This is a genomic window from Nonomuraea sp. NPDC047529 (assembly GCF_040642995.1).
Taxonomy (GTDB): Bacteria; Actinomycetota; Actinomycetes; order Streptosporangiales; family Streptosporangiaceae; genus Nonomuraea.
Map to the genome: position 1 here is coordinate 57,672 of NZ_JBEYTJ010000036.1, position 56,361 is coordinate 114,032.

General features: G+C 73.3%; 52 protein-coding genes (2 of these 52 running past the window's edge). 21 read left to right on the forward strand and 31 right to left on the reverse strand.

The genetic code is table 11. The features are described 5' to 3' along the window. Positions 1-130, forward strand: the final stretch of a protein-coding gene (locus ABZ815_RS40090) for a hypothetical protein (RefSeq protein WP_357706510.1). The gene continues 1,775 nt to the left of window position 1, outside the view; 130 of the gene's 1,905 nt are visible here — the last part of the coding sequence; the start codon falls outside the window, past its left edge; it ends in the stop codon at positions 128-130. Positions 131-196: 66 nt separating this feature from the next. Here the strand turns inward: ABZ815_RS40090 and ABZ815_RS40095 are convergent, their stop codons facing one another. The 3 genes from ABZ815_RS40095 to ABZ815_RS40105 all read right to left on the reverse strand — a co-directional run bounded on the left by ABZ815_RS40095 (position 197) and on the right by ABZ815_RS40105 (position 2,354). After that, positions 197-1,189, reverse strand: a complete 993-nt coding sequence (locus tag ABZ815_RS40095; RefSeq protein ID WP_357706512.1) for a hypothetical protein — start codon at positions 1,187-1,189, stop codon at positions 197-199. Continuing rightward, positions 1,179-1,712 carry a copper resistance CopC family protein gene (locus ABZ815_RS40100; RefSeq protein WP_357706514.1) on the reverse strand — a complete coding sequence of 178 codons (534 nt, stop codon included), beginning with the start codon at positions 1,710-1,712 and terminating at the stop codon, positions 1,179-1,181. The genes ABZ815_RS40095 and ABZ815_RS40100 overlap by 11 nt, the downstream gene beginning before the upstream one ends. A 90-nt stretch (positions 1,713-1,802) precedes the next feature. Further along, complete coding sequence (locus ABZ815_RS40105; RefSeq protein ID WP_357706516.1) at positions 1,803-2,354, reverse strand: hypothetical protein; 552 nt, start codon at positions 2,352-2,354, stop codon at positions 1,803-1,805. 76 nt (positions 2,355-2,430) lie between these two features. Between ABZ815_RS40105 and ABZ815_RS40110 the strand changes: the two genes are divergently transcribed. Next, positions 2,431-2,733, forward strand: coding sequence for a hypothetical protein (locus ABZ815_RS40110; RefSeq protein ID WP_357706517.1), 303 nt, complete (start codon positions 2,431-2,433; stop codon positions 2,731-2,733). Here ABZ815_RS40110 and ABZ815_RS40115 read toward each other — a convergent pair. From ABZ815_RS40115 to ABZ815_RS40125, 3 genes are all read right to left on the reverse strand, one after another. Beyond that, positions 2,700-3,665, reverse strand: coding sequence for an acyl-CoA desaturase (locus ABZ815_RS40115; RefSeq protein WP_357706616.1), 966 nt, complete (start codon positions 3,663-3,665; stop codon positions 2,700-2,702). The two genes, ABZ815_RS40110 and ABZ815_RS40115, sit on opposite strands and share 34 nt — an antisense overlap. 221 nt (positions 3,666-3,886) lie before the next feature. After that, positions 3,887-4,312, reverse strand: a complete 426-nt coding sequence (locus ABZ815_RS40120; protein WP_357706518.1) for a nucleoside deaminase — start codon at positions 4,310-4,312, stop codon at positions 3,887-3,889. After that, positions 4,299-5,189, reverse strand: a complete 891-nt coding sequence (locus ABZ815_RS40125; protein ID WP_357706520.1) for an LLM class flavin-dependent oxidoreductase — start codon at positions 5,187-5,189, stop codon at positions 4,299-4,301. Before ABZ815_RS40125 ends, ABZ815_RS40120 begins: the two co-directional genes overlap by 14 nt. A gap of 94 nt (positions 5,190-5,283) precedes the next feature. Between ABZ815_RS40125 and ABZ815_RS40130 the strand changes: the two genes are divergently transcribed. Further along, complete coding sequence (locus ABZ815_RS40130; protein WP_357706523.1) at positions 5,284-5,742, forward strand: Lrp/AsnC family transcriptional regulator; 459 nt, start codon at positions 5,284-5,286, stop codon at positions 5,740-5,742. 42 nt (positions 5,743-5,784) lie between these two features. Here ABZ815_RS40130 and ABZ815_RS40135 read toward each other — a convergent pair whose 3' ends face one another. The 5 genes from ABZ815_RS40135 to ABZ815_RS40155 all read right to left on the reverse strand — a co-directional run bounded on the left by ABZ815_RS40135 (position 5,785) and on the right by ABZ815_RS40155 (position 11,257). After that, complete coding sequence (locus ABZ815_RS40135; RefSeq protein ID WP_357706525.1) at positions 5,785-6,924, reverse strand: FAD-dependent oxidoreductase; 1,140 nt, start codon at positions 6,922-6,924, stop codon at positions 5,785-5,787. A gap of 25 nt (positions 6,925-6,949) precedes the next feature. Next, a complete protein-coding gene (locus ABZ815_RS40140; RefSeq protein ID WP_357706528.1) occupies positions 6,950-8,518 on the reverse strand; it encodes an MFS transporter in 1,569 nt (522 codons plus the stop codon). A gap of 83 nt (positions 8,519-8,601) precedes the next feature. Continuing rightward, entirely contained in the window at positions 8,602-10,005 is a 1,404-nt protein-coding gene (locus tag ABZ815_RS40145; protein ID WP_357706529.1) for an FAD-binding oxidoreductase, read from the reverse strand. A gap of 28 nt (positions 10,006-10,033) precedes the next feature. Then, positions 10,034-10,294: a hypothetical protein gene (locus ABZ815_RS40150; RefSeq protein ID WP_357706531.1), complete on the reverse strand. Its 261-nt coding sequence runs from the start codon at positions 10,292-10,294 to the stop codon at positions 10,034-10,036. A 72-nt stretch (positions 10,295-10,366) separates the two neighbouring features. Then, entirely contained in the window at positions 10,367-11,257 is an 891-nt protein-coding gene (locus ABZ815_RS40155; protein WP_357706533.1) for a hypothetical protein, read from the reverse strand. 268 nt (positions 11,258-11,525) lie between these two features. Between ABZ815_RS40155 and ABZ815_RS40160 the strand changes: the two genes are divergently transcribed. The 5 genes from ABZ815_RS40160 to ABZ815_RS40180 all read left to right on the forward strand — a co-directional run bounded on the left by ABZ815_RS40160 (position 11,526) and on the right by ABZ815_RS40180 (position 17,333). Continuing rightward, a complete protein-coding gene (locus tag ABZ815_RS40160; RefSeq protein WP_357706618.1) occupies positions 11,526-13,229 on the forward strand; it encodes an exo-alpha-sialidase in 1,704 nt (567 codons plus the stop codon). Positions 13,230-13,486: 257 nt separating this feature from the next. Beyond that, the gene (locus tag ABZ815_RS40165) at positions 13,487-14,281 is read left to right on the forward strand and encodes an ABC transporter permease subunit (protein WP_357706534.1); all 795 of its coding nucleotides are present in this window, start codon (positions 13,487-13,489) and stop codon (positions 14,279-14,281) included. Next, on the forward strand, positions 14,278-15,021 hold the full coding sequence (locus tag ABZ815_RS40170; protein WP_357706536.1) for an ABC transporter permease: 744 nt from the start codon (positions 14,278-14,280) through the stop codon (positions 15,019-15,021). The genes ABZ815_RS40165 and ABZ815_RS40170 overlap by 4 nt, the downstream gene beginning before the upstream one ends. A gap of 93 nt (positions 15,022-15,114) precedes the next feature. Next, the gene (locus ABZ815_RS40175; protein ID WP_357706538.1) at positions 15,115-16,083 is read left to right on the forward strand and encodes an ABC transporter substrate-binding protein; all 969 of its coding nucleotides are present in this window, start codon (positions 15,115-15,117) and stop codon (positions 16,081-16,083) included. Next, complete coding sequence (locus ABZ815_RS40180) at positions 16,080-17,333, forward strand: flavin-dependent oxidoreductase (RefSeq protein ID WP_357706539.1); 1,254 nt, start codon at positions 16,080-16,082, stop codon at positions 17,331-17,333. Before ABZ815_RS40175 ends, ABZ815_RS40180 begins: the two co-directional genes overlap by 4 nt. Before the next feature lie 101 nt (positions 17,334-17,434). On the opposite strand, the gene ABZ815_RS40185 is transcribed toward ABZ815_RS40180, so the two are convergent. The 3 genes from ABZ815_RS40185 to ABZ815_RS40195 all read right to left on the reverse strand — a co-directional run bounded on the left by ABZ815_RS40185 (position 17,435) and on the right by ABZ815_RS40195 (position 19,686). Continuing rightward, positions 17,435-18,319 (reverse strand): PRC and DUF2382 domain-containing protein, encoded by an 885-nt coding sequence (locus ABZ815_RS40185; protein WP_357706541.1) that lies wholly within the window; start codon positions 18,317-18,319, stop codon positions 17,435-17,437. A gap of 104 nt (positions 18,320-18,423) precedes the next feature. Beyond that, the gene (locus tag ABZ815_RS40190) at positions 18,424-19,122 is read right to left on the reverse strand and encodes a hypothetical protein (RefSeq protein WP_357706544.1); all 699 of its coding nucleotides are present in this window, start codon (positions 19,120-19,122) and stop codon (positions 18,424-18,426) included. Positions 19,123-19,146: 24 nt separating this feature from the next. Then, positions 19,147-19,686 (reverse strand): DUF4142 domain-containing protein, encoded by a 540-nt coding sequence (locus ABZ815_RS40195; RefSeq protein WP_357706546.1) that lies wholly within the window; start codon positions 19,684-19,686, stop codon positions 19,147-19,149. A gap of 176 nt (positions 19,687-19,862) precedes the next feature. Between ABZ815_RS40195 and ABZ815_RS40200 the strand changes: the two genes are divergently transcribed. Further along, complete coding sequence (locus tag ABZ815_RS40200; protein ID WP_357706549.1) at positions 19,863-20,312, forward strand: pyridoxamine 5'-phosphate oxidase family protein; 450 nt, start codon at positions 19,863-19,865, stop codon at positions 20,310-20,312. A gap of 126 nt (positions 20,313-20,438) precedes the next feature. Continuing rightward, a complete protein-coding gene (locus tag ABZ815_RS40205; RefSeq protein ID WP_357706551.1) occupies positions 20,439-20,726 on the forward strand; it encodes a Fe-S cluster assembly protein HesB in 288 nt (95 codons plus the stop codon). A gap of 50 nt (positions 20,727-20,776) precedes the next feature. Here ABZ815_RS40205 and ABZ815_RS40210 read toward each other — a convergent pair whose 3' ends face one another. Beyond that, the gene (locus tag ABZ815_RS40210; RefSeq protein ID WP_357706554.1) at positions 20,777-21,754 is read right to left on the reverse strand and encodes an acetylxylan esterase; all 978 of its coding nucleotides are present in this window, start codon (positions 21,752-21,754) and stop codon (positions 20,777-20,779) included. A 113-nt stretch (positions 21,755-21,867) separates the two neighbouring features. On the opposite strand from ABZ815_RS40210, the gene ABZ815_RS40215 reads away from it, so the two are divergent. Then, positions 21,868-22,158, forward strand: coding sequence for a hypothetical protein (locus ABZ815_RS40215; protein ID WP_357706557.1), 291 nt, complete (start codon positions 21,868-21,870; stop codon positions 22,156-22,158). Between the two features lie 9 nt (positions 22,159-22,167). Next, entirely contained in the window at positions 22,168-23,397 is a 1,230-nt protein-coding gene (locus ABZ815_RS40220; RefSeq protein WP_357706559.1) for an alpha/beta hydrolase, read from the forward strand. Between the two features lie 10 nt (positions 23,398-23,407). Here ABZ815_RS40220 and ABZ815_RS40225 read toward each other — a convergent pair whose 3' ends face one another. The 6 genes from ABZ815_RS40225 to ABZ815_RS40250 all read right to left on the reverse strand — a co-directional run bounded on the left by ABZ815_RS40225 (position 23,408) and on the right by ABZ815_RS40250 (position 32,437). After that, positions 23,408-27,481, reverse strand: a complete 4,074-nt coding sequence (locus ABZ815_RS40225) for a hypothetical protein (protein ID WP_357706560.1) — start codon at positions 27,479-27,481, stop codon at positions 23,408-23,410. Between the two features lie 129 nt (positions 27,482-27,610). Beyond that, a complete protein-coding gene (locus ABZ815_RS40230) occupies positions 27,611-29,104 on the reverse strand; it encodes a DHA2 family efflux MFS transporter permease subunit (protein WP_357706562.1) in 1,494 nt (497 codons plus the stop codon). Positions 29,105-29,238: 134 nt separating this feature from the next. Further along, the gene (locus tag ABZ815_RS40235; protein WP_357706565.1) at positions 29,239-29,763 is read right to left on the reverse strand and encodes a hypothetical protein; all 525 of its coding nucleotides are present in this window, start codon (positions 29,761-29,763) and stop codon (positions 29,239-29,241) included. 67 nt (positions 29,764-29,830) lie between these two features. Then, a complete protein-coding gene (locus tag ABZ815_RS40240) occupies positions 29,831-30,781 on the reverse strand; it encodes a TIGR01777 family oxidoreductase (RefSeq protein WP_357706567.1) in 951 nt (316 codons plus the stop codon). Between the two features lie 95 nt (positions 30,782-30,876). After that, positions 30,877-31,725, reverse strand: a complete 849-nt coding sequence (locus ABZ815_RS40245; RefSeq protein WP_357706568.1) for an aldo/keto reductase — start codon at positions 31,723-31,725, stop codon at positions 30,877-30,879. Positions 31,726-31,807: 82 nt separating this feature from the next. After that, entirely contained in the window at positions 31,808-32,437 is a 630-nt protein-coding gene (locus ABZ815_RS40250) for a class I SAM-dependent methyltransferase (protein ID WP_357706570.1), read from the reverse strand. A gap of 104 nt (positions 32,438-32,541) precedes the next feature. On the opposite strand from ABZ815_RS40250, the gene ABZ815_RS40255 reads away from it, so the two are divergent. Further along, the gene (locus ABZ815_RS40255) at positions 32,542-33,306 is read left to right on the forward strand and encodes an SDR family oxidoreductase (RefSeq protein WP_357706571.1); all 765 of its coding nucleotides are present in this window, start codon (positions 32,542-32,544) and stop codon (positions 33,304-33,306) included. 59 nt (positions 33,307-33,365) lie between these two features. Then, positions 33,366-33,992, forward strand: coding sequence for a DUF4142 domain-containing protein (locus ABZ815_RS40260; RefSeq protein ID WP_357706573.1), 627 nt, complete (start codon positions 33,366-33,368; stop codon positions 33,990-33,992). 169 nt (positions 33,993-34,161) lie between these two features. Here the strand turns inward: ABZ815_RS40260 and ABZ815_RS40265 are convergent, their stop codons facing one another. From ABZ815_RS40265 to ABZ815_RS40305, 9 genes are all read right to left on the reverse strand, one after another. Next, positions 34,162-37,248 (reverse strand): chondroitinase family polysaccharide lyase, encoded by a 3,087-nt coding sequence (locus tag ABZ815_RS40265; protein WP_357706575.1) that lies wholly within the window; start codon positions 37,246-37,248, stop codon positions 34,162-34,164. Positions 37,249-37,319: 71 nt separating this feature from the next. Further along, positions 37,320-38,732: an aldehyde dehydrogenase family protein gene (locus tag ABZ815_RS40270; RefSeq protein WP_357706578.1), complete on the reverse strand. Its 1,413-nt coding sequence runs from the start codon at positions 38,730-38,732 to the stop codon at positions 37,320-37,322. Continuing rightward, positions 38,729-39,874, reverse strand: a complete 1,146-nt coding sequence (locus tag ABZ815_RS40275) for a P1 family peptidase (RefSeq protein WP_357706581.1) — start codon at positions 39,872-39,874, stop codon at positions 38,729-38,731. The genes ABZ815_RS40270 and ABZ815_RS40275 overlap by 4 nt, the downstream gene beginning before the upstream one ends. Next, the gene (locus ABZ815_RS40280) at positions 39,874-41,055 is read right to left on the reverse strand and encodes a M20 family metallopeptidase (RefSeq protein ID WP_357706583.1); all 1,182 of its coding nucleotides are present in this window, start codon (positions 41,053-41,055) and stop codon (positions 39,874-39,876) included. Before ABZ815_RS40280 ends, ABZ815_RS40275 begins: the two co-directional genes overlap by 1 nt. Further along, positions 41,052-41,924, reverse strand: coding sequence for an ATP-binding cassette domain-containing protein (locus ABZ815_RS40285; RefSeq protein ID WP_357706585.1), 873 nt, complete (start codon positions 41,922-41,924; stop codon positions 41,052-41,054). The genes ABZ815_RS40280 and ABZ815_RS40285 overlap by 4 nt, the downstream gene beginning before the upstream one ends. After that, positions 41,893-42,807 carry an ABC transporter ATP-binding protein gene (locus tag ABZ815_RS40290; protein ID WP_357706587.1) on the reverse strand — a complete coding sequence of 305 codons (915 nt, stop codon included), beginning with the start codon at positions 42,805-42,807 and terminating at the stop codon, positions 41,893-41,895. The genes ABZ815_RS40285 and ABZ815_RS40290 overlap by 32 nt, the downstream gene beginning before the upstream one ends. Continuing rightward, the gene (locus ABZ815_RS40295) at positions 42,794-43,627 is read right to left on the reverse strand and encodes an ABC transporter permease (protein ID WP_357706590.1); all 834 of its coding nucleotides are present in this window, start codon (positions 43,625-43,627) and stop codon (positions 42,794-42,796) included. Before ABZ815_RS40295 ends, ABZ815_RS40290 begins: the two co-directional genes overlap by 14 nt. Then, a complete protein-coding gene (locus ABZ815_RS40300) occupies positions 43,624-44,562 on the reverse strand; it encodes an ABC transporter permease (protein ID WP_357706592.1) in 939 nt (312 codons plus the stop codon). Before ABZ815_RS40300 ends, ABZ815_RS40295 begins: the two co-directional genes overlap by 4 nt. Continuing rightward, positions 44,559-46,058, reverse strand: coding sequence for an ABC transporter substrate-binding protein (locus ABZ815_RS40305; RefSeq protein WP_357706594.1), 1,500 nt, complete (start codon positions 46,056-46,058; stop codon positions 44,559-44,561). Before ABZ815_RS40305 ends, ABZ815_RS40300 begins: the two co-directional genes overlap by 4 nt. A gap of 88 nt (positions 46,059-46,146) precedes the next feature. Between ABZ815_RS40305 and ABZ815_RS40310 the strand changes: the two genes are divergently transcribed. From ABZ815_RS40310 to ABZ815_RS40340, 7 genes are all read left to right on the forward strand, one after another. Beyond that, positions 46,147-46,896, forward strand: a complete 750-nt coding sequence (locus tag ABZ815_RS40310) for a FadR/GntR family transcriptional regulator (RefSeq protein WP_357706596.1) — start codon at positions 46,147-46,149, stop codon at positions 46,894-46,896. A gap of 29 nt (positions 46,897-46,925) precedes the next feature. Further along, positions 46,926-47,888, forward strand: a complete 963-nt coding sequence (locus ABZ815_RS40315) for an adenylate/guanylate cyclase domain-containing protein (RefSeq protein WP_357706599.1) — start codon at positions 46,926-46,928, stop codon at positions 47,886-47,888. Between the two features lie 27 nt (positions 47,889-47,915). Beyond that, the gene (locus ABZ815_RS40320) at positions 47,916-48,392 is read left to right on the forward strand and encodes a SigE family RNA polymerase sigma factor (protein ID WP_357706602.1); all 477 of its coding nucleotides are present in this window, start codon (positions 47,916-47,918) and stop codon (positions 48,390-48,392) included. Then, a complete protein-coding gene (locus tag ABZ815_RS40325) occupies positions 48,389-49,411 on the forward strand; it encodes a hypothetical protein (RefSeq protein ID WP_357706605.1) in 1,023 nt (340 codons plus the stop codon). The genes ABZ815_RS40320 and ABZ815_RS40325 overlap by 4 nt, the downstream gene beginning before the upstream one ends. A gap of 10 nt (positions 49,412-49,421) precedes the next feature. Beyond that, positions 49,422-50,180, forward strand: coding sequence for an aminotransferase class IV (locus ABZ815_RS40330; protein ID WP_357706607.1), 759 nt, complete (start codon positions 49,422-49,424; stop codon positions 50,178-50,180). Positions 50,181-51,238: 1,058 nt separating this feature from the next. Next, positions 51,239-53,398, forward strand: coding sequence for a hypothetical protein (locus ABZ815_RS40335; RefSeq protein ID WP_357706608.1), 2,160 nt, complete (start codon positions 51,239-51,241; stop codon positions 53,396-53,398). 88 nt (positions 53,399-53,486) lie between these two features. After that, positions 53,487-54,998 carry an acyl-CoA synthetase gene (locus ABZ815_RS40340; protein ID WP_357706610.1) on the forward strand — a complete coding sequence of 504 codons (1,512 nt, stop codon included), beginning with the start codon at positions 53,487-53,489 and terminating at the stop codon, positions 54,996-54,998. A gap of 21 nt (positions 54,999-55,019) precedes the next feature. Here ABZ815_RS40340 and ABZ815_RS40345 read toward each other — a convergent pair whose 3' ends face one another. Then, a protein-coding gene (locus tag ABZ815_RS40345) for a benzoate-CoA ligase family protein (RefSeq protein ID WP_357706612.1) crosses the window boundary here: on the reverse strand, positions 55,020-56,361 show its 3' portion. The gene runs 320 nt beyond the window's last position; the window shows 1,342 of its 1,662 coding nt (coding positions 321-1,662); its start codon lies beyond the right edge, outside the window; the stop codon is at positions 55,020-55,022.

Consider the following 56,361-nt stretch of genomic DNA (forward strand, 5'->3'; position numbering starts at 1 on the left):
CCTCGGCCAGGAGAAGGCCTACAACCCGCAGGGCGGCGCGCAGTGGCTGGCCTGGGGGCTCATCATGGCCGGCTGGGTGCTGGCCACGACGATCGCCGCCGGCCTGACCCGCTCGCTGCGCCGGACCTGACCCGCGCGGTCTTCCCGGACCGGCCCACGGCGGTCGGCCGCCGTCGGCACAGCGCCCTCGGGCCGGTCAGCACAGTGCCATGGCCGTCTGCCACAGGCTGGGGAGGGCGGCCAGCACGTGGTCGCCGCGGCGGCGCCGGTCGGCGAACGTCGCGGCTCCGAGGTCGGCCAGCAGCTCCTGGAAGCCCTCCTCGTACCCGGGCGGCGCGCCGGCGGCGGCGCGTTTGTCCAGGCAGCGGGCGTATGTGGCGACCAGCCAGAAGACCGCCTCCCGGTGAAGACCGGCGTCGACCAGCTCGCGGCTGCCGTCGATGGCCACCGCCCGCGCCTCCGGCGTGATGTCGGAGGTGAAACGGTAGGAGGGCGCCCGCAGCCCGGAAGTGGCGTCGAAGACCTTCTCCAGCGCCGCCAGGTGCCGCTCCACCCGCTCGACGGTCATCCGCGCGCAGCCCAGCAGGTCGAGCAGGTGCTCGTGCCAGTCGAGGCGGCCGTGCCCGGCCAGCAGGTCGCGCACGGCGGCGTACCGGCGGCGCACGGTCGGGTTGCGCAGCCCGGCGACCAGCAGGACGTGCGTGGTCACGCCGGTGCCGAACAACCAGGCAGCCACCTGCTCGGGGACGGGCGCGTTCTCGTCCATGGAGTTGATCCAGCCACGCACCCGGTCCATCGCCTGCGTGCAGCGGGCGATGATCCAGGGCCGCTCGGCGAAGTCGCGGGCCACCAGGCGCTGGATCTCGGCCAGCCGCCCGGTCGGGTCGGCCAGCACGCTGGGCAGGTGGAAGCTGCCGGCCAGGTGGTAGTCGCTCAGCACCTCGTGGGTGGTGCCGACGCGGGCGATGCCTGAGACCTCCAGCAGGACGCCCTCGTAGCGGAACTTGCCGATCGCCGGCGGCGGGTCGGCGACCACCATCACGTCCACGTCGGAGGTGGGGCCCAGCTCCGTGCCCGGGGCCGCCCACAGCGCGGACCCGGTCAGGAACGCCCCTTCGAACCCCGGCAGGCCGACGCCCTCGTCGAGCACCCACTGCCGCGCGAGCTGCCCGGCCCGCTCAACCAGCATCCACGTCCTCCCGGTCAGGGCCGCGGCGCGCACCCCTGATCAGGAGGAACGCGCCCAGCACGACGAGCACCGCCAGCCCGCCCCAGATCCAGCCGGGGACGCCCGTCGCGGCGGGCGGTTCCTCGACGGTCGAGGGCGCCGCTGCCGGTTGCGAAACTGATCCTTTCATGACGAACGGGATTTCGCCTTCGATCGGATGTCCGTCCGAGGACACGACACGCCAGGCGATCACGTACGAACCGGGCGCGGGCGGGCGGAGCACGTCGGCGAACACCTTGGGCCCGTCGAGCCGGGGCTTGCCGACCTCGACGGCCTTGCCCGCCGCGTCGTGCAGCACGACGAACGGGAACTGGACGTGGGCGTTGAACTCCAGCTCGATCTGCTCCAGCGTGGCGAGCTGGGCGTTCTTGGCCGGCGAGCTGCTCTTCAGCGCGTCGTGGGCGAGCGCCGCGGTGGACGGCAGCACCGCCAGGAGGGCGGCGCAGGCGAGCGAGGCCAGGCGGACGGGCCAGGAGGACTTCATGGAGACTCCGATGCGGACGGCCGGACCGGCGCCGGGGCGCCATCCGGGCACGGACAGGCGGGAGAACGCGTCGTGAGCGGACGCGGGACTTCAGCGGAGGCGGAGCCGCCGGGGTGGTCCTCGCCGGGTGAGCGTGCGGCAGGCGATCCTGCCCGTCGGAGTGGGGACGTCGGCGTGCGCCGGGGGACGCCGCGGCGGGATCGTCACCTCGACCGGCGCGAGCAGCAGCAGGCCGATGACCGGAGGCGGCGCGGCGTACAGGCGGATCATGAGCCACAGCGCGCGCTCGCCGCGGTGCAGCCACCACGCCGTCAGCGCCGCCACGGTGAGGTGGACCAGCGCCATGGCGGGCGCGGGATGGCCGTGCCCGGCGGCGGGGCCGGCGGCGGGCGCGAGGTGTTCGAAGAGCTGGTGCAGCACGAGCTGGGTGACCGTGGTGGCGGCCAGGACGGCCGCGGGGCCGCGCTCGCGCCCGTCGACCATGACGGCGGCGGCGAGGGCGGCCAGCACCCCCAGCGCGCAGCCCCACAGCGGGACGGCCCCGCCCCCGGCCAGCAGGTGCCCCGCCGCGGACACGAAACCGCAGACCGTCGCGAACACGACGGCCCGCGACAGGCGCAGCCAGACTGACGCGGCGGTCACAGCCGCCATCCTTACACAACCGCCACACTTCCGAAGCGGCGCGTTCGGCGCGCGCCGCAGGGGGCACCGGACTCTGATGGACTTCGCCCGAGGCGATGGGCCGGATCTGGAAGTCGTGGTCCGGCAGGAACTGACCGAGGCGGGCTTCAGCGTCGAGCCGTCCCCGATGCCGGTCGACGGCGGTCTGACCGTCTGGCTCGACCCGTCCCGGGGTGTGGTGGTCGTCTGGGGTCCGGCAGGCAGTACGACGGCCGCCCACCTGGTGAAGTACGAGACCATCCGCACCGCGGTCCTGCTCGCGCTGCGGATGGTCCTGGCCGGGGCCGGCCATGAGATCCGGGAGGATCAGGAGGGGCTGGAACTGGTGGTCACCTCCTGACGGGCGCGCAGCGGCGCTCCGACGGCGTGCAGGTGGCGCATGGCCTGGGCCCACGACTCGACGAGCCCGCACTCGACGTACTCGACGCCCAGCTCGCGGCAGTACTCGCGGACGACGGGCCGGGCGCGGCGCAGGTTGGCCGACGGCATGCCGGGGAACAGGTGGTGCTCGATCTGGTAGTTGAGCCCGCCGAGCGCGACGTTCATCAGCCGGCCGCCGCGCACGTTCCTGGAGGTCAGCACCTGGCGGCGGAGGAAGTCCAGGGAGTCCTCGGCGGTGAGCACCGGCATGCCCTTGTGGTTGGGGGCGAACGTGCACCCCAGGTAGACGCCGTAGCACGCCTGGTGCACGGCGAGGAAGACGAGCGCCTTGCCGGGCGGCAGCACCGCGAACACCCCGGCCAGGTAGGCCAGGTTGTGCGCGACCAGCAGCAGCCCCTCGGTACGGCCGCCCTTCACCCTGGGCAGCGCGCGGAAGCCGGCCACCTTCAGGTTCAGCCCCTCAAGGGTGAGCAGCGGGAAGAACAGGAACGCCTGCCAGCGGCCGATGAAACGGGGCAGCCCGCGGCTGACCTCGGCCTGCCGCCGCGACCAGATGAGGATGTCGGGCGCGACGTCGGGGTCGTGGTCCTCGTGGTTGGGGTTGGCGTGGTGGCGGGTGTGCTTGTCCATCCACCAGCCGTAGCTGAGCCCGACGGTCAGGTTGCCGACCAGCAGCCCGGCGATCCTGCTCCGGCGCCGCGACCGGAACACCTGGCCGTGCGCCAGGTCGTGGGCCAGCAGCGTGACCTGGGCGAAGGCGACGGCCAGCAGCGCCGCGACGCCGAGCTGCCACCAGGAGTCGCCGACCGTGGCGAACAGCGTCCACCCTCCGGCGAACAGGGCGGCCACCAGGCCGATCCTGATCACGTAGTAGGCGGGCCGCCGCTCCATCAGCCCCGCCTGGGCGATGCGGCGCGACAGGTGCGCGAAGTCGCTCCCCCGGGACGCGGCGCGAGGGGTTTCCACCACGGTCAAGGTTCTCTCCGATGCTGACGATGCCGGTGTGATCACTCATCAGCATCGCGGCGGCGGCGCTCCGGCGGACCCCCGCTGTCACCCTTCCTCGTGGTGGTGCAGGCCCTACCATCGGGGGCCGCCGCCGGGGCGGGCGGTCAGCGGTAGTAGCCCTCCAGCGGGGCGGTGGCCTCGGCGTACAGCGCCGGGCCGTCCTGGGGCACGTGCGGCCAGCCGGGGCCGGGTTTGAGGCCGGCGAGCTGCTCGTTCGACAGGGCGTACACCACGCGGCCGAGGCCGGAGCGTTCGATGGCGCCCGCGCACATGCCGCACGGCTGGCAGCTCGTGTACATGGTGGTGGCCGCCGCGGTGCCTGGGTCCAGCTCGCGGGCGGCCCAGCGGGCGAGCTTCAGCTCGGGGTGGGCGGAGATGTCGCGGTCGCCGAGGACCGTGTTGTGCTCCTCGGCCAGCACGTCGCCGCCGGGGCCGACCAGCAGCGAGCCGAAGGGGGCCTCGCCGCCCGCACGGGCGCGGGCGGCGAGCTCGATGGCCCGGCGCAGGAAGGTCTCGTCATCGGGTGTCATGGTCGTCCTCCTTGGACGGGTCGCGGGGGTCGCGGGGGTCGAGGTCCCAGTGGTCGGCGACGGTGGCGAGCGCGTGCCAGGCCGTCTGGGGGTGCAGCGTCTCGGCGGGGTCCCCGGCGAACGGGTCGAGCACGACGGTGTCGGCGCCGAGCAGCCGCAGCTCGTCCAGGTCGGCCAGGACCTGGTCGAGGGTGCCCTCCCCGGCGTGGCGGCGGGGGCCGGTGACCGGCTCGGCGGTCAGGCGCAGGAGGATGCGGGGGGCGAACGCGGGCGCCGGGCGTCCCAGCTCGTCCGCGGTGTCCGCCAGCCGCCCGGCGGCCTCCCGCAGCCAGGGCAGGGTGTTGCGCAGGGGGTGCCACGCCTGGCCGAGCCGTACGGCGCGGCGCAGGCCGGCCTCGCCGTTGCCGCCCACCCAGAAGGGGATCGGCCCGGCGCGGTAGTCGTCGGCGGCCGACCAGGCGGCGCGCATGGCCTGGAGGTGGTCGTCGGTCAGCCGCCCGCGCCGCTCGAACGGCACCCCGAGCGCGTCGAACTCCTGCCGCGCCCAGCCGACGCCGACGCCGAGCACCAGCCGCCCGCCGCTGAACCGGTCGAGGTTGGCCGCCATCCTGGCCATGACCAGGGGATGCCGGTACGGCACGATGAGCACCGAGGTGCCGAGCCTGATCCGCGTGGTGATCCCGGCCAGCCAGGCGAGCGTGGTGAACGGCTCGTAGAAGGGGGGCGGGTACTGCTCGGCGACGTCGGGCGTGATCGCGACGTGGTCGGAGATCATCAGCAGGTCGTAGCCGAGGGACTCGGCGGTCAGCGCCCATCGTCGCAGCGTGGCGGGGTCGGTGCCGGGCCCGAAGTTCGGTACGTTCACGCCGATTCTCATGACACCGAGGCTATCCAGGCCGTTCTGCCCGGCTGAAGGCCCTGCTCACGGCGTACGGCGGGGTTCGCCGGGGATCTGCCGGTATATTCGCCGGATGGCCGAGGATCTCGACGAGACCGACTGGGCGATCCTGGTGGAGCTCCAGCGCGAGGGCCGGGTGCCCCTGACCGAGCTGGGCCGCCGGGTCAATCTCAGCGCCTCGGCGACGACCGAGCGGGTCAGGCGGCTGGAGGCGCTGGGCGTCATCGCCGGCTACCGGGCCGAGGTCGACCTGGGCAAGGTGGGGTTCGGCGTGCTGGCCGTCGTGCGCCTGAAGTACCCCGGCAGCCGGCACGAGCCGCTGCGCCGCCTGCTGGGCGAGCGTCCGGAGATCCTTGAGTGCCTGCGCACCACGGGCGAGGACTGCTACACGCTGAAGGTCGCCGCGGGCTCGATGCCGCACCTCGAACGGGTCATCGACGAGCTGGCCCGGTTCGGCGGCACCACGACCAACATCGTCTACAGCCAGACCCTGCCCTACCGGGGCCCGGCCGCGCCGCCCGCCGGACTCTGACCCGGCGGGGGCGCGGTGACCTCCTCCGGAGGCCGGAGGGGGTCAGATCGGCTGGAGCGCGGGGGTCGTGCGCGGGGCGGCCTCGTCACCGTAGATGTGCAGGTCGGCGCGGAAGGCCCGCAGGTACGCCCGCCGGTCGTGGAACGTGGTGGCCAGGGCGTCGCCGTAGTCGATGAGCTGGCGGTGCGCCTGGCGGCGCGGCTCGTAGCGGGCCTGGAGCAGCTTGTCGAGCAGCGGCAGGTCGCCGTCGGCCGCGGAGATGACGTCGGCCAGGATCTCGGCGTCGTACAGGGTGTAGCTCATGCCCATGCCGGTCATGGGGTGGCAGGCGAAGGCGGCCGAGCCGAGCAGCGCGGCGTTGCCCCGGTGGTACGCCCCCACCCGCAACGACGAGACCTTGATCGGCTGCCAGGCGGCGGCCTGGAGGGAGCCGAAGGCGTCGGTGCTGTCGGTGACGAAGCCCTTCAGCATGTCGGGCAGGCTGGTGGCGCCCCGGCCGAAGACCTCGTCGTCCTGCTCGGGGGGCAGGCCGACGAACACCCGGGCCTGGTCCCGGTCGAGCGGGTAGAGGTAGGCCAGCCAGCCGCCGGAGCTGAAGTAGAGCCGGTTGAGCTGGGCGACGCTGGCGCTCAGCGGCACGGTGGCCACCCGCATCAGCAGCCGGTCGTACGGCATGGCGACCTGGTCGATGTCGAGCGCCCGGCGCACGGCCGACTTGGTGCCGTCGGCGCCCACGACCACGTCGGCGCGCAGCCGGCCGCCGTCGGACAGCGTCAGCAGCTCGATGCGGTCGCCGTCGCGCTCGACGTGCTCGATGGCGGCGTCGAAGACGAACTCGACGCCCTCCATCGCGCAGCAGGCGTAGATGAGCTCGACCAGCTCGCGGTAGGGGCGGATGAGGAAGCCGCCGTCGGGGAAGCGGCACTCCCTGATCGGCTCGCCGTCGTGGTAGTAGCGGATGAGGTCGCGCCGCAGGCCGTGGCGCTCGACGAGCTCGGCCAGCCCGTGGCGGGCCAGCACCCGCAGGCCGGGGGGCTTGAGGAAGTCGGCGCCCGCGCTCGGGATCGAGGGTCCCTGCTCGATGACGACGACGCGCTGTCCGCGGCGGCGCAGCAGCAGTGCGAGGAAGCAGCCGCCGAGCCCGGCGCCGACGATGGCCACGTCGCACGATGTGGTTGCCATGACGAGAGCCCTTCTTGAGGTTGAACTAGACGTGCGTGGTTCCGTAGGTCTCCGAGCTCTCGGCGGCCCGGGGCCTCGGGATGTGATCCCTGGGGGTCGTGCGGGTCTCGGCAGGCAGCAGCGCGTCGGCCTCCGCCGCGACGGTGGCGAGGGTCATGCGCAACTCCAGCAGCAGCCGGCGCGGCACCTTGATCATGTCGTCGCCCGGGTCGGTCCGCAGCCGGGTGATCTTGGTGAGGGCGATGGCCCCGATGAACACCGAGATGGCCACGCACATGGCGAGCGCGCCGGCCAGCCCGGCCAGCGGGCCGGTGAGGATGAACGGGTGGTCGATGACGAGGGACACCACGGCGATGCCGACGGCCCCGCCGACCATGCGGGCCATGGTGGCCGCGCCCACGGCGGAGGCGTACTGGCTGGGGTGGGCGGCCAGGGTGGTGGCCACGGAGGTGCCCGGCGCCAGCGCGCCGACGCCCATGCCGACCACGACGCTGGCGATCAGGCCCCACACGGTCGGCCCTGACTGGGTCAGCACGAGCACGCACGCGCCGCCGCAGAGCAGCGAGCCTGCGTAGATGAGGCCGTACGCGCCGATGTGCTTGAGCAGCTTGCCGGCCAGGTAGCTGGTCACGACGACGGCCACCGAGGTGGGCGTCAGCCACATGGCCACCTCCAGCATCGGGTAGCCCAGGTGCAGCAGGTACAGCGGCTGCACGGTGAGCAGCCCGTACGACAGGGCGCCGAAGAACCAGGTGGCCAGCCAGCCCCAGACGAACTTGCGCTGCCGCCACAGCGCCAGGTCGATGGCGGGCAGGCGGTGGTGCCTGGCCTGGGCCAGCGCGCCGCCGAGCAGCGCGAGGGCCGCGACGGCCAGCCACACGACGTCCAGGCCCCAGGCCATGGCCTTGGAGATGGCCAGCACGATCACCGCGATCCCGGCGGCCAGCAGCCACGCGCCGAGCACGTCCGGCACGCCCTTGGCCGTGGTGCGCCTGCCGGACGGCAGAGCGGCGCAGGCGATCAGCAGCGCGATGCCGATGACGACGTCGGGCACGAACAGGGCGCGCCAGTCGACGGTGGCGGCCAGCCAGCCGCCGCCGGCCTGCATGAGCAGGCAGCCTAGCCCGGAGGCCGAGCTCCACAGGGCGATCGCGCCCCGGCGCTGCGACTCGGGCAGTTCGCCGAGCAGCAGCCCCAGGCTGGCGGGGATCATCGCCGCCGCGCCCGCGCCCTGCACCGCCCGCGCGGCCAGCACGAACGACCAGGACGACGCGGCCACGGTGGCCACCCCGCCGGCCACGAACACCACCAGCCCGAACGCCAGCACCCGGCGGCGGCCGAACAGGTCGGCCCAGCGCCCGGCCGTGGCCAGCAGCGCGGCGATCGGGATGAAGGCGGCGCTGGTCAGCCAGACCAGGTCGCCGAGCGGCATGCCGGCGCCGGCGGGGGTGTAACGCAGCACGCCGACGGCCAGGGTGGTGGCCGTGGTGTCGGCCATCACGGTCAGCATCACGCCCGCGCCGACCAGCCGCAGCATGACGGCGTGACGGCGGGTCACGCCGGTTCCTCTGACGGCCACTGGTGTCTCACGCACTCGGTCCTCCTCGCAGGAAAGCCTCGGGTTCCACGCCGGCCGGCACACTCCGGTGGTGCGACCGGCGTGGTGGTGGTTCGGGGTCAGGCGCCGTAACGGCCGGGGGAGATCAGGCCGTCCGGGTCGAGAGCGGTCTTGAGCCGGTGGAGCATGCCGAGGCCGGCGGTGCTGGTCTCGGACCAGACGTCGGCGGCGGCGTGGTCGATGTCGGAGCGGTATATGGCGCAGCCGTTGCCGCGCAGCAGGTTGCCCGCTTCGTTGCGGAGCTGGTGGGCGCGGTGGGCGGCGTCGGGGTCGGCGCCGTCGAAGAAGATCTGGATGACGGCGTTGGCCATGTGCGGGCTGACCAGGTTCCACTCCACCATCAGGCCGGTGCCGTAGGTGTCGACCGCGGACTGGAGGGCGTCCATGATGCGCTCGGTCCTGGCGGCGTGCAGCGGCATCAGCGGCAGCAGCACGAGGAAGCCCATGCGGCCGGCGTCGATCTGCTCGCACGACGTGACGCCGAGCGCGTTGCGCACGCCCTGGCAGGTCGGGATGCCCTGGGCGGTGAGCGCCCTGGTGTAGAGCGGGTCGTCGGGGCCGACCGCGGCGGCGTCGAGCACGCGCAGCGTCTCGCCGCCCTCGACCTCGATGAGCGCCTTGCGCAGCATCTCCTCGGCCAGCTCGACGGCGGCGTCGGTGCCGAGCAGCGGCCCGAGGACGGTGAACTTGCCGATGTCCACACCCGCCGGCAGCAGCCAGCCGTTGTCGCGGGCGGGCGCGAGGGCGAGCTCGCGGATCCGCATGAGCCCGTCGGCGGGGTTGCCGCGGCGCAGGAACCCGGCCATCGCGCCGATCGCGGCGCCGATCTGGTCGCGCCGGATGCGCGCGTGCACGAGCCCGATCGTCTCCGGACGCGGCACCAGCGCGACGGCCATGGCGGTGACGACGCCCAGGTTGTGCTGGACGAACGCGGCCGTCAGGTCGGGCCCGGCCACCCGGCCGTGGTAGACGCCGGTGGGGTCGAGCCCGCCGGTGGTGATCACGCTGCCGTCGGCCAGCACGACCTCCAGGCCGGCCATGTCGTGGACCCGGGAGCGGAAGCAGCCGTCGCCGCGTTCGAGGGCGTTGCCGATGACGGAGGTGTCGGCGCAGGAGGCCGTCACGTTGAGCATCCAGGGGGTGTCCCGCAGCGCCTCGGCGAGCTGGGCCTGGGTCACACCGGGCTCGATGACGGCGTGGCCGGTCTCCAGGTCGAGGCCGCGGATGCGGTTCATCTGGCTGAGGTCGACGACGACGTTGTCCTCGGTGACCGGCAGCGCGGAGCCCATGCCCCAGTTCCTGCCGGTGCTGACCGGGTAGAGGCGGCTCTTGCTCACCATGGCCCGGCGGACGAGGGCGCGTACCTCGTCCAGGGTGTGCGGGGTCTCGGTGCCCGCCAGCGAACGCGGTCGGTGGGCGCCCACGTCACGCGGCCGCAGTTCCACTCGCGATAGTCCCTGCATGGCTCTCCTCGGGGGATGCGATATCACGTCAGGCGGTGTGCTGGAGGAGGTCGTCGATGGAGCCGATGGCCTGGGTGGACATCTCCCTGATCTCACGCAGCCGCTGCTCGGTGAACGCCTCGAAGGGCGCCGGCGGGACGGCCGTGGGGGCGGGGAAGTCGAGTGAGCCGCGCGGCGCGGCCTGCACGGGCACCTCGTGCGGGCCGTAGGGGTGGCGGCGGGCGCGGGTGCGTTCGGTGTCGGATGACTCGTGCCGGACGAGCGCGGGCAGATGCGGTGGGGTTCGCATGACGGGAGCTCTCCTACAGGGTTCGTACGGGTTGTGCGTGCTGCCGCCCGCCGTGGAGCGGCACCTGGGTCGTCACGTGCCCTCCTGGTGGCCGGAGCGGGGGATGACGGCCGTGGGGGTCGCCCTCGGCACGCCGTGGTTGATGACGCTCGCGGCGATCCGGCGCTCGGTCAGCCCCATGTGCGGACGGGGCACGCCGGCCGGCCGTACGGTGGCCGTGCCGCGGATGATCGAGCTGGCGTGCACCCACCGGCGGGTCTCGGCCAGCACCTCGCGCTGTGCCCTGGGCAGGTCGCCGTGGGCTGAGTAGTGCTCGCAGACGGCCCACGCGAGGGCGCGGGCCATGATCAGGTGTTCTTCGCAGGCCGTGGCCACCTTCGACTCCAGCCCGACCACCTGGGCCAGGAGGAGTTGCAGGTGGGCCAGGCCCGAGCTGCGGTCGAACCCGTCGAGCTCGGCCAGCCGGGCCGGCCAGCGCAGCCGCCGCTCGACGGCGGCGCGGGTGGCGGCGGCGACCTCGGCCGCGGTGCGGCCCCGCGGGTCCTCGCCCTCCAGTTGCACGGCCCGCTGCGCGGTGTGCTCGAAGTCGCCCAGCCGCTTCAGGCCGCTCTGCAGCAGCCGGATGCGGTTGTGCAGGCAGGCGGCGCTCCAGCCGAGCACCAGCAGCCGGTCGCTGTCGGCCTCGCAGTGCCAGCCGACGAGGCTGACCTCGCGGGCCATGCGGTGGTGCAGCACCCATGACTCGCGCGGGTCGACGTGGACGGGGGCGTCGATCCACACCTGCAGGCCGCCGGGCGGCAGCTCGCCGACGCCGACCTCGACCCCTTCGGGGGCCACCCTGGCGCAGATGCGCTGGACGACCTTCTGCTGCGCCGCCGTCTCCGGCGCCACCGGCGCCGGGTCCGCCTCCCAGACCGGCGGCACGCGCTCGGGGGCGACTCGCGCCCTGGGCTCGATGCTCATCTGAGGCCACCTCCAGACCCGAAGGTCCCTGCTACGTAAATTGCCACTTAATCCTGCAGCTCCGATCCTCGGCTCACGCCCCGTCGCTGTCAACTGACACTTAACGAATACCTATGGGAACCGCTGTTGGCAACCCTGGGACGCAGGTGAACGAAGGGACGCGAGCAAATGAACAGGGACTGAAGGGGGCAGAGATAAGGCAGAGCCCTCGCCCGTCGCGAGGCGGCCGCGCACGAGCGGCGACGACAGAGAGGAGTGCCCGGTGGCGATGCCCAGAGCCGCGCTGGTGGCGGTGTTCCTGGCCGCCGGCCTGCCCGCGGTCCACGGGGTGGCGCACGCCCCGGAGACGTTCTGCCGCCTGCCGGAGTTCACCGGCAAGTCGGTTCCGGAGGGGCCTTACCTGACCGACACTGATGTCTCACCGCGCTGGATTTATCCGTATCCGACGCCGGCCGAGCGCGAGCCGTCGTCGGAGCAGCGGCTCGACTTCGCCGGGTTCCCGAGCGTGGCGGCCCTCGACACGGTGGGCCGGGGCGGCGCGCGGGTGCGCAAGCTCCTCGTCACCTACGCCACGAACGTGGACAAGGTCGTCACCCTCTCCAGCGAGTCGGCGACCTCCGAGGACGGCGGCGTCACGTTCGGCGCGAGCAACCGGACCCCGCTGCGGGAGGCGCCGATCGAGCTGCGCGACGGCACGCTGCTCGCCCTGGAGTACTACCTGCGGCGCTCCGGGCCGGGCACCGCCAAGCTCGGCGTGCTCTCCTCCCGCTCCCCCGACAGCGAGAGCTGGGTGCGCTGGGAGGCGACGGTCTCCTCGCCGGACGCCGAGGCCGCCGGCGGCGCCGCGCACGGCCTGCCGATCCAGCTCGCCGACGGCACGATCCTGTTCACGGCCTACATCCGCCAGGGCGAGTCCGAGACCTACCAGCCGGAGGTGTTCGCCAGCGACGACGGCGGCCGCACGTTCGCCCGGCGCGGCGTGATCGCCCCTCCCCAGGCGCCCTTCGTCTACAACGAGACCGCCCTCGCCCAGACGCTCGACGGCTCCCTGCTGGCGGTGCTGCGCAGGGACGGCGAGCCCCCCTCCACGCTGCACCAGAGCCGCTCGTCCGACGGCGGCCGCACCTGGTCGCCGGTCCGGCCGCTGCGCATCGACGGCCAGGACTGCCTGGTGCGCGGCGTGGCGCCGCGGCTGCTGCTGATGCCCGACGGCGTGCTCGTGCTCAGCGCCGGGCGTCCGCACAACTGGCTGGCGGTCGCCCCCGACGGGATCGGCGAGGAGTGGCGGCAGCAGACGGTGACGTACCGCAACAGCGACGGCGTGCGGGACGTGCACGGCTCCTCCGGCTACACCGCCGTGGCCGCGATCGGCCCGCACCGGCTGATCCAGGTGTTCGACAACTGCAAGCTCCCCGGCGTGAGCCCCGACGGGCTGCTCAACGAGACGGCCTGCCCGGCTCACGGCAAGTTCGAGAACGGCGGCTGGTACGCCATCAAGCGCCGTCTGTTCACCGTCACCGCCCCCGGCCCCGACCTGATCGACCTGGCGGGCCTGTACCACCGGGGCTCGCTCACGGTGGACACCGACATGCGCTGGACCGCCGCCGGCCACCGGCGCACCGGCCCGGTGGGCGCCTTCGACGGCAGCACCGACTACTGGTCCAGCGCCGTCGCCGCCGGCCCCGGCCGGTACGTCCTGCACCTCGACCGCCAGTACGCGATCAACCGCGTCGGCATCAGCCTGCGCCCCGGGCACGCGGCCGGCGCCCGCGTGTACGTCTCCGCCGACGGCCGCACCTGGGGCGAGCCCGTCGTCACCATCGAGGACCGGACCGACTACGCCATGCGCTACCACACGGTGGCCCGCACCGGCGCGCACGTCATGATCGTCACCGAGCCGACCGACGACTGCGACGCCGAGATCGGCGACTCCTGCAGCATGCTGAACGAACTCGAACTCTACGGACGGTGACACCGGGCGGGAATTTCGCATTATCAGGCGGGCCGAAAAGCGCCACCCCCGGGAAATGTGACGCCGGATCCCGTGAAAGGGACCGGCCGTTTATCGTGGCCGGAATTTCCCTGTCGGACGGCTCGGTTACTGTGACTTGCGTTCCTCTCTGCCCGCCTTCCGGCCCGCCACGGTGACGAATGGTGACGCACGGCCGGACCGATGCTCCGGAGAGCCGAGACATTGCCGCCCTACTCCCCCGGCGCCGAGGCGCCGCCGTGCGCCTGATCCCCTCCCGTCCCTTCGACAGCGCCGCCGTGTGCGGCGTGGCGGGCACCGTCATGCTGCTGTGCGCCGCCGAGGCGGCCGGCCGTCTCGGGCTGGTCTCCCAGCTGGAGCTGCCGCTCGTCTCGGCGGTGCTGGTCACCGCCGCCGGGCTCGCCGCCGACCCGGCCTTCCTGGCCGACGTGCTGGCCACGTGCGGCGCGTGGGCGCTCGGCCTGCTGACCGCCGTGGCGGTGGCCGTGCCCGCCGGGCTGCTGCTGGGCAGCGTGCCGCCGGTCGAGCGGGCCCTGCGTCCCGTGCTGGAGTTCCTGCGGCCCATCCCCTCGGTGGCGCTCATCCCCCTGGCCGCGTTCGTCTTCACCGGCCGGCTGGAGACGGAGGTCGCGATGATCGTGTACGCCGCCACCTGGCCCGTCCTGCTCAACACCATGTACGGCCTGCGCGAGGTCGACCCGCTGGCCAAGGAGACGATGCGGGCCTTCGGGTTCGGCCCGCCGGCCGTGTTGTGGCGGGTCAGCCTGCCGAGCGCGGCCCCGTTCGTGGCGACCGGCGTACGGGTGGCCGCGGCCATCGCCCTGATCCTGGCCGTCAGCACCGAGCTGCTGGCCGGGACGAACGGCATCGGGCACTTCATCATCGTGGCCGAGAGCAGCCCGGAGGGGCTGCGGCTGACCATCGCCGCCACCCTGTGGGCCGGCGCGCTCGGCCTGCTCACCAACACGCTGCTCGCCCACGCCTCCCGGCGGCTGCTGCGCTGGCACACGGCCCTGACGGGAGCGGCCCGGTGATCAGGTCCCTGGCACGGCTGTGGGCCGTCCCGGTCGTCGTCGCCCTCTGGGAGCTGGCCACCAGGGCGGCGGGCAACCCCTACTTCCCGCCGCCGTCCACGATCGCGCTGCGCCTGGGCGACCTGTGGATCAGCCGGGCGGCCCTGGACGACCTCTCCCGCAGCCTGGGCCGGCTGCTGACCGGGTGGGTGATGGCCGGCGTCGCGGGTGTGGCGGCCGGGGTCGCCATGGGCCGTTCGCCGTTGCTGGCCAGGTTCGTGGACCCGGCCGTGCAGTTCTGCCGGGCGCTGCCGCCGCCGGCGCTGCTGCCGGTGTTCCTGGCGCTGTTCTCGACGGGCACGCTCATGCAGGTCGCGACCATCGCGTGCGGCATCGTCTGGCCGGTGCTGATCAACGCCGCCGACGGCGCCCGCAACGTCGACCGGCTGCACCTGGACACCGCGCGGGTCTTCAGGCTGTCGGCCGGTCAGCGCCTGCTGCGGGTCGTGCTGCCGTCGGCGGCCCCGAAGATCCTGGCCGGGTTGCGGCTCAGCCTGTCGCTCGCGCTGATCCTCATGGTCATCGCCGAGTTCTTCGCCACCGACGGCGTCGGTTTCCGATTGCGCGCGGCGCAGCGTTCCTTCGACCTGCCGGGCATGTGGGCCGCCGTCACCGTGCTCGGCGTTCTCGGTTATCTGCTGAATCAGGTGTTCCTGATAATCGAACGCCGGATGGTGGCGAATTATGGCGCGTCCGAATAAAGCCGCCCGGGAATGAAGGAGATTACTCGGCGGCTGTTCCTCTCGCGTTTCCCCGGCACGCTTTCGTTCACGAACCCACTCCTTGGAGCGTTCATGCGTCTGTTACTCGCGGCGGTCGCCCTCGCCCTCGCCATGACCGGGTGCGGCGGGGCGGACCCCCGGCCGTCGTCCGGCGGGCCGGAGAAACCCGTGCTCAACCTCGGCATGCTGGCCCTTCCCGAGGTCGCCCCCATACAGATCGCCATCGACAAGGGCTACTTCGCGGCGGCGGGCCTGACCGTCAAGCCCGTCGTGATCCAGGGCGGGGCCGCCGCGATGCCCGACCTGATCAGCGGCAAGCTGGACGTCCTGCACAGCAACTACGTCTCGGCGATGCTGGCCGCCTCGCGCGGCGTGGGCCGGTTGAAGGTCGTCGGCGAGGCGTACGTGGCCAAGCCCGGCAACTTCGTCCTCATGACGAGCAAGGACTCGCCCGTCACGGAACTGGCCGACCTCAAGGGCAGGAAGGTGGGCGTCAACACCCTCGGCAACGTCGCCACCCTGGCCGTGAGCGCGCTGCTCAAGCCCGCCGGCGTGACACCCGCCGACATCACCTTCGTCGAACGGCCGTTCCCGCAGATGGCCGGCGCGCTGGCCAACGGGGACGTGGACGCGGCCGTCCTGCCCGAGCCGTTCTGGCAGACCGCGGCCGCCGCGAACGGGGCCCGCTCCCTGTCGGACCTGTTCACCGGGGCGACCGCCGACTTCCCGATGGCGGGCTACCTGACCACCGAGGGCTTCGCGGCCGACAATCCGCGCACGGTGGCCGCCTTCCAGCGCGGCCTGCGCAAGGCGGTGGACCTGGCGATCGCCGACCCGGCCCAGGCCAAGGCCGCGCTGCTGAAGTACACCAAGATCGACAAGGCCACGGCCGACCGGATGGCGCTGGGCGGCTACTCCACCGCCGTCGACAAGGCCCGGCTGCAGCGCGTGGCCGACCTCATGCTCCAGTTCAAGGGCAGCGGCTACCTGGAGGCGCCGTTCGACGTCTCCGCCCTGCTCCTGCCCGGAGGCTCCTCATGACGGGGTTCGCGGCGCGGCGTCCGAGGCGGGTGGTCATCGCCGGAGCGGGCATCGCCGGGCTCACCGCGGCCCTGTCCCTGCACGCCGCGGGCATCACCGACGTGACCGTGCGCGAGGCGGTCAAGGACGTCCGCCCGCTCGGCGTGGGCATCAACCTGCTGCCGCACGCCGTGCGCGAGCTCGTCGAACTGGGCCTGGGCGAGCGCCTGGCCCGCATCGGCGTCGAGACGGCCGACCTGACCTTCCTCACCCGGCGCGGGCAGCACATCTGGTCCGAGCCGCGCGGCCGGGCCGCGGGCCACGCCTGGCCGCAGTACTCGATCCACCGCGGCCGATTACAGCTCATGCTCCTGGACGCCGTACGCGAGCGCCTGGGCCCGGACGCCGTGCTGACCGGCTCCCCCGTCACCGGGCTCGACCACGACGGCGACCTGCTCGTCGGCGCCGACGGCATCCGCTCCGCCGTCAGGGCCGCGCTGTTCCCCGGCGAGGGCGACCCGCTCTGGGGCGGTCACGTGCTGTGGCGCGGCACGTCCCGAGCCCGGCCGTTCCTGACCGGCCGATCCATGATCATGACGGGGGACGGCACGCAGAAGATCGTCATCTATCCGATCGCGCCGCCGGACCCCGACGGCACCCAGCTCATCAACTGGGCCATCCAGCACCGGGCCCCCGAGACCACGCCCCGGGGCGACTGGAACCGCGAGGTCGAGATCGCCAAGTTCCTCCACCACGTGGCGGACGTGCGCTCCGACGCCCTCGACATCCCCGCCCTCATCGCCTCGGCCGACCAGGCGTACGAGTACCCGCTCGTGGACCGGGACCCGCTGCCGCGCTGGTCGTCGGGGACGGTGACGCTGATGGGCGACGCCGCGCACCCGATGTACCCGACCGGGTCCAACGGCGGCACGCAGGCCGTCATCGACGCCCGCGTGCTGGCCTACGCCCTGGCCACCGGTCAGGGGCTGGAGTTCTACGAGAGCCGGCGGCGGCCGGTCACGAACCAGATCGTGCTGGCCAACCGGGAGGACGGGCCCGAGGTCGTCCTGAAGCTGGCGCACGAACGCGCCCCGGACGGGTTCGCCGACATCGAGGAGGTCATCCCCCGGGACACGCTGGAGAAGATCTCGCTGCACTACCAGCAGCTCGCGGGCTTCGAGCCGGCCGTCCTGAACGCCCGCCCGAGCTGGTCGGTCCCCCCGGACACCCGCCCGAGCTCGTCGGTCCCCCCGGACACCGGCCGGGGCTGAGCGGGGCCGGCGGTGGGCGCGTGGTGGGCATGTGGTGGACCTGGTGGGCGTGGTGAGGCGGGGGCGCGTGGGCGCCCCCGCACGGGACCCGGAAGGGCCTCCTACCGCTTCGGCGGGAGGTCGTCCCCGCGGTTGCGGGTGTGCTCGCGCGCGTTGCCGTCCTCGTCGACCTCCAGGCGTTCCCTCCTGACCTGGCCCTCGACGGTCTCTTCGTGCTGGACGGTCTCCTTGTGCACGCGGATGTGCTCGACCGGCCTGGTCTCCTTGCCGATCACCGGCCGCTCCTCGTGCAGGGTGATCTGCTGCTCGTCCTCGCCGATCTCGTACGTGCCGGGCTGGCCGTCCCTGATGGGCTCGCGCTCGATCACGACCTCCTCGTGCGAGAGCGGCACCCTCTCCTGGACGTTCTCCGTCTCGACGTACTTGCGCAGCCGGACGTGCCCGGTCTCGCGGCTCTCCTTGCCGACGCGCAGCCGTTCCTCGGACGTGGTCATGTCGATGTCGCGGTCGCCCACGTCCCGGCCGCGCGGCTTGCCCGGCTGTCCGGTCGGGACCGCCTGGCCCGTCTGTCCGGTCATGCCGGTGCGCCGGCCGCGCGCCTCGGCCGTCCGCGACTCCCCCATGGGCCGCTGGGCCTGCCGCTCCCCCGCGGCGGGCGAGCGCTGGGACGGGATGGTGGACGGCTGCATCCCGTAGTACCGGTAGAGCTCGGCCTCCTCCTCCAGGGAGAGGCGGCCGTCCACGTCGATGTTGGGCGCGCCCTTGATCATCTCCTTGTCGAAGGGGACCCTGATCTCGTCCCCGGCGCGGCGGGCGTTGGCCAGCGGCACGAAGGTCTGCCTCATGCCGAAGAACCCCGTGCGAACCGTGACCCACTCCGGCTCGCCGGTGCGGTCACTGAGGTAGACCTGGCCCACCTTGCCGATCGAATGTCCGTCCGACCCGATCACATGGCACTCGAGCAGGCTTCGGATCTCTGTTTGCATAGCCACGACGATCCCCCCGATTGTTCGTCCTGGTTCAAACAGGACAAATACCCCAGAAAGTCGCATATGCACACATGGGTCGGCCAGTCTTTGCCATAAACGGTCTAGGGCGGAGGCACGCCGCGGCCCTGCCGGGAGCCCTCGTAGGCGGCCCGCCGCAGCCGGGCCGTCCATCCGGCCGGACGCAGGCAGGGATGGCTGTTGAGCACCGGGTCGAACGTCAGGTCCTCGCCGGGCAGCGCGGTGTGCAGGCGCAGGCGGGCGAGGTAGCGGCCACCGGCCCACAGATGGAACAGCAGCGGGCCGCGGGCCAGCGCGCCGGGCAGCAGCGCGGGGTCGGCGGGCACGCGCTCACCCTCGGGGCGGGCGACCAGCCGGTACCGTCCGGTTCCGTACACGTAGGGTGTCAGGGTGGAGTACGGCCCCGACGTGAAGGTGCGGCGCGGCACCGGCAGGCCGCCCACGCCGGTGGACAGCAGCAGATCGACCCCGTTGGGCAGCCGCACGGCCAGCCCCAGCACGTCGGGCAGCCGTCCCGGCAGGGACAGCCCCTTGGACAGCCGGGCCCGCACCTCGTGCTCGCCCGGCTCCCCCAGCGGCGCCGCCTCGACCGTCAGTGTGCCCGCCAGGAGCAGGCCGCGCCGGTGCAGCGCCCGGCCGTGCCGGAGCCCCGGCCACCTCGCGCGCGGCGGCGCGGGCCAGGGAGGCGACCGCGTCCGGCACGCCCGCGCCTTCGGGCAGCGCGGGCGTCTCCGCCGGTCCTGCGCCTTCGGGCATCGCGGGCACCTCCACCGGCCCCGCACCTTCGGGCATCGCGGGCGTCTCCGTCAGTCCTGCGCCTTCTTCAGCGCCTTCAGGTGCTCCTCCAGCGTCGGGGTCGCGGACTCGGCCAGGGCCACCACCGCCGGCGAGGAGCCCTTGGAGATCTCCTCCTTGGTGGCCTCGATCGCCGTCTTGTGGGCCTTGAGCATGCTCGCGACGAACTCCTTGTCGAACTCCTTGCCCTTGGCGTCCTGCAGGCGCTTGGCCATGGCGGCCTGCTCGGACGTCAGCCCGGTGGGAAGCTGGATGGCGAGCTGGCTCGCGGTCTGGGTCACCTTCTTGTCGAACTGGGTGTGGTCGTCGACCAGCATCCGGCCGATCGACTTGACCTGGTCGGTGGCACCCTTCTTCTCGGCCAGGCGGCCCGCCTCGATCTCGGCCAGGTTGCCCCGGTGGATGGTCACCATCCAGGTCCTGTCCTGCTCGGACGGCTGAGCGTCGGTCCGCGGCGCCAGCCCCGCGGTGTTGGTGGTGGCGCTTTCGCCGCACCCCGACAGGGCGACGACGGCCGCGGCGGCCAGCAGCATGGTCAGACGAGTACGCATAAGTTTTCCTATGACATGGTGATACATCTCCGTCACAGAGCGTAACCATGTGGTCGTGACTTCCCCCTCAGGCGCGCCGCGCCATATGCCGGTCAGGCGGCAAGGGGGTCGCTGTCGCGCTCCTCCGCCGGGAGCCGTCATCATGTGACGGACGCGACAAGAGTGCGAGGAGAAGAATGACGCCACCGGCCCGTTCACCGGAGCAGCGCAAGCAGGACACGCTCGACCGGCTCGAACACGACGTCGACGCCTGGGTGGCCACGGCGGGCGACGGCGGCCCGTACATGACGCCGCTGTCGTTCCTGTGGGACGGGCACACGCTGCTGCTGTCCACCGCGGACGCCACGCCCACCGGCCGGAACCTGCTGGCCGGCGGCACCGTCCGGCTCGGCCTGGGCCTGACCAGGGACGTCGTCCTGATCGAAGGCACGGTGACCGCGCAACCGGCCGGCACGATCCCGGACGACATCGGCGACGCGTTCGCGGTCAAGACCGGGTTCGACCCGCGTGAGTCGCGCGGCCCGTACACCTACTTCCGGGTGACGCCGATGCTGGTGCAGGCGTGGCGCGAGGTCAACGAGCTGGCGGGCCGCGACCTCATGCTCGACGGCAAGTGGACCGTCTGACCGGAACCCTTGTCACGACGACGAGCCGGGCCCCCGAAGGTAAAGAAAACACCAAGGAGGGTTGGGTCCCGGCATCGGGGGAATGGCAGGCAACTCTCTGTACGTCGACCGTGAGGAGGAGCCGTAGTGCTCACCCTGACAGCCAACGCAGCCCAGGCGATTCGCGACCTGACCGCGTCCGCGCCGGAACCCGCGCAGGGCGGGATCCGCATCTCGTCGCAGGGCGACGGCGCGAATTCGCTCACCCTTTCCCTCGCCACGGCCCCGGAGCCGGCGGACGAGGTCGTCGAGACCGAGGGCGCCCGGGTCTACCTCGACCCCGTGGCCGCCACCGTGCTGGACGACAAGGCCCTGGACGCCGGGGCCGACGCGCAAGGGAGCGTGTCGTTCATGGTGACGCCGCAGGCGGTGTGACGGGAGCCGCCGTACCGGCGATCACGCCGGTACGGCGGCCACCCACCGGGTCAGCCGGCCAGGAGCTTGTGCAGGTAGCGGACCTGCTCCTCGGTCTGGTAGCCGGACCCGCCCTCGTGCCCGTTCCAGGGCCAGACGTTGATCTCCTTCGGCCCCTGCCAGTGGTTGTAGGCGGCGAAGACCGTGGAGGGCGGGCAGACGGAGTCCATGAGCGCGACCGAGTACAGCGCGGGCACCCGGCCGCGCGCGGCGAAGTTGAGGCCGTCGAAGTACGACAGCGTGCGGAACACCTGGTCGGCGCCGTCCCTGCGGGAGGCGAGGAAGCGCACCAGCTCCTGGTACGGATACTCGTCGGTGATCTCGACCGCCCGCCGGAAGTGCGTCAGGAACGGCACGTCCACCAGCGCCGCCCGCACCGACGGGCGCAGCGCGGCCGTGGCCTGCGCGATCGCGCCGCCCTGGCTGCCGCCCGAGACCACGATGCGGCTCGCGTCCACCGCCGGGTGGGCCGCGGCCACGTCGACCGCCCTGGCCGCGTCGGTGAACACGCGGCGGTAGTAGTAGTCCTCGGGGTCGAGGATGCCGCGCGTCATCATGCCGGGCGCCTGCACGTTGGCGCTGCCGTGCGGGTCGCCGGTCACGCCGGGGCTGCCCGGGCTCGCGCCGCCGTGCCCCCGGGTCTCCATCACGAACACCGCGTATCCGGCCGTGGGCCACAGCAGGTGGTCCTTCGGGAAGCCGCGCCCGCCGCTGTAGCCGATGTAGTGCATCACGCACGGCACCGGCTCCTGAACGCCGCGCGGCAGGATGAACCAGCCGCCGATGCGGTGGCCGCCCCAACCCGCGAACGACACGTCGTAGACGTCGACGCCGCTCAGCGGCAGGTCGTAGGGCACGAACTCGGCGGCCGGGTCGAACCTGCCTGCCTCGGCCAGCGTACGGGACCAGAAGTCGTCGAAGTCGGCGGGCTCGTCGCGGTCGGGGAGGTAGCCGCGCAGCTGCTCGATCGGCAGGTCGAACAAGGACATGAGGGGAACTCCAGCCTGTAGGGAACTCTGATATTTCACCTCATCGGTGCAGGTAAGCGCTATCCTCCGCGGGCCGGAAGCTGAAAGCGCGCGAGCGGGGTAGTGGCGAGCGCGTGAGCGAATACGTGATCGAGGTTCCCTCCTCCCATCTCTATCCCGGCCTGGTGCTGGAGGCCCCCGCGCACGCCGAGGACTTCCTCGTGCTGTTCGCCGACGACTCCGAGTCGCGGGCCCAGCTCCTCGGCGACGCCTCGGGCCGTCCGGTGCTGCGGGTCGGCGGCTACATGACCACGAACGGCACCGTCATCGACGAGCGGGTGTGGACCGTGCGCGAGACCCTGCGCGCCGGCGACCGCCTGCGCATCCGCCTCGGGCGCTCGCTCCCCTCCCCGGTCGGGGGCTAGCGTCCCCCTGTGAGGTCTTTCACCGGGATCGTGGCGGGCGCCGCGGTGCTCGCGCTGTCGCCCGTGGCCGGGCTCGCCGCGCTGGCCGGGACGGCGATGGTCGGCGCGCGGCCCGGGGTGTTCACGGGGACCGGCCTCGCCGTGTTCGCCTCGCTGTTCTTCCTCGGGCTGCTGCTGTGCGTGCCCCGGCCGGGCCCGGCGTGGGGACGGTGGTTACGGGCGGCGTTGATCCTGGCCATGGAGGCGGCGGTGGTCTGGCAGGTCGCGGGCGCGACGCTGACGCCGCCGCCGGTGCCGGTCGCGGCCGGGCCGCCGGTGGCCGGACAGCGCGAGTGGCGGCTGGCGACGGGGTCGCGGCTGGCGTACGTGCGGGTCGCGCCGAAGCGGGTCGCCCGGCCCGAGCCGGTGGTGTTCCTGTCCGGCGGGGCCGGCGTGGCGGACGTGGCCACCGATCCGGCGTTCTACCGGCGGCTGGCCGCCGACGGGTACGAGGTTTACGTCTACGACCAGGTGGGCACGGGACGGTCGGCGCGGTTGCCGGACCCGGCCGCGTACGGGCTGGGACGGGACGTGACGGACCTGGAGCAGGTGCGGCAGGCGATCGGCGCCCGCCGGCTGAACCTGGTCGCGCGCGGCGGCGGTGCCCGGCTGGCGGCGGCCTACCTGTCCGCCCATCCGGACGGGGTCGCCAGGGCGGTGCTCGCCTCCCCCGCCGGGCTCGACGAGGTCCGTACCGCGTCGCTGCTGGACGACGGGCCGCCCGGCCCCCGGCTGCTGGCGGTGTACACGCTGCTGCGGGTCGAACCGGCGGCGGCGCACGCGTTCGCCGGCGACGCCGAGCTCGACGCCCGCACGGCCGCGACCTCGGGGTCCGGCGACGACACCCCGGCCCCCTGCCCACCACCACCGCCGCTCCCCGCGAGCCCGAGGACCGCGAGTCTCCCGGCCGCAGCGGACGGTTCGGGGGGATATGCGAGCCTGGTGGAGCGGCCGTCGCCGCCGGGGCTGCGGGAGGGGCTGGCCCGGGTGACGGCGCCCGTCCTGGTGGTCAAGGGGCCGTGCGACGGGGAGAGCTGGTCGGCGGCCACCGACGTCCGCCGGGCGATCCCCGGTTCCGGGTTCGCCTACGCCGAGGGGCGGGCGGCCTACCTGGGGACGGTGCGGGCGTTCCTGGCGGGCCGGGCGGTGCCCCCGTACGAGGCGGCCGCGCCGCCGCCCGGATACCTCGGCCCTTGGTGATTCGGCCCGCTCACCGGCGGGCGCGGGCGCAGGAGCCCGCCGTGGCCGCCGCCACCTTCCAGTCCGGCCCCGGGAACGGCGACATGAAGTGGGTCAGCAGGTCCACCGCGTAGTCCGGGGTCTGCCCGCCGGGGTCGAGGAAGGACACCATCTGCGGGCCGTCGGCGCCGCGCAGGGTGACCGAACCGCCCCTGCCGACGGCGGCGAAGCCGGGTTTGGCGTCCACCGTGAGGCAGGCCAGCCCGATCCCGGCGGCGGCGATCTCCTGGCGGGCGCCGATGCGGCGCATGCGCTGGTCGTAGCGGCGCAGGGCGAGCGAGGTGGCCCGGGTGAGCCGGAGCGAGCCGGTGAAGACGTCCTCGCCGATCTTCCTGCTCAGCCTGACCCGGAGGGAGACGTCGGGCCGCAGGTCCACGCCCTTGGCGGCCAGGTCGAGGCGGTCGTAGGCGCCTTCGAAGCCGGGCGCGAGGAACCCGGCCGCCGCCGGAGCCTTGAGCCCGAACGGGATGCGTCCCGGCCGCACCCGCAGCCAGGACATCCGCCGGACCGTCATCGACACCTCCCGAACCGCGCTCGCGCCCAGCGCGAAGTCCCCGCCGACCTCGTAGGTGAGGAAACCCGTGGTGTACGGGACCTCCTTCGACACGGCGATCCGCTGCCTGGCGACCGGGCCCGCGCGCAGCCCGGCGGCCACCGCGATCCGGCCCGTGGGCCCGGGTTTGGAGGCCAGGTCGAGCGACTGGTCGGGGTTGAGCCTGATCGTGGTGTCGGCGGCCAGGTCCTCGACCGTGAGCGAGACGGCGCCGAGCCGCCCGGAGGGGTCGACCAGGCCGCCGTCCACGCCCAGGTGGCCGTCCAGGGTGCTCGCGCCGCCCCGGTAGGTGATCGCCGGGACGCTCAGGCCGGCGGACGAGGCGTCGGCATCCAGGCCGAGCACCGCCGGCACGTCGGTCAGCCGCAACGCGCCGGTGCCCCGGCCGGGCAGGGTGACCTCCGCGGTCAGGCGCTCGACCGGCGCGGAGTTCCGTACGCGCACCCGGGTCCTGGCCCCGTACGCGGCCCGCACGTCCACGGCGGCGGGAACCGGGTCGAGGGCGACGTGGCCGCGCAGCCCGCCCGCCTCGGCCCGTACGTCGAGCGCGCCCAGGGTGGCGGACGGCTCGACGCGGTAGGCGACGTGCCCGGCGTCGAACGGCCCCAGCGACAACCGGGTGATCCTCGACGGCAGCCGGGTCAGCGTGGCCCGTGCCTTGACCGGGACCGGCGCGAGCACGCTGCTGGCCAGGTAGAGGGCGAGGGTCCGGCGCCTGGGCGCGAACCCGGCGAAGGTGAACGTGCCGCCCGCCGGGTCGATCGTCACCTGGCTGGGCAGGCCGGTGACGTCGAGGTAGCCCTGGAGGCCGTAGCAGCCGCGCCCCGCCGTGCAGAACGGGCCCTGTGCGCAGCCCTCGGTTCCGGCCGGGCAGCCGCCGTCCACCAGCGAGAGGCCGTCCCGCACGGCGGGGGCGGGCCGCATGCGGGCCAGCGCGGCGGTCCTGCCGAGCCAGGCGCGGGCGGTCACGCCGAGCCGGGAGCCGGAGTAGCTGAGCCTGCCCTCGGGCGTGGCGGTGACGGTCAGGTCGCCCGGCACCGGTCCCACCCTGCCGAGGACGCCGAAGCGCACGTCGCCCAGGACGATGTCGGCGTCCACGGCGAGCCGCTGCCGCGCGGCGCGGAACCCGGCACGGAAGCCCTGCCCGGACGGGCCGATCTCGACTCTCCGCAGGCCCTTGACCAGCACGCTCGCGTCCAGGTCGCCGGTGGCGCGGTCGTAGTGGGCGGCCAGGTGCGGGCCGTCGGGGGACGGGGCGCCGTCGTGGTTGGCGACGGCCAGGGCCGCCGATCCCACTGGGCCGGACAGCCCGCGGAAGCGGTAGCCGCCGTCCTTCCAGGCGGCCTCGAAGCGGGCCGGCACGCCGGTCACGTCGGCGGCGGCCCGCAGCACCCGGCCGCCCGTCCTGATCCTGGCCAGCGCCGACACTTTCGCCACGGGGGCGCTCGCGGTCCAGGCGAGGGTGCCGGTCGTGGTGTCGGCGACCAGCTCGGCCCGTTTCCGCACCCCTTGCACCGCCACCCGCACGTCGTCCCCGCCCGCGGCGCGTCCGGCGTTCCCGAGGGTGGTGACGTACGGCCTGGCCGCGTACAGGCTGAGGTCGCGGAGGCGGCCGGACGTGGTGACCTCGACCGACGAGCGCGCGCCCAGCGTCCACGCGGTCCGTACGTTTTCGCGCACGCCGCGGACCGTGCCGTCGATCGTCGGCCCGTTCCGTACGTCGGCGTAGGCGGCCCTGGCCCGGTCGATCACGCCGCTGGCCCGGTAGACGGCCCGTCCGGCGGCGGGGTCGAGGGAGAGGTCGACCTCGGCGGGCGTGTTGGAGATCTCCAGTCGTGCCAGGCGCGTCCCGTCGACGCCGGCCGCGCCCACGAAGGACCGGCGGCTCGCCCTGGCCTTCAGGTGCGCGTGCGGCGCCGCGCCGTACGTGACGTCGAACGCCGACAACCCGGACAGCAGCGCCGAGATCCCGACCGCGTCGCCGTCCTTGATCATGGTGACGTGGCCGCCGGTGGGGCTGGAGACCGCGCCGCCGCCACGTTGCAGGACCGCGGCGAAGCGGCCGATCGGCGAGCTGGCCGTCTGGGTGACGCGCCGCGCGGCCGGGTCGTTCTCCATGCGGACCCGGGCGGGCAGCCCGCTCAGCTCGGCCCGCAACACGGTCCTGGACGCGGCCCGGTCGTAGTAGAGCACCTCGGCCGAGCCCGTCCGCGCGGGCCGGGACGACTCGACGGTCAGGGTCTGCCCGCCGCCGGTCGAGGCGTAGGCGGCGGTGAAGGAGCGGGGCACCTCGCGCAGCCCGGCGCTCACCACGGTGGCCAGGCGGCCGTCGCGGTAGAGGTGGCTGTGCAGCTCGGCGCGGGCGATCGGGGCGGGGGCGGTGAAGCGGATCCGTCCGCCGGACAGGCGCACCCGGGCGCGGGTGGGCATGCGGTCCAGTACGGCCTGCGTGTAGCGGGTCCGGGAGACGGCGATCGCGTCGAGCCTGGCGGGCCGGGAGGCGGTGACGTCCAGCTCGACGGCCCCGGGCTTGGAGGTGGCCTCCGACGCGGGTGAGCCGAGTGCGGCCTCGACGGTGAGCCGTTCGGTGGCGGGGGTCTGGCGCAGGCTCACGGTGGTGCGCCCGGTCAGCCCCGCCAGGGTGACGGCGGACGCTCCCGGGTCCTTCCTGGTGACGCTCGCCCTGACCGTCCCGCCTTCCTGGTCGAGGGTGAACGTCCCGCGGTCGAGCACCGAGAGCGACGCGCCGGCGCGCAGGCCGTCGAACCCGACGGTCACCCTGTCGTCGTACTCGGCCCAGACCAGCGCCTTCACCTTCTGCCCGGACAGGCTCCTGACGGCGAACCCGAGCCCGACGTCCCCCTTTCCGGGGTTCGCGGCGGGCACCAGGTCGGCCGCCAGGTCGGGGAGGCCGTCGCCGGTGACGTCCGCGGCGACCGGCACGGCGACGGGCCTGCGCGCCGAGCACGCCACCGTCCGCGCCACCCCCATCACACACAACCGGTACGTCAGCGCCTGCCCCTTCACCATCCGCCCGCCCTGGGCCAGGGGGGTGTTCAGGCGCAGGGCGTCCAGAGCCTTGGTCACGGCGGAAGGCGGGCGCAGGAGGGTCAGCGGCGCGGCACCGGTCGTGTCGGGCAGCAGGGCGGCGGGGTCGGGGGCCTGCCGCCCGAGCCCCTGCCGTTCCTGCCGCCGCGCGGCCAGCGCGGCGATCCCGTCGGCGAGGGACGTTCCGGCGGGCGTGGTGATCTCCGGTCGTTCCGGCCCCACCGGCCCCTCCCCCATCGGCCGGACGGCGGGCGACGGCCCGGAACGAACGGTCACCACGGCCGGCGGCGGCTCCTTCACCGCGGGCACCACCACCTGACCAGGCGCTGAAGCCCGAACGGCGGCCGTCGTCGCGGCATGGCTGGAGACGGCGAGCGGCCCACCCGCCAGCGCGGTGGCTGCGATGGACGTCGAAGCGAGCACGCGCAGGAGGGCGTGCGGCATGAAGCGTTCCCCCGGACCGGTCTAACTCATCCCATCAGAAACAATGGTCACGAGATGACCATATTTCCTCACTAATCGTCAAACTCGCCCCGACATGGAACTCCAGTTTTCCGCCTCCTTGCCGGGCCACTACGCCGCCCGGCGGACCCCCGTCCGGCTCACCGCCGTGACCACCGTGGCCGCCACGGCAAGCACCAGCAGGACGGTCACCGCCAGCCGGTAACCGTCTTGCAGCACGTCGGCCACGCCGGACAGCCGGGACGGGTCGGCGGCGTAGACCAGGTGCCGCTCGGCGGCCGGCACGGACGCGGCGACGATGGCCAGCGACATGGCGGTGCTGATCACGGTCGAGACGTTGACCAGCATGAGCCGGACGCCGTTGACCACGCCGAGCCGGTTCTGCGGCGCGTCCATCATGATCGCGGTGGTGTTGGCCGTGATGAACAGCCCGCTGCCCGCGCCCACCAGCCCGAGCGCCGTCCCGAGCCAGGCGTACGGCACGGACGGGTCCAGCGCGGCCAGCATGACCGCCATGCCCGCCGCGCTCAGCGCCGATCCGGCCACGGCCACCGTACGCGGGTGGAAGCGTCCGGTCAGCGCCCCGGCGACCAGCGAGGTCAGGGCCGAGGCGGCCGAGACGGGCAGCACGGCGAGCCCCGCCTGGGCGGGCTCGAACTGCCGGGTGGACTGCAGGAACAGCGAGATCACCAGCACGATCGAGAACTGCCCGAGCGAGTTGAGCACGGCCGCCAGGTTGGCCAGCGCGAAGCCGCGGTCGCCGAACAGCCGCAGGTCGAGCAGCGGCGTGCGGCTGCGCCACTCGACCAGCGCGAACACCGGCGCCGCCGCCGCGAACGCCACCCCGCCCGCCACCACCCACGGGCTCAGCCAGCCCAGCGAGCTGCCCTGCGACAGGGCCAGCAGCAGCCCGCTCAGCCAGGTGAACAGCAGGACGATCCCCGGCAGGTCCAGCCGCTCGCGCGGCCCCCTCGGCACCGGCCGGAGGGTGACGGCGCCCCAGACGATGGCCGCGACGCCGACGGGCACGTTGAACCAGAAGACCCACCGCCAGCCCGCCGCACCCGCCAGGAACCCGCCGAACGACGGCCCGACCAGCCCCGCCACGGAGATGATGGCCATGTAGACGGCCATGCCGCGGCCCAGCCGCGCCGGCGGGAAGGCGCCGGCCAGGATGGCCGAGCTGTTGGCGAGGATCATGGCCGAGCCGCACGCCTGGGCGACGCGGGCGGCCAGCAGCAGCTCGATCGAGGGCGAGAACCCGGCCGCCAGGCTCGCCGCGGTGAACACCATGAACCCCAGCAGGTACGTGCCGCGTCTGCCGAACAGGTCGGCCACCCGTCCGAACACCACCAGCCCGACCGAGCTGACCAGCATGTAGGCCAGCAGCACCCAGCTCGCCAGGAAGGCGTCGGCGTGGAAGTGCGCGACGACGGCGGGCAGGGCGACGTTGAGCGAGCTGGAGTTGAGCCCGGTCAGGAACATGCCGAGGCTGGTGACCGAGACGGCTCGCCAGGCGTACCGCAGCCGGGCGGCCTCGTCCTCCTCCGCCGCCGCCCCCGCGACCGGCTCCGACACGACGGCCTTGGACGGGCACTCAGTCACACCGGACCGCCTGAAGGTTCATGCGCCACTCTTTCTAGAATCTTCCTCTAGGAAAGAGGGCGGCCCGTCGATTGTCAAGATCCCGTCCGCGCACAGGCATATCGGTGCCCCCGGTCAGGCGCGGCCTGGGGCGCTCAGTTCAGGGCGCGCAGGGCCTGCTCCAGGGTGTCGCCGGTGCCGACGGCCACTTCGCCGCCGTCGCGGTCACGGGCCACGGCGATCACGCCGGACCCGGTCGGATGGCGGCTCAGGGTGACCGTGCAGCCGTCGCGCAGCAGCGCGTCGGCGCCGCCCGCCCCCGGCGGCGCGACCTGCTCGCCCACCCGGGGACCGAGCAGGCGGGTGGCCGCGATCAGCGCGGCGACCGGCGTCCGGTGCCGGGCCAGCAGCACGGGACTGTCGTCGTACGGCTCGGCGACCTGCCGGACGAGGTCGCCGAGCTTGGCCTTGCCCGTGGACAACGACACCACCGGCAACCCGGCCAGCACCCCCGAAACCTTGGACAGCGGCACCAGGGCGGCCCACTCCCAGCGCTCCCGGGTGATCAGCGTGACCTGCCCCTCGCCCGCCGCGCTCACCAGCGCCCCCCATCGGGACCGCGCCTCCTCGACCCCGATCGGAACGCCCAGTCTTTCCTCCAGCTCGCTGTAACTGATCATGAGAATATCGTAAGGCGCCTTACGACCGCCCGCGTCTCCCCCCGACCTGCCCGGTCGCCGTCGCGGGTCAGCCCCTCCGGCCGAGGCGCACTCTCCGGACGAGCTCCTCGGCGGCCTCCGGCCACTCGGGGTGCTCGAAGGCGAAACCCGCCTCCAGGAGCCGGCCCGGGACGACCCGGCGGCTCTTGAACAGCAGCTCGGTGTCGGACCGCAGCGCGTACGCGCCCAACTCGGCCATCCACCGCGTCGCGGGCAGGCCCACCGGCACGCCCCAGGCGGACCGCAACGCCCGCATGAACGCGGCCTGCGGCAGCGGCCCAGGGGCGGCCAGGTTGACCGGTCCGCTCAGGTCGTCCCGTCCGGCCAGGAACTCGACCGCGCGGACGAGATCGCGGTCGTGGATCCAGGACACGTACTGGGCGCCGCCCGCGACCGGCCCGCCGAGGCCGAGCCGGGTCAGGCGCAGCAGCACGTCGAGGACGCCGCCACGATCGGGGCTCATCACCATGGCGGTGCGCAGGCCGACCTTGCGCGTGTACGGGGTCTCGGCCCGTTCCTGCTCCCGCTCCCACGCCTTGGCGATCTCGACGCTGTAACCCCAGTAGCCCGGCACGCCGGGCTCGTCGCCGCCGATCAGGCCGGTCGCCTCGTCGTTGGGCGCGTCGAAGCGGTGGGCGTAGACGGTGGCGGTGCTCATCTGCAGCCAGACCCGGGGCGGGCGCCCGGCGGCGGCGATCGCCCGGCCGACGGCCCGGGTGGAGCGCACCCGCGAATCCATCATGGCCCGCAGGTTGGCCGGGGTGTAGCGGCAGTTCACGCTCCGCCCGGCCAGGTTGATCACGAGGTCGCTGCCGTCGATCTCCCGCGTCCACGCGCCCGGGGTCTCGCCGTCCCAGGCGACCTCGCCCGGACGGGTCGGCCGCCGGGTCAGGATCACGACGTCGTGTCCGGCCGCGGTCAGCGCCCGGCGGAGGATCTCGCCGACCTGCCCGGTGCCTCCGGGAATCACCGTCTTCACCCGGTCGACACTACTCCGGTCTTTTGAACGCGTTCAGCGAGGGGGCCCGCGCGGTCGGGACGCGCTCGGCCGACGTGTGCCCGGCCTCGGGTGGATCACTTCAGGGTGTGGATGTCCTCGTCGGTCAGGGCGAGGTCGGCGGCGTCCAGGTTCTCCTCCAGGTGGGCGGGCGAGCCGGTGCCCGGCGTGGGCAGGACGACCGGGGAGCGGTGCAGCAGCCAGGCCAGCGCCACCTGCCCGGACGTCGCGCCGTGCCGGGCGGCCACCCGTTCGATCGCCGTGCCCGCCCCGGTGGCGAGGGAGCCGTTGCCGAGGGGGAACCAGGGCAGGAACGCGATGCCCAGCTCCTCGCACCGCGCCAGCACCGGCTCCGACTCCCGGTCCAGCACGTTGAAGCGGTTCTGCACGGACGCCGGCCGCAGGACCGTCAGCGCCTCGTCGAGCTGGTCGAGGGTGACGGTGTCGAGCCCGATGTGCCGGATCTTGCCCTCTTCGCGCAGCTCGGCGAGCGTGCCGAGCTGATCGGCGAGCGGCACCGCGGGGTCGATGCGGTGGAGCTGGTAGAGGTCGATCGTCTCGGTGCGCAGGCGGCGCAGGCTCGCCTCGCACATGGCGCGCAGGTCCTCGGGACGTCCGGCGGGATGCCACGTGTCCGGCCCCGTACGGACCACGCCGCCCTTGGTGGCCAGCACCAGCTCGCCAGGGTACGGATGAAGGGCCCGCGCGATCAGCTCCTCGGCGACGCCGGGGCCGTAGTTGTCGGCGGTGTCCAGGAGCGTGACGCCGCGCTCGACGGCCCGGCGCAGCAGCGCGACCGCCTCAGCGGACGGCAGACGCGGGCCCCAGTAGCCGGGGCCGGTGAGCTGGGCGGTGCCGTAGCCGAGGCGGCGTACCCGCAGCTCACCGGCGATCTCGAACGTCGTGCCCACCACTGTGCCCGCCACTGTGCCCGCCCCTCTCCTGACGAAGGGGCCCATCGTAAGGCCGCCGCCACCGCTGTGTTCCGCGCACCCCTCCGACACCCGCTCAGAGCATCGCCACCACCGCGTAGCGTTCGTCGGTGATCTCCTTGCCCCACAGTGCCGGGTCGGGAAGGGGATGCACCTGAAGGTCGCCGACCAGGGGGCGGAGGGCGGCGGTCAGGTTGACGGCGGTGACGCCGCCCATCCAGGGCAGGCGCTCGCCCGGCACGTAGCCGGACTGCTCGCCGGAGCTCTGCCAGCGGCCCTCCACCAGCACCAGCCGGCCGCCGGGGCGCAGCAGCGACACCCAGCGGGTCAGCGCCGCCTCCGGGTCGGGGATGGTCCACAGCAGGTGACGGGCCAGCACGACGTCGAAGCGGCTGTCGCCGACGGGCGGGTCGGCCGCGTCGCCGGTCAGCACCACGGCGTCGGTGGCGGCCAGCTTGGCGCGGGCCCGCCCGACCATGCGCGGGGCGAGGTCGACGGCGGTCAGGCGGTGGCCCTGGGCGGCCAGGAGCAGCGACAACGAGCCCGTGCCGCAGCCGAGGTCGAGCACGTCGAGCGGCCCTGCGGGCACCCACTCGGCCAGCCGCGCCGCCCAGGCGGCCCTGGTCGCGGGGTCGCGGAGCCCGTGGTCGGCTTCGTCGTCGAAGGAGTCGGCGGCGGCGTCCCAGAAACCGGCGATGGTCGTCATGGCCCGCATCCTGACAGGCGGCACCGACAGTTCCGCGACGTGCGGGCGGACGGGATCGGCGGAACCTGGTGTACTGGTCTGACCAGTCGCTAGTGTTCTCCAGCATGACGGGATATGACGCGCTGTTCCGCCTCGACGGGCGGCGGGCCGTGGTGATCGGGGCCGGGAGCGGGATCGGCAGGGAGGCGGCGTCCGCCCTGGCCGCGCATGGGGCCTCCGTGGTGTGCGCGGACCGGGACCTGGCCGCCGCCCAGGAGACCGCCGCCGGGTGCGACGGCCGGGCGCGCCTGCTCGACGTGCTGGACGCCGACGCCGTACGGGCGGCCGCCGCCGAGGAGCCGGCCGACGTGCTGGTGTTCACCGCGGCGACGAACGTGCGCAAGCGGCTGCTCGACTACACCGGCGAGGAGTTCGACCGGGTGGTGGGGCTGAACCTGCGGGCCTCGTTCGACGTGGTGCGGGCGTTCGGCGCCGGGATGGTGGAGCGGGGGCGCGGGTCGATCATCGGGTTCGCCTCGATCCGGGCGTCGGTGACCGAGCCGGGGCAGGGCGTCTACTCCGCCACGAAGGCGGGGCTGGTGCAGTTGCTGCGGACGGCGGCGGCCGAGTTCGGCCCCCACGGCGTGCGCGTCAACGCCATCGCGCCCGGCGTCGTGGAGACCCCGCTGACCAGGCAGATCAAGGACAACCCCGACTGGTACGCCGCGTACGCCGCCAAGAGCGCCCTCGGCCGGTGGGCCACCGCGCCCGAGATGGCGGGCGCGGTGGTCTACCTGGCGAGCGACGCGGCGAGCTTCGTGACGGGCTCGGTGTTGTACGTGGACGGCGGCTGGACCGCCGTGGACGGCCGTTTCGATCCTCCGAATTGAGGTGAATACTCCCGACCGAAGGGGGCAGCAGGCACGGGTCCCATTGAAGGGAGGGACTCATGAGAACAGCACGGAGCCACTTAGCACCCGCGGGAATCGCGGCCGTGCTGGCGTTGACCGTGTCCGCCACCACCCCCACCGCGGCCCAGGCCGCGACCGGGCCCACGGCGGCCCAGGCCGCCGGCGCCGTCCGGCCGGTGGCCGCGCCAGGCGCCGCGACCGCCCTGTCCGTCCAGGCGTTCCACGCCTCGGCCCAGGACCGGGCGTACCTGCGGCAGGCGCACCGCGGCAATCTCGCCGAGATCGCGGCCGGCCAGGCCGCGCTCCGCAGGTCGCACGACAAGGACGTGCGCGAGATCGCCTGGCGGCTGATCCGTGACCACCGCAAGCTCGACGCCCGGCTGCGCGAGGTCGCCCGGCGGCTGCGCGTCGGCCTGCCGGACGCGCCGAGCGCCGCCCAGCGCGACAGCCTGGACGCGGTGCTCGCCCGCCGTTCCGGTCACCGGTTCGACCGGGCGTGGCTGCGTCTCCAGACCGAGGCGCACGAGCAGACGCTCACGCTGATCAGGCGCGAGCTGCGGCATGGTCACTCCGGCTGGGTGCGGGACCTGGCGCGCGACGGCGCCCCCGTGGTCCGGCACCACCTGGACGAGGTCCGTACGGAACTCGACCACCACACCCGCTGACCGGCGCGCGACGTCACGTCCGATGAGCGGCGTGCGACGTCAGGTCCGTCGAGCGGCGTGACTCATCGCGTCCGTTGGGCGGCGTGAAGCGGCCCGTGGTCGGGACGTGTGGCGTCCCGGCCACGGGTGGTGAGCGCCCGGGCGGGGGCGGCCCCCGCCTCCGTCCGGGTCAGGTCGCGGGTTCCAGCCGCACCTGCACCGGCTGCCCGTGCACGGTCTCGAACTCCAGGACCGTGCGCGGCCCGGTGATCCTGGCCCGGCACGGCAGGCCGGCATCGACCCGCCATCGCCCGTCCAGGGTCACCCGCATCCGGTGCGGGTGGCTGGGGCTCGCCAGCCAGGGCCGCGACCACGGGCTGTAGTGCCCGACGTAGCGGCCCTTCTCGTACTGGTCGTGGTCGATCCCGCCGTAGAGGCGCAGGTCCGGATCGCATACCGCGAGGACCAGCGTCTCGCCCTCCGTCCGGACGAGCAGCATCGAAGGCGTGTCGACCTCGCGTACCAGACCTTCCAGGCTGGTGCGCTCGAACACCGCGTACCCGGTGATGCCGGTCTCACGGTCGCGGACGACGTGGGCGGCCGTGTCGGCGCGCAGCACCTGGTACGGGGCCCGCGCGGCGTCCCCCATCGCGGCGGTGAAACCGGCCATCCGCTCGGCCGTGGCGTTCACGACCATCGCGTACTCGTACGTCCCGTTCCGAGGGGCGGTCCCGTGCCTGATCCAGGCCGTGGCGAAGTCTCCGCCGGTGGGCTCTTCCGTGGCGTTGTTGCGGGAGGTCTGGGCCGAGCGGGTCAGGGCCACCTTCTGCCCGGCGGCCAGGTAATAGCCGATGCCCTTGTCGTCCAGCAGCCAGCGCGGCCCGCCGTCGAGCGCCTGGTGGGGGAAGGCGGTGACCGGCGTGCCGTCCACCACGGTGGGCGCGGTCCTGTTCGGGAGCCGGGTCTGGAAGAGCGTGGTCTCGGTCTCGTCCGCGGTGTCGTCGTTGGTGATGCCGGTGCCCAGGGCCACGACGCGGTCGTCGAACAGGAACACCGACTTGCGGGCCCGGTGGGTGCCGTCGTACTTGGGGTGTCCGTGCAGGTCCATGGCGAACAGGGCGTTGCGTCCGTCGATGGTGCAGGCTCCGGCGAAACGGGAGTCGGTGAGGAGCATCTCCTCGATCGCCCCGGTCAGGTCGCCCCTGAGCTGGTCGAGCGGTTTGTGGATGACTGTGGTGCCGGGGCGGCGGTTCCAGTCCCAGCCGGGCTGGGCGTAGCCGCTGTCCTGGTTGGTGACGGGGTTGCCGCGGTGCAGGACCTGGATCTGGCCGTAGGTGTTGTAGCGGCCGTACCAGTTGGCGCCGACGTAGATCTCGGTGCTCCACAGGTAGCGGTTGTGGCCGCGTACCGTGATCTGCCATTCGTCGCGGCGGTGAACGGCGAGCGCGGCGTAGTTGAGCGCCCAGGCGCCGGTCGGAGCCGGTTCCGGGACGATGCCGCGCGCGGCGAGCCGGGCCGCGAGCTCCTTCTGCCGCTCGGTCGGGCTGCCGGGCAGCAGGCGCAGGAAGGCGGCGGCGATCTCATCGTCGATCGGGGCAAGCCACTCGAACGGGACGATCGACAGCGCGGTCGTGCCGCCGGGGTTGCGGCCGCTGATCGAGATCGGCCACTGGTTCTTGTTGGCGTAGACGCGCTGTGCGAGCAGCGCCTTGCGCAGCCACCCGTACGCCTCCTCCGAGATCGCGAACGAGCCGCCGTGCAGCACGTAGACCAGCGGCGCGAGCCCGGCGAAGCCGTCGCGGACGTAGTCGGGGAAGAAGCCGACGTGGTGGAAGGCGGTGCCGTCCACCTTGATGCCGTCCTGGATGCCGTCGGTGGGCAGGAGGGTGGCGTTCAGCCAGTCGCGCAGCGCCCGCAGGTACGCCACCTGCCCGGTCTCGTCGTCGCGCAGCAGCACGGCCGCCAGCATGCCGCGGACCGTGGTGTTGTACAGGTCCATCATGCTGCCCCGGGCCATCCGGAAGCCGAAACCGCGGAAGATCCGGCCGAGTCCGCTCAGCCATTCCAGGTCCGCTCGTACCCGCTGCAACTCCCCCGCCGCGCGCAGGGCGTCCCGCATGAGGTAGACGGAGTCGTAGAAGCCGCGGACGTCGTAGCCGAGGTGGTGGATGGTGCCCTGGCAACTTCCCTTCGTCCAGCCCTGTTCCCGCAGGTGGGCGACCAGGCGCAGGTAGAGCGCGGCCAGCGCCGGACGGTCGGCGGGGGCGGCCTGGTGGGCCTGGGCGATCGTCTTCATCAGGTCGGTGCAGGCGCGCAGCGTGACCGGGTTCACGAACGCCTTGAGCTCGGCGGCGATCCCGGCCGGGTAGATCTGCGACTGGTAGGCGTGCGTGGGACGGCCCTCCAGGGCGGCCACCTGGGCCGTCAGCCCCGGTAGGTCCGGCTTGACCTGGGCGATCAGGTACTCGTCGTGGTAGCGGGTGTGCAGGGCGCGCAGCGAGGCCAGCTCGCCGGCGGACGGGGGCGAGGTGTCGGGCCTGACGGTCTCCAGGAGCCGGTCGAAGCGGTGGAGCGCCTGCCAGTGCTGGTTGTCGTACTCGTCGCCCTCGGGGGCGATGTCCGGGAGCTGGTGGTCGCGGCAGGGGGCGTCGGGGCGCAGCGGCACGTTGAGCATGAGCTGGTCGAGGTGCAGGGCCCCGGCCCTGCGGGGCGCGACGATCCGCAGGGTGTCCATGTCGGGGTGCGGCCTGCCGTGCATGTCGTAGGCGTACCGCACCCACGCCGTACGCCACCCGCTGAACCCGAGCCGGAACTCGAACCACAGGTCGGTGCGCTCACCCCGGCCGAACTCGAACCTGAGCACGTCGTCCACCGGCTCGGCGTTGTGCACCCACACGCAGAACGCGTCCACCAGCCCCTGCCACGCCTGGTCGTCGCCGAGCCGGTAGGGGTCGGGCGCCCACCGCAGCGGCGCGCGCACGGTGATCACGTCGCGGCTCGCGTGCTCCCATCGCAGCGACCTCGTTCCGCACACGGCGACCCGGTCGCTGATCGACAACGTGGAGCCGGTCCCGGCGGCGAAGTGCGGCGGGACGGCGCTCTCCAGCAGGAACACCGGCGGGTCCATCGCCATGGCCCGCTGCTCCAGCGCCTCGCCGGTCATCCCCTCGCCGACCGGCCCGCCCGCCGCCGACGCGGCCGCCACCGGGCCGCCGGCCGTCAGGAAAGCGTTTGCCGCGCCTGCCTTGAACACCGCTCTGCGCGTGATCTCCACCATGCGCGCCATACAACGCGACCGATGCCAGAACGTAAAGACATTCCGTCAAACCGTTACTCGCGTCCCGGCCGTCAGGGGCGGATGATCGCCATTCTGGTCACCGTCAGTTCCTCGATGGCGAACCTCGGGCCCTCGCGGCCGGTGCCCGAGTCCTTGACGCCGCCGTACGGCATGTTGTCGGCCCGGAAGCCGGGCACCTCGTTCACCACCACGCCGCCGGCCTCGATGCGGTCTATGGCGGTGAAGGCGGTGGCCAGCGTGCGGGTGAAGACGGAGGCGTGCAGGCCGTAGCGGGAGCGGTTGACGGCCTCGAAGGCGGCGTCGAGGCCGGGCACCGCGCGTACGCACACCACCGGGCCGAAGATCTCCTCGTCCCAGGCCGCGGCGCCGTCGGGCACGCCGGAGAGCACCGTCGGCGTGATCGCCCGGCCCTCCCGCACCCCGCCGGCGACCACCTCGGCGCCCGAGGCGGTGATCCACTCCAGGACGCGGTCCGTGGCGGCGGCGTCGATCAGCGGGGCCACGCGGGTCTCGGGCAGGCGCGGGTCGCCGACGGTGACGTTCTTGACGCGGGCGGCCAGCAGCGCCAGGAACTCCGCCCGTACGGGCTCCTCCACCAGCACCCGCTGCACCGCGATGCACGCCTGGCCGGAGGCGTAGTAGCCGCCGCGCACGACGGCGTCGGCGGCGGCCTCCAGGTCGGCGTCGGCGGCGACCACGAGGGCGGCGTTGGAGCCGAGTTCGAGCAGCACCTTGGTGGGGGCGGCGGCACGGGCGATGGCGTGCCCGGCGGCGGCCGAGCCGGTGAAGGAGACCGCGCCGATCCGCCGGTCCTCGACCAGCGTGCGGCCGACCTCGACGTCCCCGGTGACGAGCTGCACCCCGGCGGGCGGCAGGCCGCCCTCGCGGAGCAGGTGCACCAGCCGGAGCGTGGCCAGGGGCGTCGCCGGGGCGGGCTTGACGATCACCGGGCAGCCCGCCGCGACCGCCGGGGCGATCTTGTGGGCGGCCAGGAGGAGCGGGTAGTTGAAGCCGGTGATCCCGACGACGACGCCGATCGGCCGCCGCGTCCAGAACCCGACCAGCCCCTCCCCCGACGGCAGCAGGTCCAGCGGGACGGTCTCGCCGTGCAGCCGGGCGACCTCCTCGGCGGCCGTGGCGAGGGTGATGAGCGTCCTGGCCACCTCGACCCGGCAGTCGACCAGCGGCTTGCCGGTCTCCAGGACGAGCAGCCGCTCGAACTCCTCACGGCGGGCGGCGAGCGCGTCGTGCGCCGTCATGAGTGCGGCGCGGCGGGCGTGCGAGGGCAGCGCGGCCATGGCGGGCCCGACGGCCAGCGCCGCCTCCAGGGCGCGGACGGCGTGGGCGGGGGTGCCCAGCGGGGCGCGGGCCACCACGGAGCCGTCGTAGGGGAAGACCACGTCGGTGGCGTCTTCGGTGGTGACCCATCCGTCGCCGATGGGCAGGCCGTCCGGCCAGGTCATCTGTCTCCCCCCAGAGCGCTCGGGAACACGTCGAGGTACGCCGGTGCGCCCTCGCGGCCGGTGGCGGCGAGCATGGCGTGGGCCACCGCCCGGCTGAAGACGTCGGCCGCGGCGGCCAGGACGTCCTGGAGGCCGTCCGGGCCGGGGGCCGGGCGGGCGCAGGTGGCCAGGCCGAAGACGGTGTCGCCGTCGACCATGGTGTGGGCCGGCCGGATGGCTCTGGCCAGGCCGTCGTGGGCCACCCCGGCCAGCTTGCCGCACTGGGCCTTGGTGAGGGTGAGGTCGGTGGCCACCACGCCGATGGTGGTGTTGAACGAGGTCACCTTGTCCGGACGCCACGCCCCGGCCTCGGCGGGGTCCGGCGCGCTGAGGTGGCCGAACTCGCCGGGCAGTCCGTAGCGGACGCCGGCCAGGGTGGCGCCCGCGGGGTCGAGGACGGATCCGGCGGCGTTGACGACGGCCAGGGCGGCCACGGTGACGCCGTCGGGCAGGACGGCGCTGGCGGTCCCGGCCCCACCGGCCAGGCCGCCCGCCATCGCCCCGGCGCCGGCCCCGATGGAGCCGCCGGCCGTGGGGGGCGCGGTCGCGTACGGAGCGGCGCCGCCGTCGCCCGTCCCCCGGGAGAAGGAGGCGGACGCGGTGCGCGGGGACGGATCGTCCGCGGCGGGCCGGGGCAGGGGGAAGACCGGAGGGGCGAGGCGGGCGGCGTCGTAGGCGGCGGCGCCGAGGGCCGCGTCGGGGGTGGCGCGGAAGTCGCCGCCGCGCCCGAGGTCGTAGATGACGGCCGCCGGGACGATGGGCACCACCCCGCCCGCCACCGGGAACCCGATGCCCGCGTCGGCCAGCCGTTCCATCACCCCGCACGCCGCGCTCAGCCCGTACGCGCTGCCGCCCGACAGCACGACGGCGTGCACGCGCTCGACCAGGTTGCGCGGGTCGAGCAGCTCGGTCTCGCGGGTGCCGGGAGCGGCGCCGCGCACGTCGACGCCGGCCACCACGCCGTCCGGAGGGGCCAGCACCACGGTCGTGCCCGTCCGGTAGCCGCCGCCCACCCGATGCGCGTGCCCGACGCGCAGCCCGGCCACGTCCACCAGGGAGTTCGTCGCCCCGGGACGCATCCCGGGTGCGGGCTCGGCGAGCATCAGAAGTCCCGGTGCAGGAAGCGCCGCGCCGCCTCGGCGAACACCCGGGTGCACCGGACGATCTCGGCGACCTCGACGTACTCGTCCGCCTGGTGGGCGATCCACTTGCCGCCGGGGCCGTACACGACCGAGGGGATGCCGCCCCAGTGGGTGAGCACGGTCCCGTCCGTCGAGCCGGGCACGCCGCCGTAGACCGGCTCCTCCCCCGTCACCGCGCGGTGGGCCGCCGCCAGCGCGGCCACCACCGGGTCGGTCACCGGCACGTCCACCGGCGGCCGGTCCACCAGGACCGACACCGACGCCTCGATCCCGTCGGAGGCGGCGGCGAGGGCGGCCACCCGGTCGGCCACGACCTTGTGCTCCAGCCCGGGGACCGTCCGCACGTCGACGAAGACGGACGCGGTGGCGGGGATGACGTTGACCTGCTCCTCGCTGCCCGCCCGGACCACGGTCGGGGTCACGTACACCTCGCCGAGGTGCTCGTGGGCCGGATGCCGTTCCTGGAGCTCCCGCTGGAGGGAGCTCAGGGCGACCAGCAGCGTGCCGGCCGCCTGGACCGGGTTGCGGCCGTGCTGCGGCATCGCGCCGTGGGCCATCTTGCCGGTGAGGTCGACCCGCAGCCGCAGCGCGCCCTTGGCCACCGCGCAGATCTCCCCGGCCTCGGGCTCGGCGACGATCGCGCCGTCCACGCCGGCGGCCAGCCCGGAGGCGACGAAGTGGTGGGCGCCGATCATCAGGCCCTCCTCGTCGGCCAGCGCGCACACCTTGATCCGCCCGGGGAACGGGCCGGCGAGCTGGAGGGCGCGGGTGGCGTAGAGGGTGGCGGCCAGGCCGGACTTCATGTCGGCGCTGCCCCGGCCCCACAGCCGCCCGTCGCGGATCTCGCCGCCGAACGGGTCGACGGTCCAGGTGGACAGGTCGCCCTCGGTGACGACGTCGGTGTGGCCCTCGAACATCAGCGTCGGCCCGTCGCCGCCGCCGCCCTCGACCACCGCGACGACGTTGGGGCGTCCGGGGGCGGCCTCGCTCACGACGGGGTCCCAGCCCCACTCGCGCATCCTGGCCTCGACCAGCGCGGCGGCGGGCCGCTCGGTGCGCCCGCGCGCGGGGTCGTTGGTGCTGGGGATGCGCACCAGGGCCTGCGTGAACTCCACGACTCCCCGCTCGTCGACGTCGATCACAACAATCCCTCCAGGGTCGGTACGGCCTGCAGCAGGTCACGCGTGTAGGGGTGGCGCGGCGCGGCCCAGACGTCGTCCACCGGGCCGGTCTCGACGATCTCGCCGCCGCTCATGACGGCCACGGTCTCGCACACGTGCCGCACCACCGACAGGTCGTGCGAGACGAACACGAGCGTCAGGCCCAGCTCGTCCACCAGGTCGGCGAGCAGGTTGAGGATCTGGCCGCGGACGGACACGTCCAGGGCGCTGACGGGCTCGTCGGCGACCAGCACCTTCGGCCGGGGCGCGAGCGCGCGGGCGATGGCGATGCGCTGCCGCTGCCCGCCGGAGAACTGGTGGGGGTAGCGGTCGGCGGCCGAGGCGGGCAGGCCGACCTCCTCCAGCAGCTCGGGCACCCGCGTGCCGACCGGCAGGCCGAGCGCGACCAGCGGCTCGGCCACCAGGTCGCGCACGCGCATGCGCGGGTCTAGTGAGCTCATCGGGTCCTGGAAGACGATCTGGAGGTTCTCCCGCAGGAAGCGCTGCCGCCGCTCCGGCAGGCCGGTGATCTCCCGTCCGTCGAAGGCGACGGACCCGGAGGTGGGCCGGTCGAGGCCGCACAGCAGGCGCAGCAGCGTGGACTTGCCGGAGCCGGACTCGCCGACGATGCCGAACCGCTCGCCGCGGCGGACCGTCAGCGACACCTCGCGCAGCGCGTGGACGGGCGCGCCCGGCCTGGTGAGCGAGGTGCGCGGGCGGTGGTAGACGCGGGTGAGCCGGCGGGCCTCGATCAGCGGCCCGTCCGGCGGCTCGATCGGCGGCCCAGTCGGCGGCTCAGTCGGCGGCCCAGTCGGCGGCTCAGTCGGCGGGGTGCCAGCATGCGTGGGCATGGCCGTCTCCTGTCAGCGCCGGCGGGGTCTCGCACCGCGGGGTGGCGTGCGGGCAGCGGTTGCGGAACACGCAACCCTCGGGGAAGGCGCCCGCGGGCGGCACGCTGCCCTTGATGGTGGGGAGCCTGGTGCCGCGCGGGGTGAGCCGGGAGGCGGCCAGCAGGCCCTCGGTGTAGCGGTGGCGGGGGCGGGTGAAGACCTCGCGGATGGGCCCGGTCTCGACGACGCGGCCGCCGTACAGGACGATCACCCGCTCGCAGACGGAGGCCACGACCGCCAGATCGTGCGTGATGAACAGCAGCGCGGGGGCGACCTCGGCGATCAGCTCCAGCATCTGCCTCTGCACGGTGACGTCGAGCGCGGTGGTGGGCTCGTCGCAGATGAGCAGCCCCGGCTCGTTGGCCAGGGCGATGGCGAGCATGACGCGCTGCCGCTGGCCGCCGGAGAGCTGGTGGGGGTAGGCGCGGGCGATCTGTCCAGGTTCGGGGAGCCGGACGCGTTCCAGGAGGACGAGCGCGCGCCGCCCGGCCTCGGCGCGGGGGACGCCGTGCAGGGTCATGACCTCGGCGACCTGGGCGCCGACGCGCATGAGCGGGTTGAGCGCGGTCATCGGCTCCTGGAAGACCATCGACAGCTCGCGTCCGCGCAGGTCCTTCAGCCGCTTCTCGGGTACGCCGACCAGGTCTCGCCCGCCGAGCCTGGCCACGCCGGAGGCGGTGACGCCCTCGGGCAGCAGGCCCATGAGCGACAGCGCGGTCAGCGACTTGCCGGACCCGGACTCGCCGATCAGCCCGACCCGCTCGCCCGGCCCGATCGCGAACGACACGTCGTGCACGAGCCCCACCCCGCCGGCCCGTACGGACAGCCCTTCAACGCTCAGCACGGATCCTCCTGAGCTTGGGGTCGAGGTGGTCGCGCAGGCCGTCGCCGAGCAGGTTGAACCCGAGGACGGCGAGCGCGATCGCCAGGCCCGGCCAGAGCGCCAGGCGCGGGGTGGAGAAGAGCAGCTCCTGGGACTCCTGCAACATCCGCCCCCACGACGGGGTCGGCGGCCGGGTGCCGAACCCGAGGAACGACAGCGCCGCCTCGGCCAGGATCGCGATCGCGAACGACACCGAGGCCTGCACGATCAGCACGGACGCGATGTTCGGCAGCACGTGCCGTACGGCGATCGCGCCCCGGCGGCGGCCGGCGGCGCGCGCGGCCAGGATGTAGTCGGTCACCATGACCTGGAGCGTCGCGGCGCGGGCCACCCGCGCGAACGCGGGCACGGTGGCCACCCCGATCGCGATCATGGCGGTGAGCGTGCCGGCCCCGTAGACCGCGCCCAGCATGACGGCCAGCAGCAGCGCCGGGAAGGCGAACACGAGGTCGTTGACCCGCATGATCAGCTCCGACAGCCAGCCGCGCGGCGTCATCCCGGCGACCACGCCGAGCGGCACGCCGAGCACGGCGGCGATGCCGACGGCCACCACGCCGACGTAGAGGGTGGTGCGCGCGCCGACCATGAGCTGGCTGAGGGTGTCGCGGCCGAACTTGTCGGCGCCCAGCAGGTAGCCGCCGCCCGGGTCGCGCAGCTTGCGGGCGGCGTCGACGAGGGTGGGGTCGTGCGGCGTCCAGACGAACGAGGCCAGCGCGGCCACCGTCACCAGCCCGACCAGCACGCCGCCGGTCAGCAGCGCGGCGTTCACCCGGCCCGTCATCGCAGCCTCGGGTCGAGCAGGCGGTAGGCGACGTCCACCACGAAGTTGATCAGCAGGACCGCGGCCACCAGCACCATCACCACACCCTGGACGAGCAGCAGGTCGCGCCCGGCGACGCCGTTGAGCAGCAGGTCGCCGAGCCCGGGCAGGACGAAGACGCGCTCGACCACGACCGCCCCGATCAACAGGGTGGCCAATTGCAGGCCGAGCACGGTGACCACGGGGATCGAGGCGTTGCGCAGGCCGTGCCGCCACAGGGCGCCGGTGCTGCCGCGGCCCTTGGCGCGGGCGGTGCGCAGGTAGTCCTCGCGCATGACGTCGAGCACGGCGCTGCGCACGTAACGGGTGAGCACGGCCCCCTGGACGAGCCCGAGCGACAACCACGGCAGCAGCAGCGAGCGCAGCCACTCCTGGGGGCTGTCGGCGATCGGGACGTAACCGCCGGAGGGCAGCGCCTGCGCCTTCACCGCGAACACGAACACCAGCAGGATGCCCGCGAGGAAGGCGGGGACGGCGATGCCGAGCTGGCTGACCGCGCTGACGGCCGCGCCGAGCGGGTTGCGGTGGTGCACGGCGGCGAACGTGCCGAGCGGCACCGCGACGGCCAGCGCCAGCACCATGCCGCCGAGCACCAGCACGGCCGTCACGCCGAGCCGTTCGCCGATCTGCGGGCCGATCGGCGCGCTGGTGACGTAGGAGACGCCGAAGTCGCCGTGGGCCAGGCCGCCGATCCAGTCGAGGAACTGTGCGGCGGGCGGGCGGTCGGTGCCGAACTGCCGGCGCAGCGCGGCGACCGCGTCGGGGGTGGCGTTGACGCCGAGCGCGATCTCGGCCGGGTCGCCGGGCAGCAGCGCCATGAACGCGAACACCGCGACGGCGGCGACGGCGGCGCTCACGATCAGCACCGCCAGCCGTTTGAGCAGGTAGAGCGTCACTGCTTGGCGAGCCCGGTGAAGTCGAAGGACTCCGCGATGGCGTTCTTCGGCAGCCCGGTGACGCCCTTCTTCGCCACGATCAGGTTGGGGAACAGGAACAGCCAGTCGGCGGCGGCGTCGTCCGAGAGCAGCTTGGCGGCCTTCTTGAGGTCGTCGGTCTGCTGCTGTTCGGTGCCGGCGTCGGCGGAGGCGAGGAGTTTGCCGAACTCGGGATTGTCATAGTGGAAGTAATACGATTTATCGGCAAAAATCCCCATGTCGCGGGGCTCGACGTGGTTGATGATGGAAAGGTCGTAGTCGCCCTGCTTGAACACCACGTCCAGCCAGCGGGCCGGGAACTCCAGCGGCTCGATGTCGGCCGTGATGCCCACCTGGGCGAGCTGCGACTTCACGACCTGCGCGCTCGCCACCGCGTACGGCAGGTTGGGGATGCGCATCTTGACCGTCAGCGTCTTGCCGCCCAGCAGTTCCTTGGCCTTGGCCGGGTCGTAGGGGTAGTCGCCGGTGCGGTCCTCGTACCAGGGGTCGGTGGGCGGCACCATCGAGCCGATGAGCTGGCCGCGGCCGGCCCACGCGGTGTCCAGCAGCGCCTTGTGGTCGATCGCGTACCGGACCGCCTGGCGGGCCTTGACGTCGTCGAACGGCGGCCGGGCGTTGTTCATCGACAGCACGACCTCGCCGTTGGTGGTGCCCTCGACCGTCTGGAAGCGGTTCGGGTCGGCGAACTGCTGCAGCGACTCGGGCGCCTGCACGGCGGAGATGACGTCGATGCCGCCGGTCAGCAGCGCGTTGTTCATCGCCGTGGCGTCCTTGAAGTACTTGAGCGTGATCGCCGACAGGGCCGGCTTGGCGCCCCAGTAGGAGGGGTTGGCGGCGAGCTGGATCGACTCGCCGCGCTTCCACGCCCCCAGCGTGTACGGCCCGGTGCCGACGGGCTTGTTGGCCAGGTCGGCCACGCCGGTGCGGCTGAACATGGCGCCGAGGCGGGTGGCCAGGGCGTAGAGGAAGCCGTTGCTCGGCCGCTTGAGCGTGACGACGGCGGTGGAGTCGTCGGTCTTTTCCACCTTGTCGATGACGTCGAGCTGGGACTTGATCTTGAGCTTCCAGTCGGTGCCGACCCGGCCGAGCGAGAACACCACGTCGTCGGCCGTGAACGGCGCGCCGCCGCTGAACGTGACGCCCTTGCGCAGGGTGAAGGTGTAGGTCTTCCGGTCGTCGGAGACCGTCCACCTCTCGGCCAGCAGCGGCTTGATCGAACCGTCCTGGTCGAGCTTGACCAGGCCCTCGTAGACGTTGACCAGCAACGCCTGCGGGATGGCCGCGCCCTCGGTGGCGGTGAAGTCGAGGTTGGCCGGCTCGGCCACGAACCCGACGGACAGGGACTGCGCCTTGGGGGCGCCTCCGGTGCCGGAACCTCCCGAGCCGGAACCGCCGCCACAGGCGGCTGTGACCAGCAGGAGACCGCCCACGGCGATCCAGATTCCGATTCGCCTCATGTCTTACAGCCTCCTGGCTAGTGCACTGGTCTGACCAGTAGGCTACGCACATTGCCAGTCCGCGACGGCCCGGGTCAAGGGGGCTCCCATGGGTGCACGGTTCGAGCCGGTGCGCACCGTACGCGCCTACGAACGGGTCGTGGAACAGGTCGAGGAGGCCATCGAGAGCGGGGCCCTGGGCCCCGGTGCGCGGCTGCCCAGCGAGCGCGAGCTGATGGTGCAGTTCTCGGTGGGGCGCTCCACGATCCGGGAGGCGCTGCGCGTGCTCCAGGCGCGCGGCCTGGTGCGTTCCCGGCCGGGCGATCCCAACGGCGCTGAGGTGCTGCCGTTCTCCCCCGCCGCCTTACACAAGTCGATGACCACCCTGGCACGGGTGGCCGAGCTGTCGCTGGCCGAGCTGGTGCAGTTCAGGATGGTGCTCGACGCCTCGGCCGTGCTGCTGGCCGCGCGGCTGCGCACCGAGGAGCAGCTCGCGCAGATGGAGACGGCCATCGCCGGCATGCGCGCCGCCGTGTCCTCCGACCACGACGCCTTCAGCGCCGCCGACGTGGCCTTCCACGACGTGATCGTGGCGGCCAGCGGCAACACGCTGATCCAGGTCTGCACCGACGTCGTGCGCTCGGTCGTGCTGGGGCTGATCTCCGGGAAGATCGCCGACGCGCCCGACCGCGGGTCGCTGATGCGGCGGAGCATCCGGCATCACGAGGAGGTGCTGGCCGCCGTACGGGCCGGCGACGGGGCCTCGGCCGCGCGCCTGCTCCGCCGGTCCATGTACGACTACTACGCCGTCCACCTGCCCGAGGCCGAGCGGCCCGCCCTGCGCGCCCTCCTGGAGTGACGCCCGCCACAGGGTGTTATGTTGCACGCGTGTCACGCGAGGACGCGGACGGGGTGGCGGAGGCGTTCCTGCGCGCACCGCGCCGCTACACCAGCCACCAGGTGGCCCACATGGCCGGGGTCCCGGTCTACCGCGCGCGCCGGCTGTGGCGGGCGCTCGGGTTCGCCAACGTGGCCGACGACGCGGTCGAGTTCACCGACTCCGACGTCGAGGCGCTGCGCACCATGCTCGCGATGGTCAGCTCCGGCGCCTACGACGAGGAGCACATGCTGCTGATGGCCCGCTCGATCGGCCGGGCCACGGCCCGGCTCGCCGAGTCGCAGGCCGAGCTGGGCGCCGAGGCGCTCGACCAGGCGGGTGTACCGCTGGCCGAGCGTCCGCGGGCCTGGCGGCGGCGGGCCGAGCGGGTGGTGCCCGACCTGGCGCGGCTGCTGGTCTACGCCTGGCAGCGCCAGCTCGCCGCCGCCGCCGGACGCCTGGCCGACCAGGACATGAGCGCCGTGCGCATGGCGGTGGGGTTCGCCGACCTGGTGGCCTTCACCCGGCTCAGCAGGCAGATCACGGCGACCGAGCTGGCCAGGCTGGTCGACAGGTTCGAGGGCCGCTCGGCCGACGTCGTGACGTCCTCGGGCGGGCGGGTGGTCAAGACGCTCGGCGACTCGGTGCTGTTCGTGGCCGACAAGGCGCACGTGGCGGCCGAGATCGCGCTGCGCCTGGTGGAGACCCATCGCGGCAGGGACATGCCCGAGCTGCGGGTGGGTCTGGCCGCCGGCCCGGTGATCTGGCGCATGGGCGACGTGTTCGGCACCACCGTCAACCTTGCCAGCCGGCTCACCGCGTTGTCCCTGCCGGGAACGATCCTGGCCGACCCCGAGATGGCCGAGGAGCTGGAGGGCGACCGGGCCTTCCGGCTGCGCGCGGTCGACCGGCTGTCGGTGCGCGGGCTGGGCGAGCTGGCGCCGTTCACGATCATGCGCGCCGGGGCAACCTGACGTCGCCGACGATGCGTCAGTACCGGTGTGCCTGACAGAAAGCTCTTCCACGACTTCGTGGCCTCCCGGTCCGAGCGGTTGCTGCGGACCGCGTACCTGCTGACCCATGACTGGGGGACGGCCGAGGACCTGCTGCAGGAGTCCCTGGCCAAGGCGTGGTTCGCCTGGCCGCGCATCGACGAGCCCGAGGCGTACGTGCGGCGCGTGCTCGTGACGACGTACACGTCGTGGTGGCGGCGGCGCTGGCGGACGGAGCTGCCGAGCGACGCCCTGCCCGAGAAGGGCGCCAAGGCCGACCGGCACGGGCCCGACGAGCTGTGGGAGGCGGTGGGCAGGCTGCCCGCCAGGCAGCGCGCGGTGATCGTGCTGCGTTTCTACGAGGACCTGACGGTGCAGGAGGTGGCGCGGATCCTCGGGTGCCAGGACGGGACGGTCAAGAGCCAGACCGCCAAGGCGCTGGCCAAGCTGCGCGTGGACGAGTCGATCGTGAGGGAGTACCGATGAGCGTGCAGGACCTGCGTGACGTGCTGCGGGAGCGGGCCGAGGGGCCCGCCCCGGCGAACCCGGCCCGCCCTGAGCACATCCGCCGCCGCGTGCGCCGGACCCGGCGGCGCAGGGGCCTGACGGCCGCCGCCGCGGCGGTGGTGGCGGCCGTGACCGTGTTCTCCCTGCTGCCGGGGGACGCCGCCCCCCCGCAGGAGGCGGCGACCCCGGCCGTCAAGGCGGCGCGCGAGCTGCCGGAACGGTTCACCGCCCACGACGGCACCGGCTACCGGCGGCTGGCCACGGCGACGATCAGGACGGAGGGGACGACGAAGGCGTCGGTCACGATCCCGGTCTCGGGCAAGCCGCTGGACGTGGCCGCGCTGTGCGAGGGCGGCCCCAGGGCCAATCCGCCTGCGATCACCGTGACCGGTGGCGATGTCGCGCCCTTCCAGTCCCTCTCCTCGTGCCCGAAGGACATGGAGCTGGTCCCGCTCGTCGTGCCCGGCGGGGCCGGCCGGATCACGGTCACGTTCGACATGGCCACCAAGGGCTGGGGGTGCGTCCGCGAGGGCAAGGACGGGCCGTGCGTGCCCCAGAAACCCGACGAGACGGTCTGGAGCCTGGCCGTCTACGAATGGACCCCGCCCGGCCGGCCGGTCGAGCCCGGGCCGCTGAAGCCGTTCCCCAAGCGGCTGGCGGGCTGGGACCTGGCCGGCGCCACCCGGCAACTGGTGTGGCCTCAGGCCAGGACGTTCACGGTCACGGCCCGGGGCGACGGCGGCCGGATCGGCATCGAGGCGCTCTGCGCCGGTGACCTGGCCCGGCGGATGTGGTTCAGGTACCTGATCGAGGGCGGGGAGGGCGGCGAGGTGACCGCGACCTGCGGCCAGTGGGAGAGCGGCCCGTATCCGATGGCGATGAACGAGTTCTCCGTCCCCGCGGGCAAGCCGGTGAAGGTCACTGTCAGAGCGGGCATCTGGGGCCCGGACAGCAACCGCCCGGTCCGCTGGTCCGTGGCCGTCTACCGCAAGGGGTAACGTCGCTTCCGTGATCGTACGAGCGGTGGTCGAGGGCAGGGCGGTCGACGCCGACGCGCGCTTCGCGCTGGAGGCCCGCTACGGGCACTTCACCGCCATGCAGGTCCGGGGCCGGCGCACTCGCGGCCTGGCCCTGCACCTGGAACGGCTGGCGGCGGCCAACCTGGAGCTGTTCGGCACCCGGCTCGACACCGCGGCGGTGCTCGCCTCGGTGCGGGCGGTGCTCGGCGACGACCTGCGCGACGCGGGTGTACGCGTCTACGTCGTCGAGCACGACGGCCGCCCGCACGTGGTGGCCACCGCGGCCCCGCCCACCGAGGTCGCCACGCGCCCGCGGCGCATCACGGCCGTCACCTTCCAGCGTTACCTGCCGCACATCAAGAAGGCGGCCGGGTTCGCCCAGGCGCACATCCGGCGCGCCGCCGAGCCGCTGGGCTTCGACGAGGCGCTGCTGACCACCGGCGACGGCCTGATCAGCGAGGGCGCGATCACGAACGTCGGCTGCTTCTCCGGCGGCCGCCTGCTGTGGCCGGACGCGCCCATGCTGCACGGCACGGCCATGGGCCTGCTGGAGGGCATGGCCGTGCCCCAGGAGCGCCGCCCGCTGAGGGTCGCCGACCTGCCGGGCTTCGACCTGGTGTTCCTGTGCAACTCCCACGGCGTGGTCCCGGTCGGCGAGGTCGACGGCGTCCCGCTGCGCCAGGACGCCGGGACGCTGGCCCGGCTGCTCGCCTTCTACGACGCCACCCCGTGGGACCCGCTGGACTGATCCCGGGCGTGACCGCCCCGACAATGCCGACGAGGCGAAGCCATGGCGACGCTCCGCAGGCGATGGCGCAAGAATCGCAACGGCCGTTCCCGCTCTTTGCGGCGGGAAACAAAAGGCCCCGGCATCAAACGACGCCGGGGTCTTGATGCGGAAAGCTACGAACGTGACCTACAGGGCATTGCAGTATTGATCATATATGGCGCCCGTATCGCTGCAGGATCCGATGCGCCAGCCCCCCAAGAGGCACTTGCTCGCGTCCGCCGTGCCGCTTGCCGCACAGGGCCCCTCATAGGTGGCACCGCCGGAGATGGAGACCATGCACGTTCTGCTCTGAAGATCGAACACGAAACTGTAGGGGCCGTACGTCTTCCACTCGCCGCTGCTGGTCGCACTTGCCGCCGGAGTCACGGCTGAGAGAGTGGCACCGGGGCTCACCCGCCGGTGCTGGGGTAGTAGTCGTCCTTGGCGGCTGCCGGGCCGGCGGTCAGGGCGAGTCCGGTTGCGGTCAGGAGCCCGATCGCGGCCAGTTTGAGCATCGTCTTGGGCATGCTGTCACCTTTCGTCACTCTTGATGGGTGATCTCCGGTCCGGTGTCCGGGGCGGACACAAGTCCAGTGCACAACGTGGGGTCGCCGCCCGTCCCCCTGTTCCGTCCTGGACAGGAACCGGCAGTTCACAGCCCGCCCAGGTCAGCGGCTGCATCGACATCCGCCGTGTGCGCCGGCGAGTCCTCAGTCTCGACGGACCGCCGATTGTCCGACAGCCCTTTCGCCAGTTCAGACAATCGGTGGCGGGCCTGCCTTCGATCGCGCTCGCGCCGGGTGAGTCGATCGCCGCGTGGTGGGGGCCTCCGGGGCCGAGGAGGTGCTGGTCACGAGGAACGCCTACGACCCGGACCGGCGGCTGGAGTCGCGCCGGCGGCCGGCCGTCCTGATCTGATCACCAAATCCGCCGTGTTTTGTTGGCAAATGCCCCTATTGCGCGCGTCAAACGGGTTCCGGTAATTACCGGATGTCACCCCTGTTCCATCCGGGCAACACCCATACCTAGGGGGTTCAATGGCGCGCACCCGAATCATCGGAATCGCTGCCGCACTTCTCTTACTGCCCACGCTCGCCGCGATACCCGCGTCGGCCGAAACCACGCAGGCGGCCGCCGCGACCGCGTCGCCGCCGAGCGACGTCAAGGAGCTCACCCGCAAGGACTTCACCCTGGACGGCAAGCCCGTCAAGGTCCCCGCGAAGTACGAGGCCCGAGCCACGGCCAAGGCCGCCGCCGAGACGCCGCCGGTCGGCACCGTACGGCAGTGGCTGGCCACGGACGACTACAACGGCCGCCTGTACCGCAAGGACTACACGCTGCGCGGCGTCGGGGACAAGATCGAGGTCTGGGTCGCCAACGACCTGGCCTTCCCGGCCGGTGACTGCCGCATGCAGGTGCCCGGCACCACGGAGATCACCGACGCGCAGGTCACGAACCTGGTGCAGCAGTTCGACACGAACATGTTCCCGAAGGAGACCGCGACCTTCAGCACGCCGCCGGACCGGGACGGCACGAACGCCGTGCTCGGCCCCGACGCCAACGGCAACGGCGGCGTCTACACCGGCGCCGGCGACCGCACGGTGACGCTGATCGACAACGTCCGGGACGACAACTACTACACCTTCCCGGCCGCGACCACGTACATCGCGGGCTTCTTCTCCTCGCAGTACAACGAGCTGCTCGACCGCAACGTGATGACGATCGACGCGTTCGACTGGCTGCACAGGACCGGCGCGAACCCGCCGGACAACCCGACCTCCGACGTGTGCACCTCGCGCTCGGCCCGGCCCTTCCAGTACGAGGGCGTCTTCGCCCACGAGTGGCAGCACCTGCTGCACTACTACACCGACCCGCTTGAGACCACCTGGATGAACGAGGGCCTGTCGGACTTCGCGATCTCGGTGACGGGTTACGGCAACCCCAAGGCGACGGTGTTCGAGAAGGGCTTCGACAACCACATCAACTGCTTCCAGGGCTTCGGCATCGTCCAGACGCCGTACAACCCGAACCCGCGCAACTGCGGCGGCCCGCAGAACTCGCTCAACCTGTGGGGCGACGGCGGCAACCCGGACGCGGTGCTGGCCGACTACGGCAACGCGTACTCGTTCATGTTGTTCCTGTACGACCGGTACGGCGCGGACTTCCTGTCCAAGCTGCACCGTGACGGCGCCCTCCAGGGCCTGGCCAGCGTCAAGGCCGCGCTCGGGACGACGAACCTGTACCAGGTGATCCACGACTACCAGACCATGGTCCTGGTGGACAAGGTCGTCGGGAGCCGCGGCGTGGTGCTGGGCGTGCCGAAGAAGCGGGTGACGACCGCGAGCCTGAACTCGACGGTCAACCTCGCCAACCCGGCCGCGTACAACACCCCGGGGGCGGCCCCGAACGGCGCCGACTACGTGCAGATCCGCAAGCCCGGCGGCGCGGCGCCGACCTCGCTGTCGTTCCAGGGCGCCAAGACGCTGCCGCCGATCCCGCTGGCCTGGACCGTCGTCTCCGACGATCCCGACCGTGCGGGCAACCCGGTGCTGTGGTCGGGCAACTCCAGCAACCTCAACGTCGCCGCGGTCACCAAGGTGACGGTCCCGGCCGCCGACCCGACGCTGCGCTTCCTCGCCAAGTACGGCGCGGAGTCCGGCTTCGACTACGGCTACGTGATCGTCTCCGCGGACGGCGGCAAGACCTACACCGCGATCACCGGTGACAGGACGGTGGCCGGCCCGCTCGGCCCGGCCGTCAACGGCACCACCACCGGGTTCGAGCCGCACTCCTACAGCCTGTCCGCCTACGCGGGCAAGGAGATCCTCGTCGGCTTCCAATACGTCAGCGACGGCGGGGTCAACGAGGGCGGCTGGAAGGTCGACGACGTCACGGTGGGCGGCACGGCGGTGAGCGACGGCGCCAGCCTGGAGCCGTTCGACTCCCCGACCGAGATCTCCCCGACGCCGGTCAGCAACTGGAACGTGCGCCTGGTCGGTCTGGACGAGCGGCACTCGGTGGTGCTGCAGGCCCAGTTCGACGGCAAGGGCTCGATCAGCCTCAACCGGCTGCAGCTCGCGCCGTTCGCGGTCTTCCCGTCGGTGGTCGCGATCGTGGCCTATGACGAGCCGACCGAGCAGGTCCAGCAGTACGCGCCGTACACGCTGAAGGTCAACGGCGTCACCCAGCCCGGGTGATCCCGAGGAGGCGTCCGCCGGGGTCTCGGCGGGCGCCTCCTTCGTCGGGTACGATCGCCGAACATCATTCGGCATGGGGGTACCCTGCATGACCACGCGCCAGCACACGATCGGTGACCTCCTGCGGCGCTCGGCCGCCAGGTTCCCCGGCAAGACCGCCGTGATCTACGGCAACATCCGCCAGAGCTATGCCGACCTCGACCTGGAGGTCAACCGCACGGCCAACGCGCTGGCGGCGCGGGGCGTGGCCAAGGGCGACCGGTTCGCCCTGTTCAGCCATAACAACCACGCGTTCGTGCTGGCCTACTTCGCGCTGGCCCGCCTGGGCGCGATCTCCGTGCCGATCAACTTCATGCTCGGGCCGCGCGAGGTGGCCTACATCCTGGAGCACTCCGGCGCGACCGGGATGCTGGTCGAGGAGGCGCTGCTGCCGGTGGCCGAGGCCGCCGCCGGGCCGGCCGTGCGGGTGCGCGGCGTGATCGGCGCGGCCGAGGGCTGGGAGTCGTTCTCCACCTGGCGCGGCGACGACGCCGAGCCCCAGGTGGAGATCGCCGCCGACGACCCGATCCAGATCATGTACACCAGCGGCACCGAGTCGCGTCCCAAGGGCGCCACCCTGTCCAGTGGGGGCCTGCTGGCCCAGTACGTGAGCTGCGTCGTCGACGGCGAGATGAGCTCCGACGACGTCGAGGTGCACGCGCTGCCCCTCTACCACTGCGCCCAGCTCCACTGCTTCCTGACGCCCGGCATCTACCTGGGCGCCACCAACCTCGTCCTGCCGGGCGCCGACCCGGCCTCGATCCTGGCCACCATCGAGGGCGAGCGGGCGACCAAGCTGTTCTGCCCGCCCACGGTGTGGATCGGCCTGCTGCGCCACCCCGACTTCGACCGCCGTGACCTGTCCTCGCTGCGCAAGGGCTACTACGGCGCCTCGATCATGCCGGTCGAGGTGCTGAAGGAGATCTCGACCCGGCTGCCGGACGTGCGCCTGTTCAACTTCTACGGCCAGACCGAGATGGCCCCGCTGGCCACCATCCTGCGGCCGGAGGAGCAGCTGACCCGGCTGGGCTCGGCCGGGCGGCCCGCGCTCAACGTCGAGACCAGGATCGTCGACGACGAGGACCGGCCGGTGGCGCCGGGCGTGGTCGGCGAGATCGTCCACCGCAGCCCGCACGCCATGCTCGGCTACTGGGACGACCCGGACAAGACCGCCGAGGCCTTCCGCGGCGGCTGGTTCCACAGCGGCGACCTGGGCGTCATGGACGCCGACGGCTACCTGTCGGTGGTCGACAGGAAGAAGGACATGATCAAGTCCGGCGGCGAGAACGTGGCCAGCCGCGAGGTGGAGGAGGTCATCTACCAGCATCCGGCGGTCGCCGAGGCGGCCGTGTTCGGCGTGCCGGACGAGCGGTGGATCGAGGCGGTGACGGCCGCCGTCGTGCTGCGCGAGGGCGCCGGGCTGACCGCCGCCGAGCTGAACGCGTTCCTGCGCGAGCGGCTGGCCTCCTTCAAGACGCCCAAGAACGTGGTGTTCGTGGACGCGCTGCCCAAGAACGCCTCCGGCAAGGTGCTCAAGCGGGAGCTGCGCGACGCCTTCTGACCCCGGGGCCGCCTCCGGGGGTCACTTGCCGAGCAGGTCGGCGGCCAGTTGCCGGAGCACCACGCGCTGGACCGTCCCCGTCGGCGTCTTCGGCAGCTCGTCCAGGACCAGCACCTCGCGCGGGCACTCGGCGTCGGCCAGTGCCTCGCGGCAGAACCCGATCAGCTCATCGGCGTCGATCGGGCGGCCGGGCGCGGGCACCACGCAGGCGACCGGCCGCTCCGGCCCGCCCGCGGCGACGTGGGCGACCACCGCGCACTCGGCGACCGAGGCGTGCTCCAGCAGCCGGGACTCCACCTCCATGGGCGACACCCGGACGCCGCCTACCTTGATCAGGTCGTCGGCGCGGCCCAGGAACCGGTAGGAGCCGTCGGCGTCGCGGGCGCAGGTGTCGCCGGTGCGCAGCCACTCGCCCTGGAACGCCTGGCGGGTGGCGGACGTGCGGCACCAGTAGCCGGCGGCGATCGAGTCGCCGCGCACGTACAGGTGGCCGGGCTCGCCGTCGGGGACGGGCGTGCCGGAGTCGTCCAGGAGGCGCAGCTCGTAGCCGGGCACCGCGGTGCCGGAGCCGGCGGGGCGCGCCTGGCCCGGGCGGCCGGAGAGGAAGATGTGCAGCGCCTCGGCCGAGCCCAGGCCGTCGACGACGTCCACGCCGAAGCGGGCGGTGAGGCGGCGGTGGAGCTCGGGGGCCAGGGTCTCGCCCGCGGAGACGGCCAGGCGGACCGAGGCGAAGGCGTCCTCCGGGGCCTGGGCGGCCAGCAGGGCGGCGTAGAACGACGGCCCGGCGAAGAACAGGGTGGGACGCTCCTCCAGCAGTCGTTCGACGACGCCGCCCGGGGTGGGCCTGGCGGGGTCGAGGATCGTGGTGGCGCCCGCGGCGAGCGGGAAGATCATGGAGTTGCCGAGCCCGTAGGCGAAGGACATCCGGGCCACCGAGAGGCACCGGTCCTCGGGGCGGAGGCCGAGCACCTGCCGCCCGTACGCCTCGTGGACGTCGCGCAACGCGCCGTGGCGGTGCACGACCGCCTTGGGCGCGCCGGTGGTGCCGGAGGTGTGCAGCCACAGCGCGGGCGAGTCCGGGCAGGTGTCGTACGGGCCGGTCACGCCCCGCCCGGCCTCCAGCAGGTCCGACCACGGGCAGACCGGCACCCCGGTCTCGACCGCCGCCGCCTGGCCCGCTCCCGTCACAGCAGGGCCCCGCGGGAGGTTGCCGGGGCCCGGGGGGCTCGCGTCGGTGAGCACGAGCGCCACGACCTCGGGGGCCGACAGCAGCGCCTCCTGGACGGCCGGCTCGAACTCGGGCGCGGAGACCACGACCCGCGCCCGCGAGTCCCGGATCAGGTGGCCCAGCTCGGCCCCGTCG

What these genes read in the sequence shown, in the direction of transcription:
- ABZ815_RS40095 (WP_357706512.1), bottom strand. Translation starts at nt 1,189, where the DNA reads ATGCTGGTTGAGCGGGCCGGGCAGCTCGCGCGGCAGTGGGTGCTCGAC.
- ABZ815_RS40100 (WP_357706514.1), bottom strand. Translation starts at nt 1,712, where the DNA reads ATGAAGTCCTCCTGGCCCGTCCGCCTGGCCTCGCTCGCCTGCGCCGCC.
- ABZ815_RS40110 (WP_357706517.1), top strand. Translation starts at nt 2,431, where the DNA reads ATGGACTTCGCCCGAGGCGATGGGCCGGATCTGGAAGTCGTGGTCCGG.
- ABZ815_RS40115 (WP_357706616.1), bottom strand. Translation starts at nt 3,665, where the DNA reads ATGGAGCGGCGGCCCGCCTACTACGTGATCAGGATCGGCCTGGTGGCC.
- ABZ815_RS40120 (WP_357706518.1), bottom strand. Translation starts at nt 4,312, where the DNA reads ATGACACCCGATGACGAGACCTTCCTGCGCCGGGCCATCGAGCTCGCC.
- ABZ815_RS40125 (WP_357706520.1), bottom strand. Translation starts at nt 5,189, where the DNA reads ATGAGAATCGGCGTGAACGTACCGAACTTCGGGCCCGGCACCGACCCC.
- ABZ815_RS40130 (WP_357706523.1), top strand. Translation starts at nt 5,284, where the DNA reads ATGGCCGAGGATCTCGACGAGACCGACTGGGCGATCCTGGTGGAGCTC.
- ABZ815_RS40135 (WP_357706525.1), bottom strand. Translation starts at nt 6,924, where the DNA reads ATGGCAACCACATCGTGCGACGTGGCCATCGTCGGCGCCGGGCTCGGC.
- ABZ815_RS40145 (WP_357706529.1), bottom strand. Translation starts at nt 10,005, where the DNA reads ATGCAGGGACTATCGCGAGTGGAACTGCGGCCGCGTGACGTGGGCGCC.
- ABZ815_RS40150 (WP_357706531.1), bottom strand. Translation starts at nt 10,294, where the DNA reads ATGCGAACCCCACCGCATCTGCCCGCGCTCGTCCGGCACGAGTCATCC.
- ABZ815_RS40155 (WP_357706533.1), bottom strand. Translation starts at nt 11,257, where the DNA reads ATGAGCATCGAGCCCAGGGCGCGAGTCGCCCCCGAGCGCGTGCCGCCG.
- ABZ815_RS40160 (WP_357706618.1), top strand. Translation starts at nt 11,526, where the DNA reads ATGCCCAGAGCCGCGCTGGTGGCGGTGTTCCTGGCCGCCGGCCTGCCC.
- ABZ815_RS40175 (WP_357706538.1), top strand. Translation starts at nt 15,115, where the DNA reads ATGCGTCTGTTACTCGCGGCGGTCGCCCTCGCCCTCGCCATGACCGGG.
- ABZ815_RS40180 (WP_357706539.1), top strand. Translation starts at nt 16,080, where the DNA reads ATGACGGGGTTCGCGGCGCGGCGTCCGAGGCGGGTGGTCATCGCCGGA.
- ABZ815_RS40185 (WP_357706541.1), bottom strand. Translation starts at nt 18,319, where the DNA reads ATGCAAACAGAGATCCGAAGCCTGCTCGAGTGCCATGTGATCGGGTCG.
- ABZ815_RS40195 (WP_357706546.1), bottom strand. Translation starts at nt 19,686, where the DNA reads ATGCGTACTCGTCTGACCATGCTGCTGGCCGCCGCGGCCGTCGTCGCC.
- ABZ815_RS40200 (WP_357706549.1), top strand. Translation starts at nt 19,863, where the DNA reads ATGACGCCACCGGCCCGTTCACCGGAGCAGCGCAAGCAGGACACGCTC.
- ABZ815_RS40210 (WP_357706554.1), bottom strand. Translation starts at nt 21,754, where the DNA reads ATGTCCTTGTTCGACCTGCCGATCGAGCAGCTGCGCGGCTACCTCCCC.
- ABZ815_RS40225 (WP_357706560.1), bottom strand. Translation starts at nt 27,481, where the DNA reads ATGCCGCACGCCCTCCTGCGCGTGCTCGCTTCGACGTCCATCGCAGCC.
- ABZ815_RS40235 (WP_357706565.1), bottom strand. Translation starts at nt 29,763, where the DNA reads ATGATCAGTTACAGCGAGCTGGAGGAAAGACTGGGCGTTCCGATCGGG.
- ABZ815_RS40250 (WP_357706570.1), bottom strand. Translation starts at nt 32,437, where the DNA reads ATGACGACCATCGCCGGTTTCTGGGACGCCGCCGCCGACTCCTTCGAC.
- ABZ815_RS40255 (WP_357706571.1), top strand. Translation starts at nt 32,542, where the DNA reads ATGACGGGATATGACGCGCTGTTCCGCCTCGACGGGCGGCGGGCCGTG.
- ABZ815_RS40260 (WP_357706573.1), top strand. Translation starts at nt 33,366, where the DNA reads ATGAGAACAGCACGGAGCCACTTAGCACCCGCGGGAATCGCGGCCGTG.
- ABZ815_RS40265 (WP_357706575.1), bottom strand. Translation starts at nt 37,248, where the DNA reads ATGGTGGAGATCACGCGCAGAGCGGTGTTCAAGGCAGGCGCGGCAAAC.
- ABZ815_RS40270 (WP_357706578.1), bottom strand. Translation starts at nt 38,732, where the DNA reads ATGACCTGGCCGGACGGCCTGCCCATCGGCGACGGATGGGTCACCACC.
- ABZ815_RS40275 (WP_357706581.1), bottom strand. Translation starts at nt 39,874, where the DNA reads ATGCTCGCCGAGCCCGCACCCGGGATGCGTCCCGGGGCGACGAACTCC.
- ABZ815_RS40285 (WP_357706585.1), bottom strand. Translation starts at nt 41,924, where the DNA reads ATGCCCACGCATGCTGGCACCCCGCCGACTGAGCCGCCGACTGGGCCG.
- ABZ815_RS40295 (WP_357706590.1), bottom strand. Translation starts at nt 43,627, where the DNA reads ATGACGGGCCGGGTGAACGCCGCGCTGCTGACCGGCGGCGTGCTGGTC.
- ABZ815_RS40305 (WP_357706594.1), bottom strand. Translation starts at nt 46,058, where the DNA reads ATGAGGCGAATCGGAATCTGGATCGCCGTGGGCGGTCTCCTGCTGGTC.
- ABZ815_RS40310 (WP_357706596.1), top strand. Translation starts at nt 46,147, where the DNA reads ATGGGTGCACGGTTCGAGCCGGTGCGCACCGTACGCGCCTACGAACGG.
- ABZ815_RS40325 (WP_357706605.1), top strand. Translation starts at nt 48,389, where the DNA reads ATGAGCGTGCAGGACCTGCGTGACGTGCTGCGGGAGCGGGCCGAGGGG.
- ABZ815_RS40335 (WP_357706608.1), top strand. Translation starts at nt 51,239, where the DNA reads ATGGCGCGCACCCGAATCATCGGAATCGCTGCCGCACTTCTCTTACTG.
- ABZ815_RS40340 (WP_357706610.1), top strand. Translation starts at nt 53,487, where the DNA reads ATGACCACGCGCCAGCACACGATCGGTGACCTCCTGCGGCGCTCGGCC.